At 66.6% G+C, this 55,528-nt stretch carries 58 protein-coding genes (2 of these 58 running past the window's edge); 29 read left to right on the top strand and 29 right to left on the bottom strand.

The genetic code is table 11. The features are described 5' to 3' along the window. Positions 1-691 carry the 5' portion of a glucose 1-dehydrogenase gene (locus PT015_RS06075; protein ID WP_285189591.1) on the bottom strand. Its footprint begins 47 nt before the window's first position, so the window shows 691 of its 738 coding nt (coding positions 1-691); the start codon lies at positions 689-691; the stop codon falls past the left edge of the window. Between the two features lie 175 nt (positions 692-866). Here PT015_RS06075 and PT015_RS06070 point away from each other — a divergent pair, with 175 nt between their 5' ends. After that, on the top strand, positions 867-1,997 hold the full coding sequence (locus PT015_RS06070; protein WP_285189589.1) for a nitronate monooxygenase: 1,131 nt from the start codon (positions 867-869) through the stop codon (positions 1,995-1,997). On the opposite strand, the gene PT015_RS06065 is transcribed toward PT015_RS06070, so the two are convergent. From PT015_RS06065 to PT015_RS06055, 3 genes are read right to left on the bottom strand one after another with little or no spacing between them, the layout of a single operon-like run. Beyond that, positions 1,998-2,210: an Rv1893 family protein gene (locus PT015_RS06065; RefSeq protein ID WP_285189588.1), complete on the bottom strand. Its 213-nt coding sequence runs from the start codon at positions 2,208-2,210 to the stop codon at positions 1,998-2,000. It abuts the gene before it with no gap. Between the two features lie 20 nt (positions 2,211-2,230). Then, positions 2,231-2,668: a hypothetical protein gene (locus PT015_RS06060; RefSeq protein ID WP_285189587.1), complete on the bottom strand. Its 438-nt coding sequence runs from the start codon at positions 2,666-2,668 to the stop codon at positions 2,231-2,233. Positions 2,669-2,711: 43 nt separating this feature from the next. Next, the gene (locus tag PT015_RS06055) at positions 2,712-3,305 is read right to left on the bottom strand and encodes a dihydrofolate reductase family protein (protein WP_285189586.1); all 594 of its coding nucleotides are present in this window, start codon (positions 3,303-3,305) and stop codon (positions 2,712-2,714) included. A 198-nt stretch (positions 3,306-3,503) separates the two neighbouring features. On the opposite strand from PT015_RS06055, the gene PT015_RS06050 reads away from it, so the two are divergent. The 4 genes from PT015_RS06050 to PT015_RS06035 are packed head-to-tail and all read left to right on the top strand — an operon-like array spanning position 3,504 to position 7,239. Next, on the top strand, positions 3,504-4,766 hold the full coding sequence (locus PT015_RS06050) for a cytochrome P450 (protein ID WP_285189584.1): 1,263 nt from the start codon (positions 3,504-3,506) through the stop codon (positions 4,764-4,766). A 17-nt stretch (positions 4,767-4,783) separates the two neighbouring features. After that, positions 4,784-5,797 carry an alcohol dehydrogenase catalytic domain-containing protein gene (locus PT015_RS06045; protein ID WP_285189581.1) on the top strand — a complete coding sequence of 338 codons (1,014 nt, stop codon included), beginning with the start codon at positions 4,784-4,786 and terminating at the stop codon, positions 5,795-5,797. Next, the gene (locus PT015_RS06040) at positions 5,794-6,354 is read left to right on the top strand and encodes a YceI family protein (RefSeq protein WP_285189579.1); all 561 of its coding nucleotides are present in this window, start codon (positions 5,794-5,796) and stop codon (positions 6,352-6,354) included. The genes PT015_RS06045 and PT015_RS06040 overlap by 4 nt, the downstream gene beginning before the upstream one ends. A 12-nt stretch (positions 6,355-6,366) precedes the next feature. Then, positions 6,367-7,239, top strand: coding sequence for an LLM class F420-dependent oxidoreductase (locus tag PT015_RS06035; RefSeq protein ID WP_285189578.1), 873 nt, complete (start codon positions 6,367-6,369; stop codon positions 7,237-7,239). A 6-nt stretch (positions 7,240-7,245) separates the two neighbouring features. Here the strand turns inward: PT015_RS06035 and PT015_RS06030 are convergent, their stop codons facing one another. After that, positions 7,246-8,424: a DUF7159 family protein gene (locus PT015_RS06030; RefSeq protein ID WP_285189577.1), complete on the bottom strand. Its 1,179-nt coding sequence runs from the start codon at positions 8,422-8,424 to the stop codon at positions 7,246-7,248. Between the two features lie 350 nt (positions 8,425-8,774). Between PT015_RS06030 and PT015_RS06025 the strand changes: the two genes are divergently transcribed. Beyond that, positions 8,775-9,755: an esterase family protein gene (locus PT015_RS06025; RefSeq protein ID WP_285189575.1), complete on the top strand. Its 981-nt coding sequence runs from the start codon at positions 8,775-8,777 to the stop codon at positions 9,753-9,755. Between the two features lie 56 nt (positions 9,756-9,811). Here PT015_RS06025 and PT015_RS06020 read toward each other — a convergent pair whose 3' ends face one another. Together PT015_RS06020 and PT015_RS06015 are read right to left on the bottom strand one after the other, a co-directional pair. After that, positions 9,812-10,387 (bottom strand): hypothetical protein, encoded by a 576-nt coding sequence (locus tag PT015_RS06020; protein WP_285189574.1) that lies wholly within the window; start codon positions 10,385-10,387, stop codon positions 9,812-9,814. An 18-nt stretch (positions 10,388-10,405) separates the two neighbouring features. Beyond that, positions 10,406-10,801, bottom strand: a complete 396-nt coding sequence (locus PT015_RS06015; RefSeq protein WP_313825880.1) for a hypothetical protein — start codon at positions 10,799-10,801, stop codon at positions 10,406-10,408. Positions 10,802-11,052: 251 nt separating this feature from the next. Here PT015_RS06015 and PT015_RS06010 point away from each other — a divergent pair, with 251 nt between their 5' ends. The 3 genes from PT015_RS06010 (at position 11,053) to PT015_RS06000 (ending at position 13,407) form a co-directional block, all read left to right on the top strand. Then, the gene (locus PT015_RS06010) at positions 11,053-11,508 is read left to right on the top strand and encodes an SRPBCC family protein (RefSeq protein ID WP_285189571.1); all 456 of its coding nucleotides are present in this window, start codon (positions 11,053-11,055) and stop codon (positions 11,506-11,508) included. After that, complete coding sequence (locus PT015_RS06005) at positions 11,505-12,011, top strand: nuclear transport factor 2 family protein (RefSeq protein ID WP_285189570.1); 507 nt, start codon at positions 11,505-11,507, stop codon at positions 12,009-12,011. The genes PT015_RS06010 and PT015_RS06005 overlap by 4 nt, the downstream gene beginning before the upstream one ends. Positions 12,012-12,090: 79 nt before the next feature. Beyond that, positions 12,091-13,407, top strand: a complete 1,317-nt coding sequence (locus PT015_RS06000) for a cytochrome P450 (RefSeq protein ID WP_285190952.1) — start codon at positions 12,091-12,093, stop codon at positions 13,405-13,407. On the opposite strand, the gene PT015_RS05995 is transcribed toward PT015_RS06000, so the two are convergent. Genes PT015_RS05995 through PT015_RS05985 form a run of 3 tightly spaced genes read right to left on the bottom strand, consistent with a single transcriptional unit; the run spans position 13,404 to position 17,088 of the window. Next, complete coding sequence (locus PT015_RS05995; RefSeq protein WP_285189569.1) at positions 13,404-14,327, bottom strand: acyl-CoA thioesterase; 924 nt, start codon at positions 14,325-14,327, stop codon at positions 13,404-13,406. The two genes, PT015_RS06000 and PT015_RS05995, sit on opposite strands and share 4 nt — an antisense overlap. A 15-nt stretch (positions 14,328-14,342) precedes the next feature. Further along, positions 14,343-15,236 carry a dienelactone hydrolase family protein gene (locus tag PT015_RS05990; protein ID WP_285189568.1) on the bottom strand — a complete coding sequence of 298 codons (894 nt, stop codon included), beginning with the start codon at positions 15,234-15,236 and terminating at the stop codon, positions 14,343-14,345. A 58-nt stretch (positions 15,237-15,294) separates the two neighbouring features. Then, positions 15,295-17,088 carry a CocE/NonD family hydrolase gene (locus PT015_RS05985; RefSeq protein ID WP_285190951.1) on the bottom strand — a complete coding sequence of 598 codons (1,794 nt, stop codon included), beginning with the start codon at positions 17,086-17,088 and terminating at the stop codon, positions 15,295-15,297. 184 nt (positions 17,089-17,272) lie between these two features. On the opposite strand from PT015_RS05985, the gene PT015_RS05980 reads away from it, so the two are divergent. Continuing rightward, the gene (locus PT015_RS05980; protein WP_285189566.1) at positions 17,273-17,716 is read left to right on the top strand and encodes a nuclear transport factor 2 family protein; all 444 of its coding nucleotides are present in this window, start codon (positions 17,273-17,275) and stop codon (positions 17,714-17,716) included. On the opposite strand, the gene PT015_RS05975 is transcribed toward PT015_RS05980, so the two are convergent. The 5 genes from PT015_RS05975 to bfr form a co-directional block, all read right to left on the bottom strand. After that, positions 17,717-18,157, bottom strand: coding sequence for an SRPBCC family protein (locus PT015_RS05975; protein WP_285189564.1), 441 nt, complete (start codon positions 18,155-18,157; stop codon positions 17,717-17,719). It lies immediately after the preceding gene. After that, positions 18,157-18,990, bottom strand: a complete 834-nt coding sequence (locus tag PT015_RS05970) for a lysophospholipid acyltransferase family protein (protein ID WP_285189562.1) — start codon at positions 18,988-18,990, stop codon at positions 18,157-18,159. Before PT015_RS05970 ends, PT015_RS05975 begins: the two co-directional genes overlap by 1 nt. 132 nt (positions 18,991-19,122) lie before the next feature. Then, on the bottom strand, positions 19,123-19,617 hold the full coding sequence (locus PT015_RS05965; protein ID WP_285189561.1) for a carboxymuconolactone decarboxylase family protein: 495 nt from the start codon (positions 19,615-19,617) through the stop codon (positions 19,123-19,125). Next, on the bottom strand, positions 19,614-21,719 hold the full coding sequence (locus tag PT015_RS05960; RefSeq protein WP_285189560.1) for an MDR family MFS transporter: 2,106 nt from the start codon (positions 21,717-21,719) through the stop codon (positions 19,614-19,616). The genes PT015_RS05965 and PT015_RS05960 overlap by 4 nt, the downstream gene beginning before the upstream one ends. Before the next feature lie 19 nt (positions 21,720-21,738). Further along, entirely contained in the window at positions 21,739-22,236 is a 498-nt protein-coding gene (gene bfr / locus PT015_RS05955) for a bacterioferritin (RefSeq protein WP_285189559.1), read from the bottom strand. Positions 22,237-22,496: 260 nt separating this feature from the next. Here bfr and PT015_RS05950 point away from each other — a divergent pair, with 260 nt between their 5' ends. Continuing rightward, positions 22,497-22,679 carry a (2Fe-2S)-binding protein gene (locus tag PT015_RS05950; protein WP_285190950.1) on the top strand — a complete coding sequence of 61 codons (183 nt, stop codon included), beginning with the start codon at positions 22,497-22,499 and terminating at the stop codon, positions 22,677-22,679. Between the two features lie 3 nt (positions 22,680-22,682). Here the strand turns inward: PT015_RS05950 and PT015_RS05945 are convergent, their stop codons facing one another. From PT015_RS05945 to PT015_RS05930, 4 genes are read right to left on the bottom strand one after another with little or no spacing between them, the layout of a single operon-like run. Then, complete coding sequence (locus tag PT015_RS05945) at positions 22,683-23,441, bottom strand: enoyl-CoA hydratase/isomerase family protein (RefSeq protein WP_285189558.1); 759 nt, start codon at positions 23,439-23,441, stop codon at positions 22,683-22,685. Between the two features lie 10 nt (positions 23,442-23,451). After that, on the bottom strand, positions 23,452-24,150 hold the full coding sequence (locus PT015_RS05940) for an EthD domain-containing protein (RefSeq protein ID WP_285189556.1): 699 nt from the start codon (positions 24,148-24,150) through the stop codon (positions 23,452-23,454). Between the two features lie 9 nt (positions 24,151-24,159). Then, complete coding sequence (locus PT015_RS05935; RefSeq protein ID WP_285189555.1) at positions 24,160-24,792, bottom strand: PaaI family thioesterase; 633 nt, start codon at positions 24,790-24,792, stop codon at positions 24,160-24,162. Between the two features lie 52 nt (positions 24,793-24,844). Then, positions 24,845-25,780 carry a hydrogen peroxide-inducible genes activator gene (locus PT015_RS05930; protein ID WP_285189552.1) on the bottom strand — a complete coding sequence of 312 codons (936 nt, stop codon included), beginning with the start codon at positions 25,778-25,780 and terminating at the stop codon, positions 24,845-24,847. A 104-nt stretch (positions 25,781-25,884) separates the two neighbouring features. On the opposite strand from PT015_RS05930, the gene PT015_RS05925 reads away from it, so the two are divergent. The 3 genes from PT015_RS05925 (at position 25,885) to PT015_RS05915 (ending at position 28,482) form a co-directional block, all read left to right on the top strand. Continuing rightward, a complete protein-coding gene (locus PT015_RS05925; protein ID WP_285189551.1) occupies positions 25,885-26,472 on the top strand; it encodes a peroxiredoxin in 588 nt (195 codons plus the stop codon). 15 nt (positions 26,473-26,487) lie between these two features. After that, positions 26,488-27,024, top strand: coding sequence for an alkyl hydroperoxide reductase (locus tag PT015_RS05920; protein WP_285189550.1), 537 nt, complete (start codon positions 26,488-26,490; stop codon positions 27,022-27,024). 168 nt (positions 27,025-27,192) lie between these two features. Then, entirely contained in the window at positions 27,193-28,482 is a 1,290-nt protein-coding gene (locus PT015_RS05915; RefSeq protein ID WP_285189548.1) for an alpha-amylase family protein, read from the top strand. Here the strand turns inward: PT015_RS05915 and PT015_RS05910 are convergent. Then, the gene (locus PT015_RS05910) at positions 28,479-28,910 is read right to left on the bottom strand and encodes a DUF1810 domain-containing protein (RefSeq protein ID WP_285189546.1); all 432 of its coding nucleotides are present in this window, start codon (positions 28,908-28,910) and stop codon (positions 28,479-28,481) included. The two genes, PT015_RS05915 and PT015_RS05910, sit on opposite strands and share 4 nt — an antisense overlap. A gap of 33 nt (positions 28,911-28,943) precedes the next feature. On the opposite strand from PT015_RS05910, the gene PT015_RS05905 reads away from it, so the two are divergent. Next, positions 28,944-30,176 (top strand): alpha-hydroxy acid oxidase, encoded by a 1,233-nt coding sequence (locus PT015_RS05905; RefSeq protein WP_285190949.1) that lies wholly within the window; start codon positions 28,944-28,946, stop codon positions 30,174-30,176. On the opposite strand, the gene PT015_RS05900 is transcribed toward PT015_RS05905, so the two are convergent. After that, the gene (locus PT015_RS05900) at positions 30,157-30,765 is read right to left on the bottom strand and encodes a hypothetical protein (protein ID WP_285189544.1); all 609 of its coding nucleotides are present in this window, start codon (positions 30,763-30,765) and stop codon (positions 30,157-30,159) included. The two genes, PT015_RS05905 and PT015_RS05900, sit on opposite strands and share 20 nt — an antisense overlap. Positions 30,766-30,829: 64 nt before the next feature. Continuing rightward, entirely contained in the window at positions 30,830-31,426 is a 597-nt protein-coding gene (locus tag PT015_RS05895) for a TetR/AcrR family transcriptional regulator (RefSeq protein ID WP_285189542.1), read from the bottom strand. A gap of 198 nt (positions 31,427-31,624) precedes the next feature. On the opposite strand from PT015_RS05895, the gene PT015_RS05890 reads away from it, so the two are divergent. From PT015_RS05890 to PT015_RS05840, 11 genes are all read left to right on the top strand, one after another. Continuing rightward, a complete protein-coding gene (locus tag PT015_RS05890) occupies positions 31,625-32,287 on the top strand; it encodes an HAD family hydrolase (protein ID WP_285189540.1) in 663 nt (220 codons plus the stop codon). 45 nt (positions 32,288-32,332) lie between these two features. Continuing rightward, the gene (locus tag PT015_RS05885; RefSeq protein ID WP_285189538.1) at positions 32,333-33,559 is read left to right on the top strand and encodes a sedoheptulose 7-phosphate cyclase; all 1,227 of its coding nucleotides are present in this window, start codon (positions 32,333-32,335) and stop codon (positions 33,557-33,559) included. Continuing rightward, positions 33,552-34,928 (top strand): ATP-grasp domain-containing protein, encoded by a 1,377-nt coding sequence (locus PT015_RS05880; RefSeq protein ID WP_285189536.1) that lies wholly within the window; start codon positions 33,552-33,554, stop codon positions 34,926-34,928. The genes PT015_RS05885 and PT015_RS05880 overlap by 8 nt, the downstream gene beginning before the upstream one ends. Position 34,929: 1 nt before the next feature. Then, a complete protein-coding gene (locus PT015_RS05875) occupies positions 34,930-35,964 on the top strand; it encodes a D-alanine--D-alanine ligase family protein (RefSeq protein WP_285189535.1) in 1,035 nt (344 codons plus the stop codon). After that, positions 35,943-36,722, top strand: coding sequence for a TauD/TfdA dioxygenase family protein (locus PT015_RS05870; protein WP_285189532.1), 780 nt, complete (start codon positions 35,943-35,945; stop codon positions 36,720-36,722). Before PT015_RS05875 ends, PT015_RS05870 begins: the two co-directional genes overlap by 22 nt. Before the next feature lie 49 nt (positions 36,723-36,771). Next, entirely contained in the window at positions 36,772-39,099 is a 2,328-nt protein-coding gene (gene lon, locus PT015_RS05865) for an endopeptidase La (protein ID WP_285189530.1), read from the top strand. Positions 39,100-39,329: 230 nt separating this feature from the next. Further along, the gene (locus tag PT015_RS05860; RefSeq protein ID WP_449247814.1) at positions 39,330-40,397 is read left to right on the top strand and encodes an IS110 family transposase; all 1,068 of its coding nucleotides are present in this window, start codon (positions 39,330-39,332) and stop codon (positions 40,395-40,397) included. A gap of 14 nt (positions 40,398-40,411) precedes the next feature. After that, positions 40,412-40,801, top strand: a complete 390-nt coding sequence (locus PT015_RS05855) for a nitroreductase/quinone reductase family protein (RefSeq protein WP_285189527.1) — start codon at positions 40,412-40,414, stop codon at positions 40,799-40,801. Positions 40,802-40,803: 2 nt separating this feature from the next. Then, positions 40,804-41,136, top strand: a complete 333-nt coding sequence (locus tag PT015_RS05850) for a TfoX/Sxy family protein (RefSeq protein ID WP_285189526.1) — start codon at positions 40,804-40,806, stop codon at positions 41,134-41,136. Between the two features lie 42 nt (positions 41,137-41,178). Further along, a complete protein-coding gene (locus tag PT015_RS05845) occupies positions 41,179-41,829 on the top strand; it encodes an endonuclease (protein ID WP_285189523.1) in 651 nt (216 codons plus the stop codon). Beyond that, complete coding sequence (locus tag PT015_RS05840; RefSeq protein WP_285189521.1) at positions 41,822-43,054, top strand: NAD(P)/FAD-dependent oxidoreductase; 1,233 nt, start codon at positions 41,822-41,824, stop codon at positions 43,052-43,054. Before PT015_RS05845 ends, PT015_RS05840 begins: the two co-directional genes overlap by 8 nt. Here the strand turns inward: PT015_RS05840 and PT015_RS05835 are convergent. From PT015_RS05835 to PT015_RS05825, 3 genes are all read right to left on the bottom strand, one after another. Further along, positions 43,047-45,140, bottom strand: coding sequence for an NAD-dependent epimerase/dehydratase family protein (locus tag PT015_RS05835; protein ID WP_285189519.1), 2,094 nt, complete (start codon positions 45,138-45,140; stop codon positions 43,047-43,049). The two genes, PT015_RS05840 and PT015_RS05835, sit on opposite strands and share 8 nt — an antisense overlap. Before the next feature lie 88 nt (positions 45,141-45,228). Further along, positions 45,229-46,707, bottom strand: a complete 1,479-nt coding sequence (locus PT015_RS05830) for an acetyl-CoA acetyltransferase (RefSeq protein ID WP_285189516.1) — start codon at positions 46,705-46,707, stop codon at positions 45,229-45,231. Then, positions 46,707-49,118, bottom strand: a complete 2,412-nt coding sequence (locus tag PT015_RS05825) for a CaiB/BaiF CoA-transferase family protein (RefSeq protein WP_285189514.1) — start codon at positions 49,116-49,118, stop codon at positions 46,707-46,709. The genes PT015_RS05830 and PT015_RS05825 overlap by 1 nt, the downstream gene beginning before the upstream one ends. Before the next feature lie 102 nt (positions 49,119-49,220). Between PT015_RS05825 and PT015_RS05820 the strand changes: the two genes are divergently transcribed. The 3 genes from PT015_RS05820 to PT015_RS05810 are packed head-to-tail and all read left to right on the top strand — an operon-like array spanning position 49,221 to position 51,955. Beyond that, positions 49,221-49,904 carry an Abi-alpha family protein gene (locus PT015_RS05820; protein ID WP_285189511.1) on the top strand — a complete coding sequence of 228 codons (684 nt, stop codon included), beginning with the start codon at positions 49,221-49,223 and terminating at the stop codon, positions 49,902-49,904. Further along, positions 49,901-51,166: a DUF445 domain-containing protein gene (locus PT015_RS05815; protein WP_285189509.1), complete on the top strand. Its 1,266-nt coding sequence runs from the start codon at positions 49,901-49,903 to the stop codon at positions 51,164-51,166. Before PT015_RS05820 ends, PT015_RS05815 begins: the two co-directional genes overlap by 4 nt. Positions 51,167-51,193: 27 nt before the next feature. Continuing rightward, on the top strand, positions 51,194-51,955 hold the full coding sequence (locus PT015_RS05810; protein ID WP_285189508.1) for a CPBP family intramembrane glutamic endopeptidase: 762 nt from the start codon (positions 51,194-51,196) through the stop codon (positions 51,953-51,955). Here the strand turns inward: PT015_RS05810 and PT015_RS05805 are convergent. From PT015_RS05805 to modA, 4 genes are all read right to left on the bottom strand, one after another. Then, positions 51,952-52,953 carry a zinc-binding alcohol dehydrogenase family protein gene (locus PT015_RS05805; RefSeq protein ID WP_285189507.1) on the bottom strand — a complete coding sequence of 334 codons (1,002 nt, stop codon included), beginning with the start codon at positions 52,951-52,953 and terminating at the stop codon, positions 51,952-51,954. The genes PT015_RS05810 and PT015_RS05805 overlap by 4 nt on opposite strands. 11 nt (positions 52,954-52,964) lie before the next feature. Beyond that, positions 52,965-53,234, bottom strand: coding sequence for a GlsB/YeaQ/YmgE family stress response membrane protein (locus tag PT015_RS05800; RefSeq protein WP_285189506.1), 270 nt, complete (start codon positions 53,232-53,234; stop codon positions 52,965-52,967). Positions 53,235-53,349: 115 nt separating this feature from the next. After that, positions 53,350-54,513, bottom strand: a complete 1,164-nt coding sequence (locus tag PT015_RS05795) for an APA family fibronectin-binding glycoprotein (protein WP_285189504.1) — start codon at positions 54,511-54,513, stop codon at positions 53,350-53,352. A gap of 180 nt (positions 54,514-54,693) precedes the next feature. Next, positions 54,694-55,528, bottom strand: the 3' portion of a protein-coding gene (modA, locus tag PT015_RS05790) for a molybdate ABC transporter substrate-binding protein (protein WP_285189502.1). It continues 32 nt past the right edge of the window; the window shows 835 of its 867 coding nt (coding positions 33-867); its start codon lies beyond the right edge, outside the window — the gene reads right to left on this strand; the stop codon is at positions 54,694-54,696.

The raw sequence follows: 55,528 nt of genomic DNA, 5'->3' as shown, positions 1-55,528 counted from the left end.
ACTCGGCGCCGGTCGAGTAGGACGACTCGTCGCTGGCCAGGAACAGCACGAAGCTGGCGACCTCCTCGGAGACGCCGGGGCGCCCGAGTGGCACGGTCACCATGTCATCCGGGAAGTGCTTGGTCATCGGGGTGCGGATGAACCCCGGGTGGATGGAGTTGACCCGGATCTTCTGCGACGCCAACTCCAGCGCGGCGGACTTGGTCAGCCCACGCACCGCCCACTTGGAGGCGACGTACGGGTGCACCATCACCGCACCGCGCAGACCCTCGATCGACGACACGTTGATGATCGAGCCACCGCCCGCGGCTTTCATCGGCTCGACCACGGCCTGGATGCCGTGAAAGGTGCCGTTGAGGTTGACGTCGATGACCTTGTTCCACTTCTCCACGTTGAACTGGCCGAGTTGGCCCAGCGCGACGATGCCGGCGTTGTTGACCAGCACGTTGAGCTTGCCGAAGTCGTTGACCGCGGTGGACACCGCGGCCTCCCACTCGCTCGGCTGAGTGACGTCGAGGTGGACGTAGCGCGCGGCCTCGCCGATCTCGTCGGCGAGCTTCTTGCCGTCGTCGTCGAGGATGTCGGCGATCACCACCTGGGCGCCCTCGGCAACCAGTGCCCGGGCATGCGCCGCGCCCATCCCCCGTGCGCCGCCGCTGATCAGTGCAACTTTTCCATCCACGCGTCCCATGCCGCGTCACGCTACAGCAGGCTATTCGGCGGGTAGAACCTGTTCCACCTTTGTGGCCGCGACCGCAGTAAGTGCTTACTTTCACCCGGCTGGTCTCGGCGCGGCATTCCGTACTAAACTAGAACACGTTCCAGTTCGCCTACGCCGTTGTAAGCAACCACGTGAGGATCTCCCCATGCACACTCCCATCTGCGACGAACTCGGCATCGAGTTTCCGATCTTCGCGTTCACACACTGCCGCGACGTCGTGGTCGCGGTGAGCAAAGCCGGCGGCTTCGGCGTGCTGGGAGCGGTCGGCTTCACGCCCGAGCAACTCGAGATCGAACTCAAGTGGATCGACGAGAACATCGGCGATCACCCCTACGGCGTCGACATTGTCATCCCGAACAAGTACGAGGGCATGGACTCGCACCTGTCGGCCGAGGACCTGGCCGAGTCGCTGCGCAAGATGGTGCCGCAGGACCACCTCGACTTCGGCAAGAAGATCCTCGCCGACCACGGCGTACCGGTCGAGGACAGCGATGGTGACAGCCTGCAGTTGCTCGGCTGGACGGAGGCGACGGCCACACCGCAGGTCGAGGTCGCGCTGCAGCATCCCAAGGTGAAGATGATCGCGAACGCGCTCGGCACACCGCCGGCCGAGATGATCAAGCACATCCATGACGCCGGCCTCAAGGTCGCCGCGCTGTGCGGGTCACCGTCGCAGGCGAAGAAGCACGCCGACGCCGGCGTCGACATCATCATCGCCCAGGGCGGCGAGGCCGGCGGCCACTGCGGCGAGGTGGGCTCAATTGTGTTGTGGCCGCAGGTCGTCAAGGAGGTCGCGCCGGTTCCCGTGCTCGGGGCGGGCGGTATCGGCAGCGGCCAGCAGATCGCCGCGGCGCTGGCGCTCGGCTGCCAGGGCGCGTGGACCGGCTCGCAGTGGCTGATGGTCGAGGAGTCCTCGAACACCCCGGTGCAGCAGCAGGCCTACGTCAAGGCCGGCAGCCGCGACACCGTCCGCAGCCGGTCGTTCACCGGCAAGCCGGCCCGGATGCTGCGCAACGACTGGACCGAGGCGTGGGAGGCGCCGGACAACCCGAAGCCGCTCGGAATGCCGTTGCAGTACATGGTGTCCGGGATGGCGGTGCGGGCGACCAACCGCTACCCCAACGAGTCCGTCGACGTCGCCTTCAACCCGGTGGGTCAGGTCGTCGGCCAGTTCTCCAAGGTCGAGAAGACGGCGACCGTCATCGAGCGTTGGGTGCAGGAGTACCTCGAGGCGACCGGCAAGCTCGACGAACTGAACGACGCCGCGTCGGTCTAGCTAGTCCTCGGCGGCGTCGGTGAAGACCTCTTTGGTCCGCTCGGCGGCGTAGGTCGCGATGTCGATCGAGTTGTGCACGATGTCGCCGACACCGCCGGCGACATCGCCCTTGATGATGTGACCCGCGTTCTCGACGATGTCCGCCGACCGCTCGACGGCGTTGGTCACGATGTCGCGCGCCGCGTCGATGGCGTCTTTGGGCTTGAATGCCATGGCTGTCTCCTGCTCGGTGGTTAGGGGTTCAGCCCGGTGAAGGACGGGAAGCCTGGGCCGATCCCGTTCGGGAACCCGCCGCCGGTCAATTGGCCGATCTGCCAACCGTGTTCGGTGCACATCATCGGCTGCCCGTCCGGCGACTGCGCCGAAAGCCCGCGCGGGTCGTCGCACTTGGCCCCGACCTGCTGCACACCGCGCAGCGGATACGTGATGACCCAATAGCCCGACTGGGCCGCCGGGAACTGGTTGATGATGAAGTGACACGCCTCGGCCTGACCGCCGGGGCCGCGCCCGAAGATGAACCGGTCGTAGTTGTCGCACGGCGCACCCAGCGAAGCGTCGTAGTTCATGCCCGGCACGTCGCCGTCGTAGTGCCCGTTGTCGGCGAGGGCGACGGGAGTCAGGCCGACAGCGGCGCCGGTGATCGAGGCGGCGACGAGCATTTGACGGATCATGGTCCAAGAGCATAGCCAGTACCGCGCCCGCCACACCGGGCTTTCACCGACCCTCGGGCCGGTACGTGCAGATCAGGACCCCGGTGGCGGTCGTGGTCGCCGACACGAGCTTTAGCGCGCGGGCCGCACCGTCGTCGGGGAACACCCGTTTGCCGCCGCCCAGCAGGATCGGCTCGATCATCAGCCGGTACTCGTCGACCAGGTCGTGGCCGACCAGCTGCGCGGCCAGTGACGCGCTGCCCATCACCTGCACGACGCCGCCGTCGCGAGCGCGTAATTCGCGCACCGCGCCGATCACATCGTCGGCCGGCAACAGGGTGGTGTTCGGCCAGTTGAGCTCTTGCTCCCCCAACGTCCGCGAGGCCAGGTACTTCGGGATCTCGTTCATCCGGTCGGCGAACGGGTCGCCGGCCCGCTCCGGCCAGGCCGCGGACATCGCCTGCCACGTACGCCTGCCGAACAGCAGCGCCTCCGTCGCGTCCATCAGCTCGCCGACCGCGGGCCCCATCGCCTCGGGATCGAAGTAGGGCATCGACCAGCCGCCGTGCCGGAACCCGCCGTCGGAGTCCTCTCCTTCGCCGCCGGGTGCCTGCACCACCCCGTCGAGGCTGATGAAGTCGCTGAGCACAATGCGCATGGCCGATGCCTTTCGTCGTCGCTGTTCCGGCTTTGGATCCAGACTGCCCGCCGGGACAAAACTCATCGCGGCCCGGCGTGAGAACACGTTCCAATCCGTCGTTCGGCAATCCGCGCAGAGCCGTTCCATCTCGGCTGTCCCGATGCTTTACTGAGCCAGAACGCGTCATATCCAAGCCGTTTCATAGGAGTGCCACTGATGCCGACTCCGAATCTTCCTTCCGGATTCGATTTCACCGATCCCGACGTCCACGCCGAACGCCTGCCCATCGAGGAGCTCGCCGAGTTACGGCGGACGGCACCGATCTGGTGGAACGAACAGCCCATGGGCGCGGGCGGATTCGACGACGGTGGATTCTGGGTGGTGTCCAAACACAAGGATGTGAAAGAGATTTCGCGACGCAGCGACGTGTTCTCCAGCCTGGAGAAAACTGCGCTGCCCCGCTACAAGGACGGCACGGTCGGTGAACAGATCGAGCGGGGCAAGTTCGTGCTGCTCAACATGGACGCGCCGCAACACACCCATCTACGCAAGATCATCTCCCGTGGCTTCACCCCCCGCGCCGTCGAGCAACTCCGCGACGACCTGCGCGAGCGGGCCCGTCGCATCGTGGAAACCGCGGCGGAACAGGGCTCCGGCGACTTCGTCGAGCAGGTGTCGTGTGAGCTTCCGCTGCAGGCCATTGCGGGATTGCTCGGTGTGCCGCAAGAGGATCGGATGAAACTCTTCCACTGGTCCAACCAGATGGTCGGCGACCAGGACCCGGAATTCGAGAACAACGACGCGATCACGGCTTCGGTCGACCTGATCATGTACGCCATGCAGATGGCCGCCGATCGAGCCCAGAACCCCGGCGAGGACATCGTCACCAAACTGGTCGAGGCCGACGTCGACGGACACAAGCTCTCCGACGACGAGTTCGGCTTCTTCGTCATCCTGCTGTCGGTCGCCGGCAACGAGACCACCCGCAACTCCATCACCCAGGGGATGATGGCCTTCACCGAATTCCCGGACCAATGGGAGTTCTACAAGAAGGAGCGTCCCGCCACCGCCGCCGACGAGATCGTGCGATGGGCCACCCCGGTGACGTCTTTCCAGCGGACCGCGCTGCAGGACTACGAGCTGTCCGGCGTGCAGATCAAAAAGGGCCAGCGGGTCGTAATGGTCTACCGCTCAGCCAATTTCGACGAGGAAGTCTTCGAGGACCCGTTCTCCTTCAACATCCTGCGGGATCCCAACCCGCATGTCGGCTTCGGCGGCACCGGCGCCCACTACTGCATCGGGGCCAACCTGGCGCGGATGACGATCGACCTGATGTTCAACGCGATCGCCGACGTCATGCCCAACCTGGAATCGGTCGGCACACCCGAGCGGCTGAGATCCGGCTGGCTGAACGGCATCAAACACTGGCAGGTCGACTACCACAGCGACGCCTCGGCCAAACAGCCTGTGGCGCACTAGCGCACTAGGCTGAGGCCATGCCGTCACACACAGCAGTTCACGTCAAGTCCGCGGGCGGGCCGCTCGAACTCGCCGAAGTTGAAACAGCGTCGCCGGGTCGTGGCGAAGTTCGCCTCGACGTCAAGGCCTGCGGCATCTGCGGCACCGATGCCCACTTCGTTGCCGGCGCCTTCCCGGGCCTGCAGTGGCCGGTGACCCTGGGCCACGAGATCGCTGGGACGATCGCCGAAATCGGGCCTGGCGTCGAGGAATTCGAGGTCGGCGATCGAGTCGCCGTCGGCTGGTTCGGCGGCAACTGCAATCACTGCGCCCAATGTCGCAAGGGGCAATTCATCTACTGCCTGAACGGCAAGGTGCCGAGCTGGCACTACCCCGGCGGGTACGCCGAATCGGCGACCGTTCCGGCAACGGCGCTGGCCCGCATCCCCACCGAACTCACCTTCGCCGAGGCCGCTCCGATGGGCTGCGCAGGTGTCACGACGTACAACGCGTTGCGGCACACCAAGGCGCTGCCCGGTGACCGGGTCGCGATTCTCGGTGTCGGTGGCCTCGGTCATCTCGGGATTCAATTCTCCCGGGCAATGGGTTTCGAGACCGTCGCGATCAACCGCGGCACCGCGAAGAAGGAGGATGCCCTGACCCTGGGCGCCCACCACTACATCGACGCGACCGACGGCGACGTGGCCGAGTCGCTGAACGACCTCGGCGGGGTGAACGTCGTGCTCGGTACCGCTGGCGCCTCCCAGGCGATGGGCGCGACCGTCGGGGGCCTGCTGCCGCTCGGTGAACTCGTCACCATCGGCGTCACGCCGGAACCGCTGCCGATCAGCCCGATGCAACTGATTACGCCGGGGCTCAGCATCATTGGGCATCCCTCGGGGACCGCAAGCGAGGTCGAGGACACGATGCAGTTCGCGGTGCAGGCCGGGGTGCGCGCGTGGATCGAAGAGCTACCGCTGGCGCAGGCCGCGGAGGGCTACGCCGCGCTGGAAGAGGGCCGTGCGCACTACCGCACGGTGTTGACGGTTTGACCAAAGCCGCGACCACCGAATGGAGCCTCGACGGCTCCGACGGCGACCTGCTCATTCGTACCGGGGTCGCCGGCCCGGCCGCCGCGGTCGGGCACCGGCTGACGCTGGCGATGCGGCACTGGCGCGCGACGACGCGATGGGCGGACGACGAACCGGTAGGTGCCGAGCTCACGGTTGAGGTCGGTTCGCTGGAAGTCATCCGCGGCGAAGGCGGCGTCACTCCCCTGTCCGGGCCGGAGAGGATCCTGGCGCGCAGCAACGCGCTGCGCTCGCTCGACGCCAAGCGGCATCCTCGAATCACGTTCGAGGCCAACGTAATTGATAAGACTGACGTCGGCTACCGGTTGACCGGGACGTTGACGATCCACGACACCTCTCATGAACAGGTGGTCGATCTGCGCATCGACGACCAGGGTGCCAACTGGTGGCTGTCCAGCGAAACCACGGTCCGGCAGTCGGAGTTCGGAATAAAGCCGTACTCGCAACTGCTGGGCTCGTTGAGAGTCGCCGACGATGTGGTCGTGGCGTTCGCCGCGAAACGCGCCAAACAACCCTGACGGAGGATTCCGATGCGGATCGGTGTGGTGTTCCCGCAGACCGAGATCGGCGGTGACGTCGGTGCGGTGCGGGCCTACGCCGAACATGTCGAGGGACTCGGGTTCACGCACCTGATCGCCTACGACCACGTGGTTGGTGCGGACACCACCGTGCACGCCGGCTGGAACGGACCCTACGACCTGCACAACACCTTTCACGAGCCAATGGTGATGTTCGGCTATCTCGCTGCCGTCACCACGACCCTCGAATTGGTCACGGGCGTCGTCATTTTGCCGCAGCGCCAAGCCGTGCTGGTCGCCAAGCAGGCCGCGGAGGTCGACCTGCTCAGCGGCGGGCGACTCCGCCTCGGGGTCGGCTTGGGGTGGAACGCGGTCGAGTATGAGGCTCTGGGAGAAGACTTTTCGACCCGGGGCAAGCGCAGCGGTGAGCAGGTCGAGGTCATGCGCAGGCTGTGGACCGAGCCGAGCGTGACCTTCGAGGGCCAATACCACCGGGTGACCGGGGCCGGCATCGCGCCGTTGCCGATCCAGCGTCCGATCCCGGTGTGGTTCGGCGCGGCCTCGGCCCCGGCGTTCCGTCGGGCCGGACGGCTCGGCGACGGTTGGTTCCCGATGGTGGGTCCCGGACCAAAGCTCGAGCAGGCGCGTCAGGAGGTCGAGCAGGCGGCGCGAGCCGCCGGACGGGATCCGGCGACGCTGGGCATGCAAGGCCAAGTGTCCTGGAGTGGCAGCGCCGACGAACTGGCCGACGGTTTCCGGATCTGGGCGGACGCGGGGGCCACACACGTCGCGGTCAACACCATGAAATTCGGGTTGGAGTCGGTCGACGAGCATCTCGCAGTGCTGAGCACCGCGGCCGAGATCGCCCGCGAATTCCAGGACTGACGCCGGCTAGGGCGACGGCGCTCCCGGCGGGGGCGGTGGTGGCTGCTGGTCCGGGTCCTGTCCGTGCAGGCGTTGCAGCAGCTTGGTCAGCAGCGGATGCGGATTGGGGGGCGGCTCTGGTGGCGGCGCGACCGGCGGCGGAGGCGCGGGCGGCGCGACCGGAGCGGCGGCCGGGACCTCGACGGGAGCTTGCGCGGCGACCGGCTGCTGCACCTCCGGCTCACGCTCCGGTACGGGCTGCGGAACAGGCCGGGCGGGCGGAGCCTTGACCGCCGGCGGCGGAGCCGGGGCATCGGCCAACGGGGCGAGCACGGCGCGGTGGGCGACCGGACGAGGGGGCTCGGATGCGTGGCGCGGCACCAGGTGTGGGCCGAGCGCCAGCGAGAGCGACGCCACGAAGGTCACCGCGCCGGCCGCCAGCATCGTCACCGCGCCTGCGTACGACCGTTGCCGGGCGGCGTCATCGTCGTGCCGCCAGCTGTCGATCGTTTCGAGCATCTCCTCATCGGTGAACTCGGTGGCCTGCGCCGATACCAGCGCCGCCCCGCGCGCCAGTGCCAGCTCCGCGCCGGCCTGGGCGATGACCGGGACCGGCAGCGTCGCCAGTCGCGCCGACAGCGAGTCGACCTCGTCCTGAGCTCCGACGATCACAATGCCGCCGGGCTGCCAGGAACTGCGGTCGAACAAGGTGGTCAGCCAGTGCACCAAATTCCCTGGACCACCGGACAGCTGCTTGATCGCCGTCTGTGGTTTGCCTTCTTCGCCGTCGACCATGACGACGATCGTCGAGTCGCCGTCCAGGACGCACACCGCGGCCTGGTCGTAGCCGACAACCGGCGCGATCGCGCGGGCCAGCATGTCGCACGCGTCGTGCAGCCGAACCGGGACGATGTTGTCGAAGCCGGCATCGGTCAGCGATTCGACGAGCAGCGCGGCCTCGGCGGCGCATTCGTCGCTCCAAGTGACGCCCACGACGTGCAGACGCTGGTCCAACTCTGCGGCGGCGGCCTGCGCGTCCAGCACGGCGGCGTTGGCTTGTTCGGAGGTGTAGACCGCCTGCAGGCCGGCGGTGGGGTGCACGTCGAAGTCGTCGTGATCGAGGATGGCGCCGTCGGCGTCGCGTCCCTCAACCAGGACCCAGCCGACTGACGTCGATGTCAGCGACAGTCCAGCTACCGTGTCCAAATTTGCACCTCAATCGCGGCCTAAGCCCGTGCGCCGCTCCCGGCGACCATGTGGATTGACGCGCTGGTTCGCGGGCGGCGGAAGGACCGGGACGCGTGGTCTCGTCGGTCTACCTCGGGTCACCCTACGCGGTCGTGCCGCGAAATTGCGACCCGGGCGTCGCGGAATTGGTCGTCGCCCGCGATTGCCCGGTGTTGCCAGAAATGGCCGATTACCGCGTCTAGCACAGGCTCCGGGCAGGTGGCCGTAGTTGCTGCGAATTCGCGACACCCACTTGCCTTAATCGACATATGGACAACCGCACGGTACCTTTTGCCGTAGTGCGTGACGCCGTCGACAAGGGGCCTGATATGGCATATGCAAGCGACAAGGTACGTAGGTGGGCGCGGCGACTGACAGTCGCCGCTTTTTCTGCCGCCGCGTTACCGGGTCTGATCGGTCTTGCCGGCGGTGCGCCGGCGGCCAACGCGTTCTCCCGACCCGGCCTTCCCGTCGAGTACCTCCAGGTGCCGTCGGCATCGATGGGTCGCAGCATCAAGGTCCAGTTCCAGCCCGGTGGATCCAACGCCCCGGCCGTGTACCTGCTGGACGGCCTGCGCGCTCAGGACGACTACAACGGTTGGGACATCAACACCCCGGCCTTCGAGTGGTACTACAACTCCGGTCTGGCGATCGTCATGCCGGTGGGCGGACAGTCCAGCTTCTACACCGACTGGTACAACCAGGCCTGCGGCAAGTCCGGTTGCCAGACGTACAAGTGGGAGACGTTCCTGACCAGTGAACTCCCCAGCTACCTCTCCGCGCAGAAGAGCACCAAAGCGACCGGCAGTGCCGCGGTGGGCATCTCGATGGCCGGATCGTCGGCGATGAACCTGGCGATCTACCACCCCGGCCAGTTCATCTACGCCGGGTCGCTGTCCGGATACCTCAGTCCCTCCACCGGTCAGGGCGCGATCGGTCTGGCGATGGGCGACGCCGGCGGTTACAAGAAGGAAGACATGTGGGGCCCCGACAGCGACCCCGCCTGGCAGCGGAACGACCCCACGGTCAACGTCGGCCAACTGGTCGCCAACAACACCCGGCTCTGGGTCTACTGCGGCAACGGCACCCCGAACGAACTGGGCGGCGATAACCTGCCGGCCAAGTTCCTCGAGAGCAACTTCATGATCGGTGGCAACAAGAAGTTCCAGGACGCATACACTGCGGCCGGCGGCCACAACGCCGTCTTCAACTTCCCGCCTTCCGGCACACACAGCTGGGAGTACTGGGGCCAGCAGTTGAACGCGATGAAGGGTGACCTGCAGGGTGCCCTGGGCGCTCACGCCGGCTAGACGAACGAACAAGAACTGCGCCTGACGGTGACTCCGTCAGGCGCAGTTTTTTGTGGCTAGTGCAGCCGGTTGGTGACGTCCGTCCACTCCGCCCGGGCGCCGCGATGGTCGCTCATATCGTGGCATTGGCCGTAGATGCGCGCCACGCCGTGGGCCGGAGTGTCGTTGTCCGGGTAGAGGATCGCGTTGACACCATCCTTGGACAGGTTGCGACCGAACAGGTGCTGGTTGGGTGGCAAGCCCTCCCGCCAGCCGCGCGCTACCAGCGCCGCGGAGACGCCGCGAAAGTACTGCTCGGCGCTGAGCTCGGTGGGCAGCTGGAAGTCCAGGTACACCGCCCCCTGATAGGGCGGGTCGTCGCGATTGCGGCACGACATCAGCAGGTAGCCGGCGATCGGTTGGCGCAGCCCGGTGGTGGCGACGATGTCGCGGGCGTGCGCGACGACCTCGGACTGGGTCTGCTCGTCGGTAGCCGCGGGACCGGGATGCTCGACGGCGTCGTTCGCCGACGAATGCAGCCGATCGATGGCCACGTAGGTCCCGCCCGCGATCAGAGAAGTCACCGAGACGACGAGAATCATCGCCCGAGCCGCCGTTGAGCGCAGACCCGACGGAGCCTCGTCACCGGTCACGTGTCACCACGTAACGGGCTAGCCTCCGAGCGCGGCAAGCAGCTCTTTGATCCGGGCCGCTTCCTCGTCGGTCGGCGTCTCCTCCGCCTCGATGGCATCGAGAAGTTCGGGCGTGAGCCCGGCGCCGTTGGCGGTTTCCTGCGCGGAGAGCTTCGCGCGCCGCCGGATGACGTACAGCTGCTGACCCAGCGTCGCGCCGGGCGCCTCGGACGCCATCGCCATCAGGTCGTCGTACCGGGTCCGGACACCGCTGAGCGACACGATCACCGACGGCGTCGCGCGACCCCGGGTGGCGGCCTTGGTCAGGGCCGTCTGCAATTTGCGCAGCCCCGACAGGATCACGTTGGCTCGGCCGGAGAACTCCGGGTCGCTGGTGTCCGGCAGCGCGTCGATGGCCGCGGAGAACATCTGCATCGCCGCCTCGACCAAGCTGACGATGACGGGCGCTTCACCGTCATCCGGTCCGCTGTCGTTCTTGGACCGCTTTGTGCTGTGGTAATCGTCGATGATGATCACTCCGTCTGAACAGTGATTTCAGGACTTCGAAACGCTAAAACGCTAGCGCGGATCCACCGTTGGGACAAGGTTTGGCCGGCAGTTGCCCTGCGGTCACAAGATCGCGGTTTCCACGCACCGGTCGGCCGCGGGCATGCTTGGATCAGCCAATGCAGGGTTCTGCGACGGTTCACATGGCGGCACCGGCGGGCCAGATCTGGGACTTGATCACCGACGTCCACAGCATCGGCCGCTACTCCCCCGAAGTCTTCGAGGCCGAGTGGCTGGACGGCGCCGGCGGGCCGGCGCTCGGCGCGCGCTTCCGCGGGCACGTCAAGCGCAACGAGATCGGCCCGGTGTACTGGACGGTCTGCCGCGTCACCGCATGCGAGCCCGGCCGCGAGTTCGGTTTCGAGGTGCTCGTCGGCGACCGGGCGGTCAACAACTGGCACTACCGGTTGGCGCCCGCCGGTGACGGGACCGACGTCACCGAGTCGTTCCGGATGGCCTCCTCGCCGTTCGTCGGCTTCTACTACTGGCTCTTCGGCGGCTGGCTTCGGCAGCGGCGCAACATTCGGGACATGACCAAGACGCTGAATCGGATCAAGCAGGTGGCAGAGGCATGAGCGGACAGTGGTCGCGCGAGGAGATCGACGAGGCCTTCGAACACCACAAGCAAGTCGTCGTCGAGATCGGCTCCAGCTGGGACTGGTCGCGTTTTGCTGACCAGTTCACCGAGGACGCGACCTACGTCGAACACACCTACGGCACGCTGCACGGCCGCGAACAGATCCGCGACTGGATCGTCTCCACGATGAACGTCTTCCCGGGCAGTGAGATGCCGTTCTATCCGACGTCGTGGCACTCCATCGACGTCGACCGCGGCTGGGTGTTCTGCGAATTCCAGAACCGGATGCGCGATCCGGGGGACGGCAGCGTGCATCAGGCGGCGAACCTCTCGGTGATGAAGTACGCCGGCGACAGCCTGTGGAGTTACGAGGAAGACGCCTACAACCCGATGAACTTCCTGCCGATGGTGCGCTCCTACGTCGAGCGCAGCCACGCGATGGGCACCGCCACCGAGGATGCCCTCAAGTTCGCGGCCAACATGAACTGGGAGTTGGGCTGACGGCGAAGATCCCGGTCGGGTCGTAGGCTGGGCCGCAGCACTGCCCGACGATGTGGAGGCCCGACCGGTGGCGATCGACTTGAAGCAGAGATTGCACTGGCTGGCTCTGCACGGTTTCGTCCGCGGCGCCTCCCGACTCGGAGCGCGGCGGGGCGATCTCCAAGCCCGGCTGATCGCCGACCCGTCGGTGAAGGCCGATCCGGTCCCGTTCTACGAAGTGGTCCGCGCTCGTGGCCCGCTGGTGCGATCCAGCGTCGGCTACCTCACCGCCGACCATGCCATCGGTCATGAATTGCTGCGATCGGACGAATTCCGGGTGCTGTCAATCGGATCGAACCTGCCTGGGCCGCTGCGGTGGCTGGAGCGGACGGCGCGCGACGATTTGCTGCATCCGCTGCGCCCGCCCTCACTGCTTGCCGTCGAACCGCCGGATCACACCCGCTACCGCAAGACCGTGTCATCGGTGTTCACTCATCGCGCGGTGGGCGCGCTGCGCGACGGAGTCGAACGGACCGCCGAGTCGTTGCTCGATGAGCTGTCCCGCGAGCCGGGCGTGGTCGACATCGTCGACCGGTACTGCTCGCAATTGCCGGTGGCCATCATCAGCGACATCCTCGGCGTGCCCGAAGGCGATCGGCAGCGAATTCTCGAGTTCGGCGAATTAGCCGCGCCCAGTTTGGATTTCGGGCTGCCCTGGCCGCAATACCAGCGTGTGCAGGGTGGACTCGTCGGATTCAACACCTGGCTGGACACGCACCTGGACAAGCTGCGCCGCGATCCCGGCGACGACCTGATGAGCCAGCTGATCGCGAAGGCCGAAAGCGGTTCGCCGGAGACCTATCTCGACCGCGCGGAGCTTCGCGCGGTCGCGGGCCTCGTGCTGGCAGCGGGATTCGAGACCACGGTCAACCTGTTGGGCAACGGGATTCGCATGCTGCTCGACACTCCCCAGCACCTGCGGACGCTCACCGCGCAGCCCGAGTTGTGGCCCAACGCCGTCGAGGAGATCCTGCGACTGGAGTCACCGGTGCAGCTCACCGCGCGAATAGCCTTGAACGACACCGAGATCGCGGGCCGTCCGATCAGCCAGGGCGAATTGGTGATCGTCTACGTCGCCGCGGCCAACCGCGATCCGGCCGTCTTTCCCGATCCCAACACGTTCGACATCGAACGCGACAATGCCGGCAAGCACCTGGCGTTCTCGGGCGGGCGGCACTTCTGCCTGGGTGCGGCGCTGGCGCGCGCCGAGGGTGAGGTTGGTCTGCGGGCGTTCTTCGACCGCTTCCCCGACGTCCGGTCGGCCGGCGTGGGCAGCCGCCGCGACACCCGGGTGCTGCACGGCTGGTCGACGCTGCCGGTCGCGCTGGGCCAGGCCCGTTCGATGGCTGCGCGCTAGCCGCTCAAATCGCGACTTCGCTCCTCTTCATCGCTGGCGCTCTGCATCGTCGCCGGCTGTGTCCCGCCGAAGTAACACTCCAGCGTTGAGGTGCAGACCAGTTCGCCGCTGCGATTGAACATCGTGCCCTGGGCCAACCCGCGACCACCGATGCCGCTGGGTGAATGTTGTTGATAGAGAATCCAGTCCGACAGGTTCGGCGGGTGATGGAACCACATGGCGAGGTCCATCAGCGCCGAGAAGCCCGGCCCCAGTGGGGTGGTACGACGGGCGATCATCGCCGACTCGAGCAGGGTGCGTCCTGCGACGAAGGCGGCCAGGCAATCGGCGATCACCGGGTCGGCCGGCGCATCGCCGTTGGGGCGCCACCACATTCGTAGCTGCGCCGGCGGCGCCTCGGCGATGTCGGCCGCGAGCCGGGCGGACGGGTCCACGTAGCGATAGTCGATCGGCTGCTCGCGTACCCACCAACCGTCGCGTTCCTCGGCGAGGTCGCGGTGTTGCTCGGCGAAGCCAGGCACCGTGTCCGGGTCCGGCAGGTCGGGTGGAATTTGCTGGTAGACAATGCTTTCGACGGACTTACTGAACGACACGACGCCTTCGAGCAGCACCGCGCCGAATTGACGGGCGGTCACTCGGCGGGCGGAAAAGGTGCCGCCGTCGTGCAGGGTGGTCACCTCGAAGTCGACCGGTTGCCGAGCGTCGCCCGCCCGCAGGAAGTACATGTGCATGCTGTGCGGCAGGCGATCGGAGGCTGTGCGACTGGCTGCCATCAACGCCTGCGCCGCGATGTGGCCGCCGGAGATGTGATGCGCGATCTCGTCGATCTGGTTGCCCACGAAGAACTCCGCGTTGACCTGTTCGAGGTCGAGCGAGTCGAGGATCTGGCGCAGCGTGATGACGGGCGGTGCAGAGGTCACGCACGCATCATGCCGTCAAGACAGATAGCGGCCAAACCACTCGAGCACCCGATGCCAGGCGTCCTCGGACGCGGCCGCGTTGTAGCGCGGTCCGCCGTCGTTGAAAAACGCGTGGTCGGCGTCGGGTTCGATGACGATGTCGTGGATCAAGCCGGCGCGCTCGAGCGCGGCCTGGGCCGCCGGTTGAGAGTCGGTGACGCGCTTGTCCAGCGCCCCGTAGAACGCCAGCACCGCGGTCGCCTTGTCGCCGCTGAAGTCGGGGTTGTCGGGAAGCGGACCGTAGAACGGGACCGCGGCCGACAGCCGGGCGTTGTGGGAGGCCAGCAGCTCCCACACCAGCCCGCCACCGAAGCAGAACCCGACCACCGCAATTTTGCCGCCGGGGACGCGATTCTGCAGTTCGGTGATGCCGGAGTTCAGATCGGCGAGGAATCGGTCCTGGGGTGCGGCGGCGAGGGCGGCGGTCGCCTTGGCCGGGTCGGTGAATTGTCCGGTGCCGCCCTCTTCGGACAGCAGGTCGATGGCCAGCGCCGAATAGCCTGCGCCGGCGAACCGCTCGGCGACCGAATGCACCCAGTCGGTGAGTCCCTTGTTCTCGTGGATCACCAGCACCCCGCGACGGGCGTTGTGGGCCTGCGCCCAGGCGCCCTGGAGTTCGCCGCGCGGGCCAGCCCAGGTGATCGGCTCGGTGGGCAACGCCTGTTTGGCGCCCGGCGGCTCGACCCCCTCGGCCGAACTCGAGTGCAGCGGCCGGGCCTCGTGGTCGGCGCAGGCCGCGATCAAGGTGGCTGCCGCGCCGCTACTCAACCCCAGCAACGCCAAACGGCGCATGGCTTCGCGTCTGGTCAGCAATCCATCGACGTGATCGGAGGCAATCTCTTCGGCGATGTATCGCTGTAATGAAGTCATCAAGATTGAGTATTCCCTACAACCGGGCGCCGTGCCCGGATTATGCTGCCGCGCTTGATCAGTCGAGACTGTTCGGATCGGCGAGTGGAACGAGCAGGTGCGAAGGCGTCGGCCCACCCTGGTGTAGCCGATACGTTCCGCCCGCCAGCGCTTTACGCGCGGGCGCGGTCGGGACGAGATGCGGGAAGTCGAATGTGGTGACGGTCAACCGCAATCGGTGGCCGGATTCGAGTAACGCGGCGGTCGGGAAGATCTCAATGTCGTATTGGGTGAGCTCACCCGGAACGACGGGCGTGACCGCCGCGCGGGTGCTGAGATGGTGCGGCTTGAGCACGGTGCCGTCGGGCAGGCGCCAGGTGCGCTCGGGGTCCAGTGCGCGGTGGGAGCCCATGAGCGCGCCCTGCGTCAGCGGTCGCGACGATCCGTCGGGGGCGACGTCGTCGAGATGGGCCACCCACAGCGACTCCGTGGTGTCGGCGGTCGCATGCAGGGTCAACGTGATCGGCCCGGCGAGCAACGTCGGGTCAGCGAAGGCGTCGGTGGTGTAGGTGAGCGCGCCGCGTTGCACCCGTCTGTTGTCCTGGTCGTAGCGGGTGCGGCCGCCGCGCTGACTGCGGATGAAGCTGGTCATCCCGAGTGTCCACTGCTCGACACTGCGGCCGGCCACCGGCCCGCGGCCCACGTATTTGACTGTGGCCGTTGATGTTTGGGGCGCGGGATCGCCGGTCAGGCGTCCGGCTTCAGACAGGTAGAAGCGGGTGGGCCTCGCCTGCTCTAGCGGATAGTCGCGCACGTGGAACCAACGCGAGTCACCGATGGGTTGAAAGGTCAGGGGTGGCCCGGTGATCTCCGCGTCGGCGTCGTCGTTCAGCCAGTAGTCGAACCACCTCAGCTGGACGGCATGCAGGTGCAGGTTGCCGTACATCGTGACGTGATACCAGGGACCCATCATCAGGCGCAGATGCTCGGAGACCGGCTGGCCGGGTTGCATCGGTTGCTCGTCGGGCCGCCCGGCGAAGGCGTTCTGCAGAGCGGCGTAGTTCAGCGGAACTCCGCGCTGGAAGGCGTCATGCCAGCCGCCGACCAGGAAGACCGCGACCTTGTTGGCGACGATCTGCGGTATCACCGTGGCGGGCCGTAGGTCTTCCCAGAACTCTTCGTCGAAGGACGTTTCGCCGCCGGCCACCGCGTCGGCGATCAGCGGTCCGAAGTAGCCGCGCTGCGCGCGCCCGCGCTTGCGGACCCCGGCGATGCCACCGGCCCGCGGCCGGGCGTGCTTGCCGCGGTTGATCACCTCCAGCATCGGGTTGACGACGTTGAGCAGGTTGTAGACCCCGCCGTACGCCCGGATGGTGCGCAGGTGTGGCGCGCCGCCCATCGCCGCGGCGTCCCGGTAGAAGTCGCGCGCGGCCATCACCGGGAAGATCGCCTTCAGCGGCGAGTCCGGCCCGACCGCGGCCGCCGTGAAAAGCTGGTTGATCGCCAGGTAAGACACCCCGAACATGCCGACGCGACCGTTGGAGTTGGGCAGCCGCGATGCCCAGTCGACCAGCTCGACGCCGTCCTGGGCCTGCCGTGCGCCGAACATCTGGAACTCGCCCTCGGATACGCCGCACCCGCGGACGTCGACCATGACCTCGATGTAGCCCCGCTTGATCAGGAACGGGGTGGCGCCGCCGCCGATCTGGGCGGCCGGCGGCGGGGCCTTTTTGCCATAGGGCGTCAGCGACATCAGCACCGGGAATGGTCCGGGCGCTGGATCGCCGGTGGCCGGGTCGGTGGGGTAATGAATGTCGACCCGCAGATTGATGCCGTCGCTCATCGGCACCGCGACGTTGTGGTGGATGCCGATGCCGAACTGCGCTTCCCTGGGTGTCCAGGGTGGCGAGAACGGCGATGGACTGGTCTCCCGGGTGCGCTTGCGTCGTGACCGCAGCGTTGGCATCCCCACCTCCTGCGAGCGTCGTTGCCTGGCCAGACTGTAAAGATCCGCCAATCCTTGCCCGGCACGGGGGGTTGCCTGTCAGCCTTAGCCCATGTCAGTCGACGAAGTGGTGCTCGGTCTGTGGAAGGCCCTGTCGGGCCGCGACTGGGAGTCCTTGAAAACCTATCTGGCCGAGGACTGCATCTACGTCGACATGCCCGTCGGGCCCACGCTGGCCGCCCGCGGGCCCGAGGACATCGTGAAGCGGATCAAGGTCGGGCTCGAGCCGCTGGCCGGCTACCAGAACCATGACGGCGTGCTGCTGTCCAACGGCGCCGACGTGATGTACGAGCACTCCGAGACCTGGAACTGGGCGAGCGGGGAAACTGCTGTGCTGCAATTCGTTTCGGTGCACCGAGTCGAGGACGGCAAAGTGACGCTGTGGAAGGACTACTGGGACATGGGTGGGCTGACCAACCACGCTCCCCCGACGTGGCTGGAAGACCTTGCGGCCGCGGACACGTCGTGGATTTTCGATGCGACGGGGTTAATCTAGTCAGCCGCCGAGTTCGGCGATCTGCTTGAGCCGCTTGAGCGTATCGGCCGCGATCCGGTTCACCTGGCCCACCGCGACGCGGTCGGCGATGTAGCCCCAAATACCGCCCGGCGCCTGATACGACAATCGGAACGTCACCTTGGTCTGCCCATTACCCTTGTCGCGCACCCGGATTCGACCGCGCAGCGTTACTCCGGTGATGCCGACCCAGGCCAGGTCGCGCCGGTCGTCGAACTCCACTACCTCCATCAATCCGCCTATCGGCACCGAGCCGACCTTCCAGTGCGCGAAGTAGCGCGCCCCGACACCGAGGGGTTGGTCGTTGGCGCTCTCCCAGCGCTCGAGCCTCGTCATGAACGACGGATACCGGTCGGGATCGCTGACGATCTTCCACACCACGTCGCGGTCGGCGTCGATGACGTTGCTGCGGTCGACGCGCATCAGCCGAGCACCGGGAATCGGCGGCGGGATGCGAGGCGATCGACGGCACCCTGCAGGCTGGCTATCACCTTGTCGTGCACGGCCTGGTCGTCGCCGTCGACCTCGATCGGATGCTGAACCTCGATCGAGATCTTGGTCGGCAGCGGGATGTGCCCGGCCAGGTCGCTGACGTTGAGACCCCACGGCAACGCCAGCGAGATCGGAATGCTCTTGAGCCGCAACAACTTATCCGCCATCAGCAGCTTGGCCAGCCATTGTCCGCGGGATATGAACAGCGCGGCCTCCTGACCGCCGACACTGGCCACCGGCACAATCGGGACGCCGGCCTCGCGGGCCAGTTTCACGTACCCCATCCGACCGTCGAAGTCGACCTTGTGCCGCTCCCACGAGGGTCGGAACACCTCGTAGTCACCGCCGGGGTAGACCAGCAGCGCGGCCCCAGATTCCAGCGCCATCCGGGCGTTGTCGTGGTTGGCCGCGACGGTGCCGAACTTGCGCAGCCAACCCAGCGGCGGCGCGGACACGACGAGGTTGTGGGCCAGCTGATAGAAGGGTCGCTCGACGCCGAAGTACGAACAGAACGCGAGGGTGAATACGAAGGTGTCGGGCGGGACGTTACCGCCACTGTGATTGCCGACGAGGAGGACCGGCCCCTCGGTCGGGATCCGGTCCAGGTGCTGGACGTCGGCCCGGAAGTACAACGACGCCAACAGCCAGGTTCGGGGCAGCTGGTCGCGGATGTAGTCCGGGTCCCGTTGGTCCAGATCAGCTTTGGGAACGCGCGATGCGACTTGTTCGCGCGCCCAGTTCTTGAGCTCGGCCAGCGATGCCATAGGCCGGTCTGTACCCGGATTTGATCTGCGTCACACGCCACCCACATCTCTTAGGATGTGTTCGAGAGCGCTCGCTAAACCAGCAGTTCAAGCCGCCATTGGTTCGCTGACCCGTTCGAAGATCGCGCGCTGTCAGACCCGGCTGGGCAGGGTGAGCTTGCAGGACTGGCCGATGTCCAGTACCCGTAGCACGCGGCCCATGCCGACCCACATCGCGCACGACAACGCCAGGTCGGCCAGCAGCTCTTCGGAGAAGTGCTCATTGGCTCGCGCCCAGAAGTCCTCGTCGTCGCGCAACACGGTGTGCTCGGTGGCGAACCGGTAGGCGAACTCCGCGGCGATGCGCTCCTGATCGCTGTAACCGGGCCAGGTGCGCCATTGGTCGGCGTGTTCGTAAACGTCTTCGTCGACACCATTGGCGAGCCCGTCGCCGTCGCGGGTGTTGACGCACACCTCGCACTCGTTGGCGTGCGCAATGACGATCCGGGCCACTTCCCGCGTGCGCATCGGCAGGCGGTTGCGGTTGTAGACCGCGTCGCTGAAGCCGGCGATGCCGCCGCCGAGCTCGGGCGACTTCAGCATCCAGCCGGCGAGGTCGTCATCTGGGAAGGCTCCGATTCGGCTCATGGCTGGATGCTACGCCCGGCGCGCCCTATGGGAAGTCGTTGCGTGACAAGCTCAGAAATTTCGGACCGATCGTCGTCCCAGGTGGGTTGGGTGACCATGCGATGCGTGATCCGGTTGAGGGCCGCCTCGACCTGTGCCCGGTCGGGACGGATCTCGAAATTGCTGGACCGAGTCAGCTTGTCGACGATCCAGCCCTGCAGCAGCGACGAGACGAAGTCGACTTCACGCAGTCCGGCCGGGGTCAGCCAGAGCCGGTCGACGTCGCGTTGGGCGTATCCCCCGCGGACCAGCCGGTCGAAGGTGGGTTCGAGGACCTCGTACGGAATGCCCAGCTGCTCGCCGATATCGGTGCTGCGGGCGATGCCCAGCGCCTGCTGGTAGCGGTTGATGCGCAGTAACGCCCACAGCTCCGCGACGTCGAGCCGACAGTCGGGACGCATCGCGATGCTGCGCAACCGCATGCCCGGCTCGCCTCGGGTGAGCCGCGCGATCGCGGTCTCCAGCAGCTCCTCTGGCGTCTGCGTGGTCGGCATCGCGAACCCGTCGCCCAGGTCGGCGGCGTTCTGGCCGATGTCGCGCAGCGGCACCTCGCGCAGGAACAGCGCCAGGACGAACCCGACCAGCGCGACCGGTACCGCGCAGAGAAACACCTGGGTGAGCGACGCCGCGTAGGCGTCGACGATCGGCGCGGCCTGCGCGGGCGACAGGCGGCGCAACGCCTCTGGCGAGTTCGCCGCGGCGGCAGGGGCGCCGGATGCCGCCAGCGCGGGCCCGATTCGGCCGTGCAGGAAGTTGGTGAACAGCGAGCCGAAGATCGCCGCGCCGAACGAGCTGCCGATCGTCCGGAAGAAGGTGACGCCGGAGGTGGCGACACCGAGGTCCTCGAACGCCGAGGTGTTCTGCACGATCAGCACCAGCACCTGCATGCACGACCCGATGCCGGCGCCCAGGATGAACAGGTAAATCGATTGCAGCACAGTCGATGTCGATGGGTCCATCCGCGACATCAGCAGAAAGGCCAGCGCCATCACCGCCGTCCCGGCGACCGGAAAGACCTTGTAGCGGCCGGTCCGGCCGACAACGACGCCGCTGCCCATCGACGTCGACAGCATGCCCGCGACCATCGGCAACGTGCGCAGACCCGAGGTGGTTGCCGACACCCCGTTGACGAACTGCATGTAGGTAGGGAGAAAGGTGAGCGCGCCGAGCATGGCGAACCCGACGACGAACGAGAGCACACAGCACACCGTGAAGACCGGGTTGGCGAACAGCCGGGTCGGCAGGATCGGCGCGGATTCCGGTCCGGATGACCGGCTTTCGACCCAGACGAAAGCCCCGAGCGCCACCACCGATGCCGTGAACAACCCGATGATCGTCGCCGAGCCCCATGGATACGTCGTCCCGCCCCAACTGGTCGCCAGCGTCAGACCGGTGGCGCCGAGCCCGACTAGCAGGATGCCGGCGTAGTCGATCACCGGTTTCGCGCGCGCGGTCAGCGACGGAATCGCCGCCGCCGCAACAAAAAAGACGACGACAGAGACCGGCACGTTGATCCAGAACGCCCAGCGCCAGGTCAGGTGATCGGTGAAGTAACCGCCGAGTAGTGGGCCGATCACGGTCGTCACGCCGAAGACTGCCCCCAGCGCACCCTGGTAGCGGCCGCGGTCGCGCAGCGGAATCACCTCACCGATCAGCGCGGTCGCCGTCACCGCGATCGCGCCGCCGCCGATGCCCTGCAGCGCGCGGGCACCAACCAGCATGCCCATCGACTGAGACAGGCCGCACAGCACGGAACCGGCGACGAAAAAAGTCACCGCGGCTTGAAATATTCTCTTGCGGCCGAACAGATCACCGAGCCGGCCGACCAACGCCGTGATGATCGTGGACGCCAACAGGTAGCTGGTGACGACCCAGGATTGATGGCCCGCGCCGCCCAGGTCGGCGACGATCGTCGGCAACGCGGTGGCGACGATGGTCTGGTCGAGCGCGGCGAGCAGCATGCCCAACACGATGGCCAGGAAGACGAAATTACGCTGCCGCGGGCTGACCAGTCCGCCGCTGAGCTCCGGGTCGGGTGGGACAGTTGTCTGCGCGCTCGTCATACGCGCCAGCTATACCCGATCAGCCGCCGGCTTGACCCGTCGTCGGCGGACGCGACACGCATTGAGCCGAATACAGCTCCTCGCCCAACTTGTCCATCAGCTGCAGCTGCGTCTCGAGGTAGTCGACGTGGTTCTCCTCGTCGGCGATGATGTCCTCGAGCAGGGATGCGCTGGTGGAGTCCTGCTTTTCGCGGCACATGATCACGCCGGGCCGCAACCGGTTCAGCACGTCGTACTCGATCGCCAGGTCGGCCTCGAACTGTTCGCGCAGCGTTTGGCCGATCCGTAGCGAGAAGAGGCGCTGGTAGTTCGGCAGACCGTCGAGCAGCAGGATGCGGTCGGTGATCCGCTCGGCGTGACGCATCTCGTCGAATGACTCGGCACGGGTGTGGCCGGCCAACTCGGTGAAGCCCCAATTCTCCTGCATCTTGGAATGCAGGAAGTACTGGTTGATGGCGGTCAGTTCACTGGTCAGCTGTTCGTTAAGAAGGCGCAGAACATCCGGATCACCTTGCACGATCGCTCCTCACATCTCCCCTGGCACGGTTTCGAGTCGCGGCACTAGACGGTGATGTTGGGCTGGAACGGCACCGCCTGCCGAGGACAAATCTAGTCCAGATCGCCGACATCGGCGCGCTGATTTGGGCGGCGATTTCACTAAAAGTGCTGGTCAGAGGCTTACCTAAGTAAGGATAGCCTTGGCAAAGCAAGTTAGGTTAGACTTGCCTACATGTGGACGGCGCGGTCATCGCAGACCCTTGTCTTCGGGGTCCGCTGATGTACGTCTGCCTCTGCGAAGGAGTCACCAGCCAGACCGTTTCCGATGCGGTCGCGAGCGGATGCTCCACGTCCAAAGAGGTCGCGGCACGCTGTGGTGCGGGCCTCGACTGCGGACGGTGCCGGCGCACGGTTCGGGCGATCATCGAGGCCGCCGCGCAGCTACAACCCACTGGGTCCTGAGTCTCAACTCCCCCGCTTGGCGGTGAAATCCGCAAGCGCGGCCGCATTGGCCTGACCACCCAAAAGCTCTGCGAAATGGGCATTTTCACGCTCGGTAGCCGCCGCGATATCGGGCACAGTCGGCTCGACCATCGACTGCTTGACCGCGATCAGACTCGGAATCGACCGGGCGGCAAGGATTTCCGCGTGCCTGCGGGCCTCGGCGAGCAGGTCGTCGGGCTCGCACACCTTCCAGGCCATGCCCATCGACTGTGCCTCCTGCGCGCTCACCCACTCCGAGGACATCAGCAGCCAGGCGGCGTTCTGCCGGCCGATCAGCTGTGGCAGCAGATAGGACGACGCGGCCTCGGGTGCGACACCCAGGCTGGTGAAGGGGCACTTCAGCCGCGCGGTGGATGACATGAAAACCAGATCGGCGTAGCCGAGGATCGTGGTGCCGATCCCGACACCCACGCCGTTCACGGCGCAGATCAGCGGCTTCGGGAACCGGGTCAGCGCATCGATCATCGTGGTGAAATGCGAACCCTGGTTGGCCATTTCGGGATCGAGGATGCGGGCCTGCATCTCCTTGAGGTCGTTGCCGGCGCTGAAGGCGCGACCCGCTCCGGTCAACAGCACGACCGCGATGTCAGGATCCTCGGCCGCCTCGTGCAAGGCCCGTGCGGTCGCTTCGTAGAGTGCTTCGTTGAACGCATTCAGCGCATCCGGCCGATTCAATCTGAGGGTGCGCACCCTGTTCAGGTCGTCGACTTCGAGTATCACCGGCGTCTCCTCAAGGTGTGAAGGGTGTCGCGAGCACGTACCGGCTGGTGGGCACGGTGTCGATGTTCTCGTTGGCGCCGAAAGCCGATGTGCTGGCGACCATTCGGGACAGTCGCTGCTGCAGATCAGCGTCGTCGGTAGCACCGAAGAATGCTTTCAGGTCGGTGACCGCCTCGATCGGGAACAACTCCTCGACGATGCCCGACAATTGCGGCGCATCCGTCGTCAGCGCCCGCACGACGGCGTTCTGCGTGTACCCGAAGGTGGACTGCGTCTCGATCGCCACCGGCGTGTGGTCGCGCTGCCAGCGGTGCAGCCAGGTTGCGTAGTCGAGATCGGGCGGTCGGCGCAGCAGCGCGATGTTGGCCAATCCCGTTGTGCGCTCACCCAACTGGAGCGGCGCTGACAGCGGGGTTGACTCGGTGACCAGATAGGCGGCCAGCTGATCGCACTCGGCTGCTAACAGTCTCAACGCCTCGGTGGTCTGGTCGCCGTAGCACTGCGGGGTCCAGATGCTGACAATCGCGGCGGCGGGTGGGTCCAGCATGGTGAGCGTCATCATCGAATGGCTCACCGCCGAGTCGCGGACATTGACCGTCAGCCCGGCGACGCCGAGCGCGAGGACCGCCTCGGCGACGGGGCCGCGCTGACGCTCACACCACTTCTCGTCCGCGTCGGCGGCCCGAAGAACCGCGATCACCTTTTCCATTCTGGAAATCTATTCCGCGCGTTCCCGCGACCAGCGCGGCTGGATGAAGACGCCTTCGGCCTCGACGGTGACGCCCTCCGCGTCGGCGAGGTGGCCCACCGCGTAGGTCTTGGCGCCCTCGGTCCCGGTGATCATGGCCTCGGCGTGCAGATCCCCGAGTCGAGTGGCCCGGACGTAGCGGAAGCTGATTGTGCCGGTCAGGCGTGGATTGATGCCGTCGGCCGCGGCCTCACCCAGCAGATGGTCGAGCACCAGAGCGGCCACCCCGCCGTGGACGTGACCGGGCGGCCCCTCGTACGGGGCGCCCAGATGAAAGTCGCTGACGAATGTGCCGGTCTCCTCGCGACGGATGTTCACCGGCGGCGCGATCGGGTTTCGGATGCCGATGACGGCGTTGCCCCAAGCCATCCGCTCGCCGGTCTCCAGATAGCGGACACCGAAGCTGCCCGCGGTTTGCTTGGTGCGTAAACGTGCTGTGGCGGCGTCGATCTCGGCCTTGGCGGCCGCGACCGCGTCGGCGTCTACTTCGGTCCTGACCGTCGCGTCGATCAACTCCCGAACCGACTCCGCCAGGGGCTGGTAGATCCCCCGCAACCGTTCGACGTCCTCGGCGCTGAGGTTCTCGAGCGTGAAGTCCAACATCTAGCGAAACTAGAACACGTTCATTCCTGCCCCGGTGGTGGGGTGCCCCCGGCTACGTGACCGGGCGTATCTGCTGGTCCGCGGCCAACAACTCCCCGACCATCTCGGCGAGCTGTCGGTACGGTCCTTCGCGTCCGCTCGACGACCGGAATACCAGCCCGATGCGGCGGCCGGGCCGAGGTGTGGCGAAGTAGGCCAGGTCCAGGCGGCTGCGCACGCTCTCGACAGATACCGCGCTCCGCGGGATCAGCGTGACACCCAGCCCGCCGGCGACGCACTGCACCGCCGTGGCCAGCGATGCCGCGCGGGTATTCGCCAGGTCGGCCTGCACGCCCGCCTTCCGGCAGACGTCGAGCGCCTGATCGCGCAGGCAGTGCCCCTCGTCGAGCAGCAACAACGGCAGCTCGGCCAGCACCGTCGGATGCACTCGCCGCTTACCGGCCAGCGGATGGCCGGGCGGCAGCGCTAACACGAAATCCTCGTCGTAAATCGGGATCTCGGTCACGCCGGCGGCGTCGGCAGGCAACGCGATCAGGGCCGCGTCGATCGACCCCTCCCGCAGTCCGGTCAACAGCCGCTCGGTCTGGTCCTCGATCACCCGCAGTGTCAGCCCGGGCAACCGCTCGGCGAGGCCGGCGAGCAGGGTCGGCAGGACGTAGGGCGCCACCGTCGGAATCAAGCCGAGTCGGATGGTGCCCTGAAGCGGATCTGCGGACCCCGCGGCGGCCGCGGTGAATGCCGCCGCCGCGTCGATCACCGCCTGCGCCAGCGGCAGCAGCGCGCTGCCCTCGGCCGTCAGGAAAACCCGGCGGGTGGACCGCTCGACCAGCTGTACCCCAAGGCCGGTTTCCAGCGCCGACAGTGCCTGCGACAGCGTCGACTGGCTGACTCCGAGAGTCGTTGCCGCACTGCCGAAGTGATGCTTTTCGGCCACCGCGACGAAGGCCCGCAGGCCGGCGATCGTCGGCTGATAACTCTTATCGGACATGCCTATCAGTGTAGTGGGAGAGATCACCTTTCATTCAAAGTGTGGTTCCGGCAGGATGGTGAAGCAACATTCTTGACTAAATCCAATTTGAGTGGAGGACCGACATGGCACTGCTGACCATTGGCGACCAGTTCCCGGCCTACAAGCTGACGGCGTTGATCGGTGGAGACCTCTCCAAGGTCGATGCCCAGCAGCCGGAGGACTACTTCACCACGATTTCCAGTGACGACTTCGCAGGCAAGTGGCGGGTGGTCTTCTTCTGGCCCAAGGACTTCACCTTTGTGTGCCCGACCGAAATCGCCGCATTCGGCAAGTTGAACGACGAGTTCATCGACCGCGACACCCAGGTGCTCGGTGCCTCGGTGGATAACGAGTTCGTGCACTTCCAGTGGCGTGCTCAGCACGACGACTTGAAAAAGCTTCCGTTCCCGATGCTTTCGGATCTCAAGCGGGAACTGGCGCAGGCTACTGGCGCGCTCAACGCCGACGGCGTCGCCGACCGTGTCACCTACATCGTTGACCCGAACAACGAAATCCAGTTCGTGTCGGTGACCGCCGGTTCGGTCGGCCGCAACGTCGACGAGGTGTTGCGCGTGCTGGACGCCCTGCAGTCCGACGAGCTGTGCGCGTGCAATTGGAAGAAGGGCGACCCGACGCTGGACGCCGGCGAGCTGCTCAAGGCTTCGGCCTGATCGGAGGAGGACCTCATGGGTATCGACAATCTGAAAGAGGCACTGCCCGAGTACGCCAAGGACCTGAAGCTGAACCTCGGCTCGATCAGCCGGACCACCGCGCTGAACACCGAGCAGTTGTGGGGCACGTTGCTGGCCAGCGCCGCGGCAACGCGAAACACGCGGGTGCTGGCCGAGATTGGCGCCGAGGCCGCCGACGAGCTGTCCGCCGAGGCCTACCAGGCCGCGCTGGGCGCGGCGTCGATCATGGGCATGAACAACGTGTTCTATCGGGGACGCGGCTTCCTGGACGGCAAGTACGACGACCTACGTCCTGGTCTGCGGATGAACATCATCGGCAACCCAGGCGTGGACAAGGCCAACTTCGAGTTGTGGTCCTTCGCGGTCTCGTCGATCAACGGTTGCGGGCACTGCGTGAGCGCGCACGAGCACACCTTGCGGGAGGCCGGCGTCGAACGCGAGGCGATTCTCGAGGCGTTGAAGGTCGCAGCGATCGTCGCCGGTGCCGCCCAGGCGATCACCACTGCCGAGACTCTGGCGACCGCCGGATAGCCATTCGCCCGTAAACTCCGGGCTTGTGGTCGTCACCGCCGTCGATCTGCAGCACCTGCGGCGCTGCGTCGGACTTGCCCGCACCGCACTGAAAGCCGGTCCCGGTCCTTATGGTGCGGTGCTGGCCGGTGCTGACGGAACGACGCTGCAGGAGAACGGGTGCCGAAGATGAGTTGGGTCGAACACGTCGTTTGGTGGCACGTCTACCCGCTGGGCTTCGTAGGGGCCTTTCCCTCTGATGCACCGCCCGGACCGGGTGAGCACCGGTTGCGCCGCGTCGCCGAATGGTTGGATCACGCGATCGCGCTGGGCGCTTCGGGAGTTGCGCTCGGGCCGATCTTCGCCTCCCGCACCCACGGCTACGACACCAGCGACCACTACCGCATCGATCCGCGGCTCGGCGACGATGCCGACTTCGACTACCTCATCTCCGAGGCGCGCCGGCGGGGTCTGCGGGTCCTGCTCGATGGGGTCTTCAACCACGTCGGTACCGATTTCGTGAAGTACCGCGAAGCTCCGAACGACGCCGCCGCCGCGGGCTGGTTTCGCGGCCGGGCCGGGCGATTTCACACCTTCGAAGGCCACGAGGGCCTGCTCACCCTGAACCACGACAACCCCGACGTCGTCTCCCACACCGTCGACGTGATGAATCATTGGCTGGCCCGCGGTGCCGATGGCTGGCGACTGGATGCTGCTTATGCTGTGCCACAGCAGTTCTGGACATCGGTGCTCCCGAAGGTGCGCGAAACGCATCCCGATGCCTGGTTCGTCGGCGAACTCATCCACGGCGATTACGCCGCGGTGGTGCGTGAGACCGGATTCGATTCCGCCACCCAGTACGAGTTGTGGAAGGCGATCTGGAGCGGTCTGAATGACGGCAACTTCTTCGAACTCGACCATGCGCTACAGCGGCACAACGACTTCCGGGAGACGTTCGCGCCACTGACGTTCATCGGTAACCACGACGTGACCCGGATCGCCAGTCAGATCGAGCGGCCCGAGCACCTGGCCCACGCGCTCGTCGTCCTGATGACCGTCGGGGGCGTCCCGAGCATCTACGCCGGCGACGAGTTCGGCTACCGCGGTGTCAAAGAGGAGCGTTTCGGCGGCGATGACGCCGTGCGACCGGAGTTCGGCTCTCCCCCAGCCCGACTCGATGAACGCGGTGCCCAGATCTGGTCGCTGCACCAATACCTGGTCGGACTGCGCCGGCGCCATCCGTGGTTGTACGGCGCGTCGACCTCGGCGGTGCGGCTGGACAACAAGCAGTACGTCTACGAAAGCCGCAACGGCGATAGCGCGTTGGTCGTGGCGCTCAACATCGACGACAAGCCGCTGCGGGTGCGATTGGAGTCCGCACGAGCCGAGGTCATCTCCGGCAGCGGGGCTCCACCGCCCGAGGTCGCCGAGACGGTGACCGTCGAACCGCATGGCTGGCGGATTCTGCGTCCGGTCTAAGCGAGGCGACGCAGCGTCAGCGGATCCTCCTCGCCTGCGTAATAGCGGTCCAAGAGCGCGCGGAAATCGCCGTTGTCGTCGGTGGCGCGGGCGAACAGCGTCATCGACGAGCGGACCTTCAAGTCGTCGGGCGATCCGAATATCTCGCCGATCGTCTTGTCCTGGACGGCGTTGACCAGTCGGGTGCATTCGCGTAGCCGGGGCCCGAGGACGTCGTGACGAACGTAGGCGCGCGCCTCGTCGAGTGTCGAAATCGCATACCGCGCTGCGGTCGCGCTGCTGCCGAGACCGGCGATCTGCGGGAAAATGAACCAGATCCAATGGCTGCGTTTTCGGCCCGCCCGTAGCTCATCGACGACATCCGAATACACCCGCTCCTGCGCGTCGACGAACCGCTGCAGGTCGAAGGGTTCGCTTGTGAATGGCATACGTCCTACGGTGGCACAGTGGTCACACGTCGGATGCCGAGAGCGCACGATCTCGCACCGCTGATCCGTTTTCGCACGCCGCGGTTGGACCGTGTGCAGCGCCGCCTTGATGACGCGTTGACGATCGACGACCTACGGCGACTGGCCAAACGCCGGACACCCCGCGCGGCCTTCGACTACACCGACGGCGCTGCCGAGGAGGAGATTTCACTCGGTCGCGCTCGACAAGCGTTTCGCGACATCGAATTTCACCCGACGATCCTGCGTGACGTCAGCGACGCCCGCACGGATCGACAGGTGCTGGGCGGCCCGGTCGCGCTCCCCTTCGCAATTGCGCCGACGGGATTCACACGCCTGATGCACACCGAGGGCGAGGTCGCCGGGGCGCGAGCCGCCGCGTCGGCCGGCATACCCTTTTCGCTCTCGACGTTGGGAACGGCCTCGATCGAGGATGTCGTGGCCGCTGTGCCGAACGGCCGCAAATGGTTTCAGCTGTACATGTGGCGCGACCGGGAACGGTCGATGGCCCTGGTGCAGCGCGCTGCCGACGCCGGCTTCGACACGCTGCTGGCTACCGTCGACGTCCCGGTAGCCGGTGCCCGGTTGCGCGATGTCCGCAACGGAATGTCGATTCCGCCGGCGCTCACGCTGAAGACCGCAATCGACGCGGCGTTGCGACCACGCTGGTGGTTCGACCTGTTGACCACCGAACCGCTGTCGTTCGCGTCGCTAGATCGGTGGTCGGGCACTGTCGGCGAGTACCTGGATTCGATGTTCGACCCGACCCTGACCTTCGACGACCTCGCCTGGATCAAGGCGCGGTGGCCGGGCAAGCTCGTCGTCAAGGGCATCCAGACCCTCGAGGACGCCCGCGCCGTCGCCGATCTCGGGGTCGACGGCATCGTGTTGTCCAATCACGGCGGCCGTCAGCTCGACCGGGCCCCGGTGCCGTTCCATCTGCTGCCGACGGTGGCACGTGAACTGGGCGCACACACCGAGGTCCTAGTCGACACCGGCATCATGTCCGGCGCCGACATCGTCGCCGCGGTCGCGCTGGGCGCCCGCACCACGCTGATCGGCCGGGCCTACCTGTACGGCCTGATGGCCGGCGGCGAGGCCGGGGTGCGTCGCGCCATCGAGATCCTGACCGCTGAACTGGTTCGCACCATGAAGCTGCTGGGTGTGGCCTGTCTCGAGGAACTCTCCCCCAAGCACGTCACCCAGTTGCGGCGACTGGTGCCGGTCGTCAGTGGTGAGTCGACATGAAGAGGTAATAGCTGACGTAGGCCACGACGAACAGCGCGACGAGTATCACCGACGTCGTCCGCTGGCTGTTGGTCTGGGCGCGGTGGTTGGCCGCGCACATCGTCACCGGAAAACCAAGCGCGGTAAGGATTTCGGCGGCCGAGTCCTGGCCGCCCGGGTCGATGTTGACCTGCCCGCGATGCCGGACGAGCAGCTCGACCGTCAGCGGATACGACGGCAGGTGCACGTCGTAGCTGGCGGGTGTCGCAGCGCCGTGGCTCGCGTGGCGACTGTCGCGGGCGGCCAGCGCCGGCCTGATGTAGGCGTGCTCGATCTCGCCGCGCAGCGCGAGCGGCGCGTCATCGGCGTAGACGCCGTCCTGGTCGACGTAGAGCTCCACTGGGGCGCGCTGCGGCACCAGAGCGCATGACAGGGCGCGCGGGTAGATGGTGATGAAGCCGACCAGGATGGCCGCGGCCGCAACGAGCTTCGTCGTCCCCGGAAGAAAGCCGATCGCCGCGACCAATAGCAACGCGGCAACCGCAGAACCTCCCACGACGGACTTCAGCCGGGGGTTCGCCCGCATGAGCGTCGCGCGTCCGCGAAACATGAAACGTCAATGTACGCGTCTTGACTTCGGCTTTTGCGAATTTGGCGGCTCAGACACGAGCGGGTCAGGAACGCGTAGGCGCCCGCCGGGATTTCGCACTGCGCAGCACGATGTCCACGGCCGCCGCGATCACCTCGTCGTCGGGCAGCGAACCGAACATGATTGAGGGACACGCCACGACGCCGGTGAGCATCGATACGGCGGCTTCGAGGTCGGCGCCGTCGAGCACCTCGCCGAGCATCGCGCGCAACGGGCCCTGCCCGGAATTGTTGATCTTGTCCCGGATCTCCCGCATCTCGTCGACCGATGCCCACTGGGCCATTCCGGTCAGGATGCGGTCCAGCCGCATTTCGGTGATGCCACCGCGAAAGGCCTTCAGTTCGCCGACGAGATCGTCGCGCAGGTCACCGCTTCGTTCGTGATGCGGGAGATCGCCGAGCCCATCGAGTGCGAGGGCGACCAACTCGGCACGGGACGGCCAATGTGTGTAGAGCGTAGTTTTGGAGTAACCCGCAAGCTCAGCAACCCGCGCGTGGGTGACGGCATCGGAACCTTCGCCGGTCAGCACCTCGAGAGCGGCCCGCGCGACGTCTGCGCGGGTGCGAGCCACCCGCGCATCCTCACTGCCACCGGCCGAGTTATCGCCCGTACCGGGTGTCATCCACGCACTTCATTGTTGAGCTGGCCTTTCCTGAGTTGAACCGCCTCAGAGAAGTTAGCCGATGGAGACCTGATTCGGTACTGAAAGATCTATTCACTAATGAACGTTTAGATCAATAGTGTACCGGGAAACGGTTACCGTACGGGTCGGCCAGTTTGCTGACCCGAACCGCTTATCCGTTCCACGACAAGGAATCCCATGTCTGCCATCCTTTTTGGTTCGATCAGTACCCTCGCCGACACATCCGAACTGCAGCGCCGTGCATTCAACGAGTCGTTCGAATCGCACGGTCTCGACTGGCAGTGGTCGCAGCCGGACTACATCGCGATGCTCGACTCGAACGGCGGCGCACAGCGGATCGCCGACTATGCCGCGTCGCACGGCGACGACGTCGACCCCGATGCAGTGCACGCGACCAAGTCGCAGATCTTCCAGGAATTGCTGGCCACGGCCGGCCTGACGGCTCGACCGGGCGTCGTCGCGACGATTCAGGAGGCCAAGCGCCACAACGTGAAGCTGGGATTTGTCACGACGACGTCGCCCGAGAACATCTCCGCGCTCTTGGAGACGCTCAGCCCCGACATCGAAGCCGGCACTTTCGACCTGATTGTCGACCGGGACGCCGTCGTCAGCCCGAAACCCGACGGAGCCGTCTATTCGCACGCGCTCCAGCAGCTCGGCGAGGACTCGGGCTCCGTCATCGCGATCGAAGACAACGTCGGCGGCGTCGCCTCGGCGTCCGCGGCCGGCGTGAAATGCATTGCGTTTCCTAACGAGAACACCGCGGAGGGCGACTTCGGCGAGGCGGCCGAGATCGTCGACTCCCTCGACGCCGGTCACATCGTCGGGCTCGTTGCGTGAGCATGAGCGCCCGCCCGACCCCCCAACGGCAGTGAGGAGATCGTCATGAGTGATCTACAAGCGCGAGTCATCAACAGCCCCAGAGCCTTTCACGTGGAGGGCTACGAGAAGATCGAATACGACCTGGTGTACGTCGATGGTGTTTTCGAACGTGAAAACCTCGAATTGGCAGACACTTATCGTTCCTACGGCCGAGTCATGATGGTCATCGACGAGACCGTGTACGGCCTCTACGGCGACCAGATCCGCTCCTACTTCGATCACCACGGGATCGCACTGACCGTAATGCCGGTGCAGATTCGCGAGACCGCCAAGTCGCTGGAGACGTTCGAGCAGATAGTCAGCCAGTTCAACGATTTCGGACTGGTACGCACCGAACCGGTGCTGGTCGTGGGCGGCGGGCTGACCACCGATGTCGCGGGCTTTGCGTGTGCGAGCTATCGGCGCAACACCCCCTACATCCGCATCCCCACCACGCTGATCGGCCTCATCGATGCCAGCGTGTCGATCAAAGTCGCCGTCAACCACGGTAAGCACAAGAACAGGCTCGGTGCCTACCACGCGTCGCAGAAGGTGCTGCTCGACTTCTCCTTCCTGAAAACCCTGCCGGAAGATCAGGTTCGCAATGGAATGGCCGAGCTGATCAAGATCTCGGTCGTCGGCAACACCGAGATCTTCGGGCTTCTCGAACGTCACGGCGTGGAATTACTGCACACCCGGTTCGGGTATCTGGACGGGACACCCGAGTTACGTTCTGCGGGGGAACGTCTCACTCATCAGGCCATCGCCACCATGCTGGAGTTGGAGGCGCCCAACCTGCACGAAATCGACCTCGACCGGGTAATCGCCTTCGGGCACACCTGGAGTCCCACGCTGGAACTTGCGCCCTCGGAGCCGTTCTTCCACGGGCATGCGATCAACATCGACATGGCCTTGTCGACGACGCTCGCCGAACAGCGCGGCCACATCTCGGTCGACGAGCGCGACCGGGTCTTCGGACTGATGAGCGATCTGGGGCTGGCACTCGACAGCGAGCACCTGACGCCCGAACTGCTCGCCGCCGCGACAGAAGCGATCCTGAAAACCCGCGACGGCACACTGCGCGCGGCTGTCCCAGCGCCGATCGGCCGATGCCTGTTCCTCAATGACGTGACCGTCGACGAACTCGCCGAAACCCTTGTGCTGCATCGGAAGCTGTGTGAGGACTATCCGCGTGCCGGCGACGGGATCGACATGTTCACTTCGGCAAGATACGGCGCCGCGCATGCATGACGTTGTGCCGCTGCGCAATACGGGCAAGTCGCCGCCGGGCGCACCAGTGAACGGGTCGCGGTCCGCGCCGGGTGCCAACACGGTCCGTACGCTGCTCACGCTTGCCGGACTGCTGGTCACGCTGCCGGTCGATGCCGTGATCGTCGCCCTCGCACTGCTCGGACGCGCGCGACCGCCGGCTGCGGAACAGGCCGGCACGTCACGCCGAACGGTGTTGATCACCGGGGGCAAGATGACGAAGGCGCTGCAACTGGCCCGCTCGTTTCACCGCGCCGGGCATCGGGTGATCCTGGCCGACACCGCGAAATACCGATTCACCGGACACCGGTTCTCCAAAGCGGTGGATGCCTTTTACTGCATTCCCGAGCCCGGCGGCGCGTCCTACGACTCGGTGCTGTTCGACATCGTCCGCTACGAGGCCGTGGACACGGTGATTCCGGTCTCCAGCCCGGCGGCAAGCGTTCCCGACGCGCGTGCCCACTACTTCCTGGACGGCCTCTGCGAGGTGATGCACGGCGCCGAGGACACCGTGCGGATGCTCGACGATAAGGCGGAGTTCTCCAAAGTAGCTGTCGCGCTGGGTCTTCGAGTACCGAGCTGGATACGAGTCACCGACCCGCAGCAGATTCTGAATTTCGAATTCCTCGAAGGACGCAGCTACGTCCTCAAGCGAATCGCCTACAGCCCGGTCGGCCGCCTGGATCTCCCCCGGCTGTCGAGGCAAACACCACAGCTCAACGTTGCGCTGGCGCGCTGGCTGCCGATTTCCGCGGAAGACCCGTGGATCCTGCAGGAGTTCATCGCGGGTCGCGAGTACTGCACCCACGGCACCGCGATCGAGGGAAGCCTGCAGGTCCACGTCTGCAGTGAGTCCTCGGCGTCCCAACTCAACTATGCGATGGTCGATCGTCCCGAGATTCGTTCCTGGGTCGAGCGATTCGTGAGTGGCCTCGGCGTCACGGGGCAGTTCTCATTCGACTTCATCGAAGCCGCCGACGGAGAGGCGTACGCGATTGAATGCAACCCCCGCACGCATTCGGCCATCACCACCTTCCATAACCACCCGGGGCTGGCGGCGGCATATCTCGAGCGGGGGCGACCGACCATCACACCGCTCGCTGGGGCCCGCCCGACGTATTGGATCTACCACGAAGCATGGCGTCTGCTCACCCGGCGAGGACGCTGGGCCACGTTGAGGAGCATCCTGCGCGGCAAAGACGCGATCTTCGCGTGGTGGGATCCACTGCCCTACTTCATGGTTCACCACCTGCAGATTCCGATGCTGCTGATTGACAATCTGCGGCGTCGCAGGGGCTGGGTGAAGATCGACTTCAACATCGGCAAGCTGGTCGAACCCGGCGGCGATTGACATGCGGCTACTGCACCTCGTCGGCTCGGCCGTCGATGGTTTCCATGCCGATCTGTCCCGCCTGTACGCCGGCGCGTGTCTGGACGCCCTGGGCGGCCACGTCTCGCACATTGCTTACGTCTCGCCCGACGGATCATGGCGCTTTCCAACGTCGTTGAGCGGGGAAGCCATCGCGAAGGCTGATGCCATGAGCCTCGCGGGTGCGCTAGGTCACATACGCACGCTCGAGACGGACGCGGTGATCCCGCAGATGTTCTGTCTCCCCGGCATGACCACCTATCGGGCCCTGTTCGACAAGATCGGGATCCCGTACCTCGGCAACTCGGCCGACGTAATGGCCGTCGCCGCAGACAAATTCATGACGCGATGCAGCGTGGCGGCCGCCGGAGTCGCGGTACCCGAAGCCGAGGTGCTCGGTCGCGGTGAGCGCCCCGCACTGCCCTATCCCGTGGTGGTCAAGCCGGTATGCGCCGACAACTCCGTCGGGGTGTCTCTCGCTCGTGACGCGGGCGAATACGACGCCGCGGCGGCGCGGGCGCTTCGTCACGGCAACGCGGTTCTTGTCGAGGCTTACGTCGAGCTCGGTCGAGAAGTGCGCTGCGGCATCATTGTTCGCAACGGTGAACTGATCTGCTTGCCGCTCGAAGAGTACGCGGTGGACACCCACCACAAACCCATCCGAACCCGGACGGACAAACTGGCCCGCACCGCAGACGGCGACCTCTATCTGGTCGCCAAGGACGAGACGCGAGCATGGATCGTTCCCGAGTACGACGACATCACGCGCCGGGTCTGGGAGGTTGCGCGGCGCTGTCACGGCGCGCTGGGCTGCCGGCACTACAGCCTGTTCGACTTTCGCATCGACCCCGATGGCGAACCCTGGTTCTTAGAAGCCGGACTTTACTGCTCGTACTCACCGAGCAGCGTGCTTGCCGTGATGGCAGCGGCTCGCGGTATCGGCGTTCGGCAACTGCTCGATATCGGGCTCGCCGAGCTGAAACGCGAAGGGGCGCGGTGCTTGACATCACCCCGATGACACCGGTCGGTGCCCGGCTGACAGGCCTCCGGGTCGACACGCTCGACTTGGCCGTGGTCGCCACGCTGCGACGACTGCTCGCCGAACACGGCGTTCTCGTCCTTCCCGGCCAGCACGTCGGCAACGACGAATTTCTGCGATTCCTGCGCAGTTTCGGCCCGACCATGTTCACGGCGGGCGAAACACCGGTCCCGGGCTTCCCGGCCCTGAACGTCGTCAGCAATGTCGGCAGGACCACCCCGCCGCGGTCGACATTCCACACCGACACCAGCTACGTGCGAAAGCCCCCGGCGTACACCGCGTTACGGGCACACACCGTTCCGAGGCGCGGCGGACAGACGCTGTTCACTAACCAGTACGCCGCCTTCGAGTCACTTCCCTTGCGTGTTCGTCAGGAACTCGACGGGCGGACCATCACGCATGTGGTGACCGGGCTGCGATTGGGGCCGGACCAGGAAAAGTCGGCGGTTCATCCGATCTTCCGCATCCATCCCATCTCGGGGCGCACGTTCGTCTACCTCAGCTCGCCCGCGCGGTGCGCGGAGGTCAGCGACATGTCCGCGGAGCGAGCCGCCGGTGTCATCGCGTTCCTCTTCACGCATTCCACCCGGGACGACAATGTCTACCGGCACGCGTGGGCGCCCGGGGATGTCGTCATCTGGGACAACCGGTGCGTGCTGCACCGTGCCGATCACAGCGGCGTCGACGGAGACCGGGTGATGCATCGCGGCATGGTCGCCGACACCGCCCGGGAATGAATTGGACCCGGTCCAGGTTGAGCGCATCAGGCTTAACTTTGGAGGAATAATGGCTGAAGCCACATCAGTGCCGGTGTTGTTCGTCAGTGACCCGGTGGTCCTGCCCGGGATGGTTGTGCCGATCGCTCTGGATGACGCGGCCCGTGCCGCCGTCGACGCCGCACGTGCCACCGAATCCGGCACGTTGCTGATCGCTCCCCGACTAGACGACCGCTACCCGTCCTATGGTGTGCTCGCGACGATCGTTCAGGTCGGCCGGATCCCCGGTGGTGGCACCGCGGCGGTCGTGCGCGGTGAACGTCGCGCCCACATCGGCGTCGGCGCCAGCGGCCCGGGTGCCGCGCTGTGGGTAGAGGTGGAAGAGGTCGCCGACCACGAACCCACCGACGAAACCCGCACGCTCGCAGGTGAATACAAGAAACTCCTGCTGGCGATGCTGCAGCGCCGGGAGGCGTGGGAGCTCGTCGACGTGGTGAACAAGCTGACCGACCCGTCGGCGCTGGCCGACATGGCCGGCTATGCGTCGTACCTGACCGACGTGCAAAAGCGTCAGCTGTTGGAGACCGAAGATGTGGGCCGTCGCCTTCATCTGCTGATCGACTGGACCGGCGAGCACCTGGCCGAGGTCGAGGTCAACGACAAGATCGCCGACGACGTCCGCGAGGGCATGGAGAAGCAGCAGAAGGAGTTCCTGCTCCGCCAGCAGCTGAACGCGATTCGCAAGGAGCTGGGCGAGGGCGAGCCGGAAGGGTCTGACGATTATCGTGCCCGCGTCGAGGCGGCCGACCTGCCGGACAAGGTCCGCGAGGCGGCGCTGCGCGAGGTCGGCAAGCTGGAACGCTCCAGCGACCAGAGTCCGGAGGGTGGCTGGATCCGCACCTGGTTGGACACCGTGCTCGACCTGCCGTGGAACACCCGCACCGAGGACTCGACCGACCTGAAGGCGGCGCGCGAAATCCTCGACGCCGACCACCACGGTCTGGATGACGTCAAGGACCGCATCGTCGAATACCTGGCGGTGCGAGCCCGTCGCGCCCAGCGCGGCCTGCAGGTCGTCGGCGGACGTGGCTCCGGCGCCGTGATGGTGCTGGCCGGCCCTCCCGGTGTCGGCAAGACGTCGCTGGGTGAGAGCGTCGCCCGCGCCCTGGGTCGCAAGTTCGTCCGCGTCGCCCTCGGTGGTGTGCGCGACGAGGCCGAGATCCGCGGACACCGTCGTACCTACGTCGGTGCGCTACCCGGCCGGATCGTGCGCGCCATCGGCGAGGCCGAGTCGATGAATCCCGTTGTGCTGCTTGACGAGATCGACAAGGTCGGCACGGACTTCCGTGGCGACCCGAGTGCGGCGCTGCTGGAGGTCCTCGACCCGGCGCAGAATCACACCTTCCGCGACCACTACCTGGACCTGGATCTGGACCTGTCCGACGTGGTGTTCTTGGCGACCGCCAACGTGATCGAGAACATCCCGTCGGCGCTGCTGGACCGGATGGAGCTGGTCCAGATCGACGGCTACACCGAGGACGACAAGGTCGCCATCGCGCGCGACTTCCTGTTGCCCCGCCAGCGCGACCGCGCCGGGCTGACCGACGACGAGGTCAGCGTGACCGAGGATGCGCTGCGCAAGATCGCCGCGGACTACACCCGCGAGCCGGGCATGCGGCAGTTCGAGCGGCTGCTGGCGAAGGCGCTGCGCAAGGTGACCACGAAGATCGCCGAAAGCGGGCCGGAGGACCCGATTGTCCTGGACGAGCCGGACCTGGTGGACTACCTGGGCCGTCCGCGGTTCACCCCGGAGTCGGCGGAGCGCACGGCCGTGCCGGGCGTCGCGACCGGGTTGGCGGTGACCGGCCTGGGCGGTGACGTCCTCTACATCGAGGCCGGCGCGAATGACGGTGAGCCGGGTCTGCAGTTGACCGGTCAGCTGGGTGACGTGATGAAGGAGTCGGCGCAGATCGCCCTGTCCTACGTGCGTTCGCACGCACAGGAATTGGGCGTCGACCCGGAGTCGCTGAATCGGAGGATCCACGTGCACGTGCCCGCGGGCGCGGTCCCGAAGGACGGCCCGTCGGCGGGTGTCACGATGATCACCGCGTTGGTGTCGATGGCGACCGGCCGGCAGGTGCGAGCCGACGTCGGCATGACCGGCGAGGTCACGCTGAACGGCCGGGTGCTGCCGATCGGTGGCGTCAAGCAAAAACTGCTGGCGGCGCAGCGGGCCGGGCTGACGACGGTATTCATCCCGCAGCGCAACGAGCCCGACTTGGATGACGTGCCCGCCGAGGTGCTCGAGGCGTTGGACGTCAGGCCGATGACCGACGTGGCCGAGATCGTCGCGCAGGCGCTGGAGCCGGCATCGCAAGAGGTGACCGCTGCCGCCTGATGTCGGATAGCCTCACGTCAGTGTCAGGGTGAGGTGCCGCAGGAGGTTGCGGTGGTTGGATCCTGATCACCCGGTGTCTGGCTCATAGCCTGCCTGCCGCCTTTGGGTTGGCGTTCATGCGTTTTGTCGACGCCGGGTGTGAAGGACCGGCCGGCGTGACTTGATAGGAGCGTGGCACCGCCCCCACTGAGATGTGTCCGCCGACCGGCCCAACCGTCACCTCACAGTGAATGGAGGCAATCACCATGGTTGTTGTTGGAGCCGACGTACACAAGCACACGCACACGTTCGTCGCCGTCGATGAGGTGGGGCGCAAGCTTGGCGAGAAGACTGTTAGGGCTGTCACCGCCGGTCATGCCGAGGCAGTGATGTGGGTCCGCGAGCGCTTTGGCACCAAGGTGGTGTGGGCGATCGAGGATTGTCGGCATTTGTCGGCGCGGTTGGAACGGGATCTGCTCACCGCTGGCCAGCAGGTGGTGCGGGTACCGCCGAAGTTGATGGCTCAAGCCCGGGCCTCAGCGCGTACTCGTGGTAAGTCTGACCCGATTGATGCGCTGGCGGTTGCGCGGGCGTTTCTTCGCGAACCCGACCTACCTGTCGCATCTCACGATGAGGTGTCGCGCGAGTTGAAGCTGTTGGTGGATCGCCGGGAAGTCCTTGTGGCACAACGGACTGCGATGATCAACCGGTTGCGCTGGCGGGTTCACGAACTCGATCCCGAGCGTGCCCCGGTTCCGGCTTCGTTGGACCGCTCCAAACATCGCGTGCTGTTGGGCGCTTGGTTGGTGACGGTGCCCGGTCTGGTTGCCGAGTTGGCCCGCGATGAGCTCGCCGACATTACCCGGCTGACCGAAGCAATCGAGGCACTGGCTAACCGGATCGGTTCGCGAGTACGCGCGGTTGCGCCTGCGCTGCTGGCGATGCCCGGGTGCGGGGAATTGACCGCGGCCAAGCTGGTCGGTGAAACAGCCGGGGTAACTCGTTTCAAAAGTGAGGCCGCCTTCGCCCGCCATTCCGGGGTGGCGCCCATTCCGGTGTGGTCGGGCAATACCGCGGGGCGGGTTCGGATGACCCGTTCGGGCAACCGGCAACTCAACGCCGCCCTGCATCGCATAGCCGTCACTCAGATCCGCCTCGAGGGCTTGGGCCGCACTTACTACCGACACCGCCTTGCTATAGGCGACTCCAACTCCGAAGCCCTGCGTTGCCTCAAACGCCGCCTGGCCCGCGTCGTTTTCAGCCACCTCCACACCGACCAGCAACACCGAACTAAGCCCTGCCAACCGGCAGCGGCTTGACATAGGAGAAACGCATGCCCGACCTGCAGCAGCTCAAGCGACGCATCGTTCACACGGCTCAACGCCTGGTGGTCAATCCAGTTGGTCGACGGTCACCGATGACCATGCTGGAGACCACCGGGCGTAAGTCCGGCGAGCCGCGGCGCACCGCAATCGGCGGACGCGTCGTCGGCAACGAGTTCTGGATGGTGTCCGAGCACGGCGAGCACTCGCATTATGTGCTCAACATCAAAGCCAATCCGGCTGTGCGAGTGCGGATTCGGGGTAAGTGGCGGTCGGGCACGGCCCACCTGCTGCCGGGTGACGACGTCAACGAGCGACTGCGCACCCTGCCCGGCGTCAACAGCGCGCTGGTCCGCCTGATGGGCAGCGACCTGTTGACCATCCGGGTCGACCTGGACTGAGCATGGCCTACGACCTCGACCTCGCCGAGCGCGTTCGTGAGTTGTTGGCGTCGAACCGCGGTGTCGACGAGAAGCGGATGTTTGGCGGGCTGGCCTTCCTGATCAATGGAAACATGGCGGTGGCCGTCAGCAAGCAGGGCGGAATCATGGTGCGGGTTCCGCCGGACGAGACCGAACAACTCCTGGCCCGGGACCACGTCAACCCGATGGTGATGGCCGGTCGCGAAACCCGCGGGTGGATTCGCGTCGACACGGCCGGAGTAAAGACGAAACGGCAACTCGCGGCGTGGGTGGACCGCGGCGCCGACTACGCGCGGGGGCTGCCACCCAAATGAGCCGCACGTTTGCGAACCCGGCGGACGGGTAAGCGCACATCCATGGACCGGCACACGCAGGTGGTCCGACGACTGCTGAAAGTCGCCGGCACGACCTACGCCAGCGAGGCGAATGTCCGGGTCAGTGACAAACCCATGCCGCTCTTCCAGCTTCTGGTGCTGTGCATGCTGGCCAGTAAGCCCATCGACGCCACCATTGCCATGCGAGCCGGACGCGAACTGTTCAACGACGGACTCAAGACGCCGAAGGCGGTGCTGAAGGCCGACCGGCCCAGGATGATCGACGCCTTCGGTCGTGCGCATTACGCCCGCTACGACGAGAGTTCCGCGACCCGCCTCACCGAGATGGCGCAGCGGGTCGTCGACGAATACTCCGGAGATCTGCGCGAGATTCCGCGCCGAGGCTGCGAAGACGTCGCGTCCGCCAAACGAATGTTGAAGCAGTTCAAGGGAATCGGCGATACCGGCGCCGACATCTATCTTCGCGAAGTCCAGGACGTCTGGACATGGGTGCGCCCGTATTTCGACCAACGCGCCACTAGGACCGCGAAATCGTTAAGCCTGCCCGGAGATCCCGCAGAACTCGGCGCCCTCGCGCCGCGATCGAATGCGCGTCTCGCGGCCGCATTGGTACGAGCATCACTCGACGACGACGTGCGCCAGCAAGTCATAGATAGGAGCGATCGTGGCTGACTCGAAAACTTTCGTCATCGTGGGCGGCGGACTCGCCGGAGCCAAGGCGGCCGAGGAACTGCGGGAAAGAGGTTTCGACGGAAAGGTTGTGCTGCTGGCCGACGAGGAGCATCTTCCCTACGAGCGACCGCCATTGTCCAAGGACTTTCTTGCCGGCAAGAAATCGCTCGAAGAGTTCACCGTTCACGATTCAGAGTGGTACCGCAGCAACAAGATCGAGCTGCGGACCGACACCGAGGCGGTCGCCATCGATCCGACGGCCCACACGGTCACGCTCTCCGACGACACCACCCTGCACTTCGACAAGCTGCTGCTGGCCACCGGTTCGCGCGCGCGGTGGCTGACGATCCCGGGTGCCGAGTCGACCGGAGTGCATTACCTGCGCAAGTACCAAGACGCTGTCAACCTCGACACCACCTTCAAGGAGGGGTCGTCGCTGGCGGTGATCGGAGCCGGCTGGATCGGACTGGAGGTCGCTGCGAGCGCGCGCCAGCGCGGGGTCGACGTCACCGTGGTCGAGACTGCCAAGGTGCCGCTGAGCAGTGCCGTCGGGGACGAGATCGGCAAGGTGTTCGCCCAGCTTCATCGCGATCACGGGGTGGATCTGCGGCTTGATACCGAGGTCAAGGAAATCACCACCGAGGACGGCAAAGCCACCGGCCTCAAGCTCGGCGACGGGTCGACGATCACCGCCGACAGGGTGTTGATAGCCGTTGGGGCCCAACCCAATACCGAATTGGCGGAACGCGCGGGTCTGACAATCGAGGACGGCGGAATACTGGTCGACGCCTCGCTGCGGACCAGTTCGCCGGACATCTTTGCGGTCGGTGACATCGCCGCAGCCGAGCACCCACTGTTCGATGATCGGATTCGCACCGAGCACTGGGCCAACGCGCTCAAGCAGCCCGCCGTCGCGGTGGCCGGAATGCTCGACGAGCCGGGCGAATACAAAGAACTTCCGTACTTCTTCACTGATCAGTACGACCTCGGCATGGAGTACGCCGGCCACGCGCCGGACTATCAGCGGGTGGTGTTTCGCGGAGACAAAGACAGCCGCGAGTTCGTGGCCTTCTGGCTGGACACCGACAATCGGGTATTGGCCGGGATGCAGGTCAACATCTGGGATGCGCTCGACGACATCAAGAATTTGATCCATAAGAAGGAGCCGGTCGATCCGGACAAGCTGGCCGACCCGGAGGTCTCGCTGAGCGACGCGCTCAGCTGACGGTGATGACGTCGGGCAGGCGGAGTCCCTGGAACCGCTCCCGCTCGGCGCGGCGGCGCTTGATTCGCAGGCGGGCATCTGACGGGACAGTGACCACCTCGTCGCACGTCAGGTAGAAGATCTCGCCGGCGACGTCGATGACTTCCTCGGCCGCGAGCCGTGAGCCCAGTTCGCGCAACGTCATTCGTAACTCATGGGTGTATCGGATGGTGGCGTCGTAGGCCGACTCCCGGGATGCGCGGGCGCTGGCCGCCAGCCGCTCCGAAAGCTTCGCCTCGTTGTTGATCGGGACCGGCCGCTGCGAAAGTTCCGTCGCCTCGCGCCCGGCGGCGGCGAGCAGGATCGTCGGGTCGTCGCCGATCATCAGATTCGCCAACTCGACCTCGCCCGGACCGCGATGCCCGATGCGGTCGATCGCCGCGGCGAAGGCCGCGCCGGCGCTTGGTGATTCGGCCACGACGCCGTCGAGGTTGCCGTCGATGGCTCGCGCACACGCCCGGGAGTCGTTGCGGATCAACGCCGCCAGCGAAGAGGTCGTGGCGCCGACGGCATCGCTGTCGAGGAGGGCGCCGATGCCCGCGACCGCGACGTGGACGCCGCGTCGTTCCACGGTCGCCGCGGTGACACCGCTGTCGATGAGCCACAGCCCGGTCAGTGCCCAGCCCTGGTGGATCCGGTCGCGCAACAGCCGCACCCGTGTTTGGAGCTGGGCGTTCGGCAGAGAATTCAGTTGCGCCGCAGCGCGATGCTCGGAGGCCGCCGCCGCGAGGTAAGCCTGGGTGTCGGTCTTCAGGTGCCGCAGCGACGCCAACGCCCGCTTGAGGACGATCGCCTTGGCGGCCGCGGAGCCCAGTGCACCACCGTTCGGCGGGCGGCCGTGCGGGAACAGCGATTCGACCGACGACTCGCCCAGGGCCGCACGCATCACCTTGTCGACGTCCCAGCCGGGAAGCTGCTGGGCCGCGATCGCGCTCGTCGAGACGCCGATGTAGGGGCGGTGACCGAAAACCGCGATCGCTCTGCTCCCCCATTCGGCGGCGACGGCGTCCCCGGAGGCCAGTAGCGGGGCAACCACCCGCGCGGCCGCGCGCAGCCCGCTGAGTTGGACGTCGAGCGTCATCGGCGTCAGCGGACCGGGCAGCGTCGCGGCCAGCGGGGCAGCGCTGAAGACCGGGAAGCGGGGATCGACCCGGTCGTCGAACTCGCCTTCCTGCTCGTCCGGCGACGCGCAGCGCAGGGGCGCGCCATCCCACGGCTCGATCGGCGGGACGACCTCGACCGGCAGTGGCAGATGCCCGGGCAGGGCTCCGGCGCCCGCGCCGACGAGCTTTCGGCCCGCCAGTCCGCGGCCGGTGTCGGCAATGGCATCGGTTGTCGGCCAACCGAATTCGAACCGCCACGAGTCCTGCAGCTCCGCGAGGTCGAGGTCCGGTGCCGGCTGCGCCCAACCCGGCCGGCGGGTCCGCGGCGCACGTTGCCCGCCAGGTCGCAACAATCCGCGCGCGGCAGCGACATCTACGGCGTCCGGGCTGGCCAGGTCGACGATGCCGGTGCGATTGGTCGCGACCGCGAGCACCAGGAACCGAAGCAGATCGTCGACGTGCAATATCCGTACCGGGGCGGCCGCGCTCTTGCCAGTGAGCAGGCCTGCGACGGTCCGGCAGACCATCCAGTCGAGCTGACGCCCCACCAGCGGCGCGATTCGCACGACCAGGCTCGGCGCCCAACCGCTGTCCACCAGCGTCTCGGCCTGCCCGTACAGCGTCGGCTCTCCCGACGCGGCGGACACATAGATCAGTCGAGCGCCCGCCCGTGCGGCCGCGTGCGACACCCGGACCAGACCGTCGATACCGACGCTGCCGGGCGTACCCGGTTCGATCGGGGCGAGATGCAGCACCACGTCGGCGGCGTTGGCCAGCCGCTGCAACACCGGATCGCCCAGCGCTGCGCAGACGAAGTCGACCTCGGGATGCAGGTTCTCGTGTGGGTGGGCCGCGATGCCGGTGACGGCGTGGCCGGCAGCGACCAGTTGCCGGGCCGTGGCGCGCCCGAGCACACCGGTGACGCCGGTCAGCAGGATCCGCACGCCCGAGCACCTCCACGGCGTCTAGTCGATTGACAGACAATAGTCGCCGGTAGGGGTTCCCAGGAAGCTTTCAGCTAACCCCGTTAACTCATTGCAACGTGGCCGACCCGTCGGCATGGACGGTGACCTTGGCGCCGCCGATGTCCTCGTTGACCGTTTGCGCGGCCGCCGAGGGGTCGCTGATCAGGGCCAGCGTGCGCCGCTCGTCGGGGGTGCGTACCGACAGGAACGCCTTCTCTGGTTGACCGTCCCGGTCGAACGGCGTCGTCCACGACTCGACCGTGCCGACGCCTTCCCACTCGACCGCCGCCGTTCGAGTCGGCTCCCTGTCCACCGCGGGTTGGACGTCCTCCCAACGGAATTCGGTCTTCGGCGGCTCGGTGCCGTACACCCCGAAGCTGTGTTTGGTCAGATAGCCGCCGTTGGCGGTGATCAGGCCGTGGCGGCCTGGGTTCTCGGTGAGCAGCTGGGCCATCGTCGCAATCGAGTGCGCGACGTAGTTGTTCCACGGGCCACCGGCGAACGTCAGCCCGCCGGTGACGGTCAACGGCCGGGCCGGGTCGTCGGACGGCAGCCCGAGTTCGTTGGCCGCCACCTGCACCGCCGACGGGAAGCAGGAGTACAGGTCGACGTAGTCCATCTCGTCGATGCCCAGCCCCGCCAGCTCCAGCGCGCGCTTGCCACCGATCCGGATGGACGGCGATCGGTGCAGCTCAGCCCGCTCGCTGATGGAGTAGGTGTCGTGCGCATCAGTTCCCGCGTACGGGAACACCCACCGATCGGTCGGAATGCCCAACCGGGTGGCGGCCTCCACCGACGTCAGGATCAGGGCGGCACCCTGGTCGACCATGTTGTTGGAGTTCATCAGCTTGGTGTACGGCCAGCTGATCATCCGGTTCGACGCGCTGGGCTGCGCGATCTCCTCGGCGGTAGCCGGCGTGCGGATCCAGGCGTTCGGGTTGTGCGCCGCGATCTCACTGAACCGCGCCCAGAGGGTGCTGATGCGCAGACGGTGGTCGTCGACCGACTCCCCCGCGCTGATCCGCAGCGCCTCCTCGAACATCGGGTAGATGAAGGCCGGGCGGTCCAGCTTGATGCGGATCTCGGCATCGCCGGCCATCGGTACGTTCTCGTCGCTGCCCTCGGGCAGCGGCACCGCGTCGTCCTGCGCCGTGGCGGTCAGCCGTTGGCCCTCTTTGCGGCGTTGCTGGCGCGTGCGCCACATCTCCGCGCCGGCCACCAGAATCACTTCGGCGCGGCCCTGCTGGATGTCGGCACAGGCGCGGTTGACCAGCGTCTGCGGGACGTTGCCGCCGATGCCGCTGTATTTGGTGGTGAACTTCCCGAGGCCGAGGCGTTGACCCAGCAGCAATGCCGGGTCGCGGTAGTACACCGACAGCAGGTTGACCACCCGGATCGAGTCGATCGCCTCCAGCACGCGCGTATCGGCCGCCTCGCGGGCCGCGGCGACCATCAGGTCGACCGGTTCGACGTCGTCGAGCGCCGAGTCGCGATGATTGATCTGGCCGTGGGCGACCAGCACCGGCGTTCTGGGATTGACGGGCATCAAGCAGGACCTTCCGCGATATCGGTGGATGCGAACAGCACCCCGTCATGGATCAATTGTTCGGTTTCGTCGTCGCTCATGCCGAGCACCGTGCGGCAGATGTCGCGAGTGTCCTGCCCGGGCAACGGGGCCGGGCGCTGCGGTGCCGGCGGGATGTGCCGAAACGGCGCCGGGCCGGTCTCGGCCGGCAGGACGTTGTCGAACAGCGGATGACGCATGTCGCTGAACAACTTTCGCTCGCATAGCTGCGGGTCTTCCAGGATGTCGGGCGGACGATTCATCTGACCGGCCGGAACGCCCGCCGACTGCAGAGCATCGGCAACCTGCTGCGGGGTGCGGTCGCGCGTCCACGCCGACAGACGTTGGATCAGCTCGACGCGATGCTGCTGCCGCGCCTCACCGGTCACGAATCGGGCATCGTCGGCCAGCTCGCCCACGTCGAGAACCTTTGTGACCGAATGCCAGTCGTCGTCAGTGCGGATCGAGACCGCGCACCACTCGTCGTCACCCGCACAGGGGAACACCTCGTGCACACTGGTGTCGTCGCGCAGTCCAGCGGCATCGTCGGTCCGTGCCGAGTCGGTGACGTAGCGGACGTCCAGTTGATTGACGACGGCCTCGGCTTGCGAGACGTGCACGCGCGCCCCCTGGCCCGTTCGGTCACGGTGGATCAGCGCGGCCAGCGCCCCGACCGCCGTGATCCGTCCGACCACGTGATCGGGGAAAACCGTTGTCGCGTCGTAGAACTGGTGACGGGATCCGGCGTCGTCGGATGTCGCGTGCGGGTCCGTCCAGAGCTTGCTCACGCCCGCGGTGGCACGCACCAGCGGTCCATACCCGAGTCGGTTGCTCCACGGGCCTCGGTCGCCGAAGGCGCTGCTTTCCGCCAGCACCACGCGCGGATTCAGCGACCGCAGGGCGTCGTACGGAAAGCCCAGTGCGGCAAGCGTTCCCGGTTTGAAGTTGGCAAACACCGCGTCGGCTCCCGCCACCATCTCGCCGAAGACCCGCTTGCCGGCGTCGCTGCGCAGGTCGACGCCGAACGCCCGATTGTTGCGATGCGTCCAGGCGAAGGATTCGCTCATGGCGTCGCCGACCCGGGCCTGGCGCAGCCCGTCCGGATAGGCCGCGCTCTCGACCTTGATGACCTCGGCTCCGAGATCGCCGAACAGGCGGCTCAATTCGCCGCCGGCGACGATGATGCCGAGGTCGATAATGCGTAGGCCGTCGAAGGGTCGCGGACCGGAGGCGGCGGGCGCGGTGATCGTCGTTGAGCCTGCGGCCCAGCGCGCGTCGTCGCGACCGACGGGCGGGGCGGGTGTGCGAAAGCCGATGTGCTGACCATCCACCGAGTAGTAGCCGGTCGGAATGGTGCTGTGCACGCCGGGGACTAACTCGGCGTCGGTGACGGCGCCGACCTCCAGGAAGTGTTCCGATGCCAGGATCTGTGCCGGGTCGAGCACCGCGGAGATCGCCACTCCATGCGATTGTCCCTCGGCAACAAGCGTTTTCATCGTCTGGTCGGCGAAAAGCTCTTGCACTAGCGTGCCGATCTGCGGCCACGCCTTGAAGCGCGCCGCGATCACGTCGAACCTGGGGTCCTGGAACTCCGCGGGCTCCCCCAGCCAGCGCCGCAGCCCGTGCCACTGTCGCGGCGACATCACGCACAGCCGGACGTGGCCGTCCTTGCAGGTGTAGATCGGGTAGGCGTCCTGGTTCTTCGGGCGGCCGCGCCACCGGTCGGGATGCCGCACGCCCGCCGCGGCCTGACCGTGCGCTCCGAACGCCGGGTCGAGCGCCATCACAACGGACTCAAACCGGGAGAAGTCGATATAATCGCCTGTGCCACAACGTAACCGGTGGTAATAGGCGGCCAGCGCGGCCCATGCGGCCTGCACGGCCGCAGTCGCAGAGGCGATCCCGTCCGGCGGGAAAACCGGTGTGCCAGTGGTGGGGCCGGACCGGGACAGTGCCCCGGACAGCGCGTAGAGCACCGGGTCGGTCGCCCGCCACGACGCGCGCGGGCCGGTCCGGCCGAAGTCGGTGACCGACAGCGTCACCAGATGCGGGAACCGGTCGGCCAACTCCTCGCACGAGGTTCCGTAGCTCGCGGCCTGCCCGGGGAATCCGCTGTCGACGACGATGTCGGCGTCGCCGGCGAGTTCGATCAGCCGCTCCCGGTCGTCCGGGCTGGCCGGGTCGAGCACCGCGCTGCGCTTGTTCGCGTTGTGCAGCGCGAACCGCACGCCGGTGCCGCGCAGCGTCGGGCGCCGGGTGCGCGACGGGCTGCCGCCGGGTGGTTCCACCTTCACGACGTCGGCGCCGAAGTCGGCAAGCAGTCGGGTGACGGCGTCGCCGTCGTCGTCGCACAGGTCGAGCACCCGCAGCGATGCGAGCAGGTCGTCTGGCATCTGGTCAGCGTAGTTGGCAGGTGTCAAGTTCGATCATGTGCCTCGACACCGGCGCTCGTGAAATCGGCGAAAGGGCGCCGCGGGTTGACTACCGTTCAGCCCATGTCCTCACGCTTCACTCCGGCCGGGCTCGTCGACATGGCCGAACAGACGGTGCGCGCCTACATCAACGCCGCGAGTTGGGGTGAGCGTCAGTTCTTCGGCCTGATCCGCTCCGGGATGAACGGATCCACCGCGGGGGTGCCCGAACTCGTCGAGATCGACGCCGAGGCCGACGAGGATGCCAACGCCGACGGACTGGACGCCAAGATGCACGGCCTGCTCGATCGCGCGATCGGGCAGAACACCGCGTCGAGCCGCCAGGAGTTGTTCCACAAGATCCTCGACCAGATCGTTCCCGACGAGGCCCGCATCATCAGCGCCCTGTCGGACGGCTCGACGTCCCCGCTGCTGAACGTGTACGCCCGCACCCGGGCCGGACTTGGCGTCGAGGTGGTGCTGGAGAACATGTCTCTGATCGGCAAGACCGCCAACCTCGCGCTGCCGCAGCTGACCCCGATGTACGTGAGCCACCTTCTCTCACTCGGCCTCGTCGAGTCGGGCCCCGAGGACACCGAGATGAAGGACGAATACGAGATCCTCGCGGCCGACACCGCGGTGCTGCAGGCCATCAAAACCGCCAGCCGCGGCCCGATCCCGGCGCGCATCGACAAGTACACATTGCAGCTGTCCGGCCTGGGCCTCGAATTGTGGGCGGCGGCAAGTGCCCCCAGGGAGCGGGAGTGACCTCTTCGGTCGTCGCGTGGGGTCAGTCCTTCGGTGAAATCGTCGCCGATGCCAAGCTCAACTGGTTCATCTACCTGTCGATGCCCCTGGTGGCGGCATTCGTCGGCTATACGACGAAACTTGTTGCGCTGCAGATGCTTTACAAACCGATCGAGTTCGTCGGCATCGGGCCGTTCGGCTGGCAGGGGGTGGTGCCGCGCCGCGCCGGCAAGACCGCGGCGGTGACCATCCAGATGCTCACCGACAAGCTGCTGCGCCCCGAGGAGATTCTGGACAAGATCGACGCCCAGCAGGCGGTCGACGAGCTTCGTGAGCCGCTGACCCGAACCATCGACGAGATGGCCCGCGACCTCGCCGAGCAGGTGCGCCCCGGGCTGTGGGACGCGATCCCGGAGGCCGGCCGCAAGGCGGTGCTGTCCCGGGTGCACGCGGCGGCCCCCGGGGTGGTCGACAACCTGCTCGCCGAAATGAAGTCCGATCTGCCGCGCTTCGTCGATCTGCAGTACCTCGCGGTCACCACGCTGGTGAACAACAAGGCCCAGCTCAACGAGTTGCTGAAGGGCATGGGCGGGGCGGCGATGAAGTTCATCCGCCGCAGCGGTATCTACTTCGGCTTCGCGATCGGCCTGGTGCAGATGGTGGCGTGGGGCGTCTTCCACAACCCGTGGATCATGCCGGGCTTCGGGTTCGTCACCGGGTTCGCCAGCGACTGGCTCGCCTTGAACCTGATCTTCATTCCCCGCGAGCCCGTCAAACTCTTCGGCTTCATCCCTATCCAGGGCGTGCTACATACCCAGCGCGACAACGTAACCCGCGATTACGCCCGGATCCTGGCCAATGACCTGTTTCATCCCGACGCCCTGCTCGACGCGATTCTGCACGGGCCGACCGCCGAGCGTTTGTTCGCCGCGATCGAGAAGGAGGTCTCGTCGGCGCTCGACGCTCAGGCCGGTGTGGCGCAACCGTTCATCAAGCTCGCGATCGGCACCAAGCGCTACCACCAAGCCAAGGACGCGATCGTGCAGATGCTGCTCGAGCGGCTCCCCGAGACCATGCAGCAGGCCAAGGAGTACGCCGCGAAGACGCTCGACATTGAGAACCTGATCGTCGACAAGATGAACAAGCTGTCCCCCGACGAGTACGAGGCGATCCTGCGTCCGGTCTTCAAGGACGACGAGATGTTGATGGTCATGGTGGGGGCCGTGCTCGGGTTCCTGGTGGGTGAGCTACAGGTAGTGCTCGTGGAACAGTTCGCGCGTTGACTCCGCCACAGCCCGTAGCCTGGTGAGATGACCGGCTACGAGAGCGCCGCCGCTGAGCAGCATCCGCTGCTCGCGCAACTCTCGGCGCTACACCAATTCCGCATCCAGGTCGACGTTGCCGTCGTCGTCGCGGTGCTCGCGCTGACCAACCTGATCGCGCATTTCACCACCCCGTGGGCCAGTGTCGTGACCGTCCCGGTGGCCGCGCTCGGCCTGGTGGCCTGGCTGCGGCGCAACGGCCTGGGTTGGGCCGAACTCGGTCTGGGACGCGAGCACTGGAAGTCGGGTGCCGCCTACGCGGCGGGCGCCGTCGCTCTCGTCGTCACGGTGATCGCGGTCGGCGCTCTGCTTCCGATGACCAGGCCGATGTTCATGAACCACCGCTACGCGACGATCTCCGGTGCGCTGATGGCGTCGATGGTCGTCATTCCGCTGCAGACCGTCATCCCCGAGGAGCTGGCTTTCCGCGGTGTGCTGCATGGAACGCTGAACCGCGCGTGGGGATTTCGTGGTGTCGCGCTGGTCGGCTCGCTGCTGTTCGGCCTCTGGCACATCGCGACGTCGCTGGGTCTGACGAGCAGCAACGTCGGCTTCACGCGGCTGTTCGGCAGCGGAGTTCTCGGCATGCTGATCGGGGTGGTACTCGCGGTGATTGCGACAGCCGCAGCAGGTTTCGTGTTCAGCTGGCTACGGCGGCGCAGCGGCAGTCTGCTGGCGCCGATCGCCCTGCACTGGTCGCTCAACGGGATGGGTGCACTGGCCGCCGCTCTGGTCTGGCAACTGCACTAGACGAGCAACACCGCGGCGCCCGAGATGCGGCCGGTGCTGAGGTCCGACAGCGCTCGATTCGCCTGATGCAGCGGATACTCCGGCGTGGTCACCGTGATGCGGTGGGTGCCGACGAAGTCGAGGAAGGCCCTCGCGTCGGCCCGGGTATTCGACGTCACCGAGCGGATCTGGCGCTCCTGGAACAGGTGGCGCTGATAATTCAGCGCCGGCATGTCGCTGAGGTGGATGCCCGCGATGGCCAGCGTCCCCCCGCGATCTAGCGCCTCCAGCGCGGGAAGCACCAGATCGCCGACCGGCGCGAAAAGGATTGCCGCGTCGAGCTTTACCGGCGGCGGTTCGTCGGCACTCTGGGCGGACGTGGCCCCCAGTTCGCGCGCCAGCCGCCGGGCCGCGACGCCGCGGGTCATGACGTGGACTTCGGCGCCCTGCGCGAGTGCGACCTGAGCGGTGATGTGGGCGCTGCCGCCGAATCCGTAGAGACCCAGTCGGCCACCAACCGGTAGCGCCGCGCGCTGCAGCGACCGGTAGCCGATGATGCCGGCGCACAACAGCGGCGCAAGTTCGCTGTCGGAGTATCCGCTTGGCAGGTGATGGGCGAAAGCGGCCGGCACCGTGGCGAATTCGGCGTAACCACCGTCGGCGTCCCACCCGGTGTAGCGCGAGTCTGGGCACAGATTCTCGTCGCCCCTGCGACAGTAGGCGCACTCCCCGCAGGTGTGTCGCAGCCACGCGATTCCGACCCGATCGCCGACGCGGAACTCGTCGCCGGCGTCGGTGCCGACGGCCACCACCTCGCCCACGACTTCGTGTCCGGGCGTCACCCGTGGGCGATGGACCGGCAGGTCGCCCTCGGTGACGTGCAGGTCGGTGCGGCACACGCCGCAGGCGCGGACCGCGACCAGCAGGTCCGCCGGGCCCGGTTGTGGAACCGGCGTGCGCACGTACTCCAGCGGTTCGGCGCTGACGGGTCCCGGATGCGCCACCTGCCAGGCGCGCATCGTGGGGGGCGTCAGGTGCGCGATTTAGCCGCCTTGTAGATGAACAGCAGCAGCACGGCGCCGACCAGCGCCCCGAGGAACGAGTGATTGATCGGCGGGGTGACAGTGAATTGATGCGGCGGGAACACGACGCTGCCCAGTGTTCCGCCGACATAGGCGCCGACGATGCCTAGCAATGACGTGGCAATCAGCCCCAGCGGCTGGCTACCGGGAACGATCAGTCGCGCGACGAGGCCGACGACGAGGCCGAGGATGAGCAACCAAACAATGTGGAGAATCACGACCGGCTCCTATGCGTATTGATTTGTGTGCAGCCCACTACCGGACTGGCTGTGCACATACCCGAAAGCCTAACCAGCAACGCGCTTGCGAGGCCGCTTTCGGCCGGCGGCGGTGTTAGGTCGCCACTGTGTTCGGCGCGGCCGGCGACCCGTTACCGCCGGCGGGTTGCGGGCCCGCCGGAGCGGGTCCAGCGGGTGCGGGTCCTGCCGGTCCGGCGGGTCCTGCCGGTGCGGGTCCTGCCGGTCCAGCGGGCGCCGGTCCTGCCGGTCCGGCGGGTCCTGCCGGTGCTGGTCCAGCGGGTCCTGCCGGTGCGGGTCCTGCCGGTGCGGGTCCAGCCGGTCCTGCCGGTGCTGGTCCAGCCGGTCCGGCGGGCGCGGGCCCTGCGGCGGGGCCTGGGGTTGCGGCCAGCGGGCGGACGGACTCGGCCAGTGTTTTCGCGCCCGCTTTGTCGACCGGATTGTTGCCGGTGCCGAGCCACACCACGAAATAGCGCTGGCTCGGTGCGCCCGCCGGTCCGGGCGCACTGACCACGCCCGCCCAGATCTGGCCGTTCGGCTTGCTGGCGTCGCTGAACTTCACCTCGTAGAACGAGGCGCCTCCTGCGGCGCCGTTGGCACCGAGCGGGATCGTCTCCTGGTTGAGTCGGGTGCCCGGGTACGGCATGAAGAACTCACCCATATCCGAGGCAAGGCGCGCCGCGGCCTTGCTGTTGTCGGCCTCGGCGCTGGCGTAGAGCTTCTGGTCCAGCTTGCCGAGCACCACGCGAGTGTCGTTGGCAACCGGCGGCGGCTGGCCCGGCGCGGGCGTGCCCGCGATCTTGCTGAGCAGCGCCGAACCGTAATCCAGGTGCGTCGCGTCGGATTCCACCCACCCCGCGGGCAGCACGTAGCTGAAGCCACCGACCGGGTTGTCGATCCGACCCGCGTTCGGGTCCACCGGGGCCGGGCCGCCCGGATTGGCCTCGGTCGCGGGCGCCCCCGCCACCGGGTCGGTGTTCTGCGGCCCCGCGGCGGGTCCGCCAGGACCGGGCGATCCGTCCGGGTTGGCAGCGGTGTTGGCAGGCGCCGGGTTGGCTGGAGCGGGGTTGGCTGGAGCGGGGTTGGCCGGGGCCGGGTTGGCCGGACCCGGAACCGCGGGGCTCGGCCCCGGATTTGGCGGATCGGCTCCCGCGGCGACCGGCAGGGCGAACGTGATCGCACCGGCGCCGCCGATCGCGACAAGCACGCGCGTCATCCAGCGGTTTTTGGGCCGGGTTGAATAGCGATCCACCTCGTTCATGACCAAAAAACCTACCGTGTTACCCCGTGGCGCAAGGGTGAACAGCCGACGTTTCGACCGTTTTTTCGATACCCGTCCGCGTGGTGCTCGAGGCAAATTTGCAGCTCACCGTTTCGGCTGTATGCCGTGGGCCCGGTAGGTGACAATTCGGCAACGACGGCGCCGCCGGGCGCGTCAACGTCAAGGTCCGGCGAAGCCCGCCTGGCTAAGCACCCGCTGGCCCGTCGCGCCGACCACCAGGTCGACAAACTTCTGTGCCAGAACCGATTCGGCCGCCTGCTTGAGGGCGACGATCGGATAGCTGTTCACCGCGTCGGCGGACTCAGGGAAGGTGATCGAGGCGACCTTGTCGCCGGCCTTGTGCGCATCGTTCATGTAGACCAGGCCGGCGTCCGCCTCGCCTGCGGTGACTTTGGCCAGCACCGCGGACCCGATCGTCTCCTCGCTGACCGGATCGATGTGCACGCCGGTGTTGTCCTCGATGCGCTGTACTCCCGCCCCGCACGGCGCCGACGCCTGGCACACCGCGACCCGCAGATCCGGCCGGGCCAAATCGGCGAACGAGCGGACCTGCTTCGGGTCGTCCGGCGCGGTGACGATGACCAATGTGTTGGACGCGAAATTGACCGGCTCGCTACTCGTCAGATCCGCCTTGATCACCGTGTCCATCTGGGCCGCGTCCGCGGAGGCGAAGACGTCGGCTTTGGCACCCCGGGTCAACTTGTTGGCCAGTTCGGCCGAGCTCGCGAAGTTGAAATCGACTGTGGTGCCGGGGTTTTCGGTTTGGAATTGGCCGGCCAACAAGGTGAACGCCGGTTTGAGTTGTAGGGCGGCAAACACCATGATCGAGGTGGCGCGTGAGTGGATGGACGACGGACCCGCCGCCGTCGACGGCAGCGGCTTCTGGCCGCAGGCGTTCACCTGGGTGGCCACCGCGATTGCCAGCAAGCCCCCCGCCGCGGGGCGGCGCAGCCTGCCGAGTCGAGGTCCCACGACGCTCAGCGTTGTCCAAACG

The sequence above is a fragment of the Candidatus Mycobacterium wuenschmannii genome, from assembly GCF_030252325.1.
GTDB lineage: Bacteria > Actinomycetota > Actinomycetes > Mycobacteriales > Mycobacteriaceae > Mycobacterium > Mycobacterium wuenschmannii.
This window is presented reverse-complemented; position numbering and strand designations above follow the sequence as displayed.

What these genes read in the sequence shown, in the direction of transcription:
- PT015_RS06065 (WP_285189588.1), bottom strand. Translation starts at nt 2,210, where the DNA reads ATGGCATTCAAGCCCAAAGACGCCATCGACGCGGCGCGCGACATCGTG.
- PT015_RS05825 (WP_285189514.1), bottom strand. Translation starts at nt 49,118, where the DNA reads ATGCCAGACGACCTGCTCGCATCGCTGCGGGTGCTCGACCTGTGCGAC.
- PT015_RS05910 (WP_285189546.1), bottom strand. Translation starts at nt 28,910, where the DNA reads ATGCCATTCACAAGCGAACCCTTCGACCTGCAGCGGTTCGTCGACGCG.
- PT015_RS05855 (WP_285189527.1), top strand. Translation starts at nt 40,412, where the DNA reads ATGCCCGACCTGCAGCAGCTCAAGCGACGCATCGTTCACACGGCTCAA.
- PT015_RS06015 (WP_313825880.1), bottom strand. Translation starts at nt 10,801, where the DNA reads ATGCAGATGTTCTCCGCGGCCATCGACGCGCTGCCGGACACCAGCGAC.
- PT015_RS05920 (WP_285189550.1), top strand. Translation starts at nt 26,488, where the DNA reads ATGGGTATCGACAATCTGAAAGAGGCACTGCCCGAGTACGCCAAGGAC.
- PT015_RS05970 (WP_285189562.1), bottom strand. Translation starts at nt 18,990, where the DNA reads ATGGCATCGCTGGCCGAGCTCAAGAACTGGGCGCGCGAACAAGTCGCA.
- PT015_RS06010 (WP_285189571.1), top strand. Translation starts at nt 11,053, where the DNA reads ATGCAGGGTTCTGCGACGGTTCACATGGCGGCACCGGCGGGCCAGATC.
- PT015_RS05990 (WP_285189568.1), bottom strand. Translation starts at nt 15,236, where the DNA reads ATGACTTCATTACAGCGATACATCGCCGAAGAGATTGCCTCCGATCAC.
- PT015_RS06025 (WP_285189575.1), top strand. Translation starts at nt 8,775, where the DNA reads ATGGCATATGCAAGCGACAAGGTACGTAGGTGGGCGCGGCGACTGACA.
- PT015_RS05845 (WP_285189523.1), top strand. Translation starts at nt 41,179, where the DNA reads ATGGACCGGCACACGCAGGTGGTCCGACGACTGCTGAAAGTCGCCGGC.
- PT015_RS05965 (WP_285189561.1), bottom strand. Translation starts at nt 19,617, where the DNA reads ATGAGCCGAATCGGAGCCTTCCCAGATGACGACCTCGCCGGCTGGATG.
- PT015_RS05940 (WP_285189556.1), bottom strand. Translation starts at nt 24,150, where the DNA reads ATGGAAAAGGTGATCGCGGTTCTTCGGGCCGCCGACGCGGACGAGAAG.
- PT015_RS06070 (WP_285189589.1), top strand. Translation starts at nt 867, where the DNA reads ATGCACACTCCCATCTGCGACGAACTCGGCATCGAGTTTCCGATCTTC.
- PT015_RS06005 (WP_285189570.1), top strand. Translation starts at nt 11,505, where the DNA reads ATGAGCGGACAGTGGTCGCGCGAGGAGATCGACGAGGCCTTCGAACAC.
- PT015_RS05975 (WP_285189564.1), bottom strand. Translation starts at nt 18,157, where the DNA reads ATGCGCGTCGACCGCAGCAACGTCATCGACGCCGACCGCGACGTGGTG.
- PT015_RS05890 (WP_285189540.1), top strand. Translation starts at nt 31,625, where the DNA reads ATGTCTGCCATCCTTTTTGGTTCGATCAGTACCCTCGCCGACACATCC.
- PT015_RS05935 (WP_285189555.1), bottom strand. Translation starts at nt 24,792, where the DNA reads ATGTTGGACTTCACGCTCGAGAACCTCAGCGCCGAGGACGTCGAACGG.
- PT015_RS05830 (WP_285189516.1), bottom strand. Translation starts at nt 46,707, where the DNA reads ATGCCCGTCAATCCCAGAACGCCGGTGCTGGTCGCCCACGGCCAGATC.
- PT015_RS05895 (WP_285189542.1), bottom strand. Translation starts at nt 31,426, where the DNA reads ATGACACCCGGTACGGGCGATAACTCGGCCGGTGGCAGTGAGGATGCG.
- PT015_RS05875 (WP_285189535.1), top strand. Translation starts at nt 34,930, where the DNA reads ATGCGGCTACTGCACCTCGTCGGCTCGGCCGTCGATGGTTTCCATGCC.
- PT015_RS05810 (WP_285189508.1), top strand. Translation starts at nt 51,194, where the DNA reads ATGACCGGCTACGAGAGCGCCGCCGCTGAGCAGCATCCGCTGCTCGCG.
- PT015_RS05950 (WP_285190950.1), top strand. Translation starts at nt 22,497, where the DNA reads ATGTACGTCTGCCTCTGCGAAGGAGTCACCAGCCAGACCGTTTCCGAT.
- PT015_RS05925 (WP_285189551.1), top strand. Translation starts at nt 25,885, where the DNA reads ATGGCACTGCTGACCATTGGCGACCAGTTCCCGGCCTACAAGCTGACG.
- PT015_RS05900 (WP_285189544.1), bottom strand. Translation starts at nt 30,765, where the DNA reads ATGTTTCGCGGACGCGCGACGCTCATGCGGGCGAACCCCCGGCTGAAG.
- PT015_RS05960 (WP_285189560.1), bottom strand. Translation starts at nt 21,719, where the DNA reads ATGACGAGCGCGCAGACAACTGTCCCACCCGACCCGGAGCTCAGCGGC.
- PT015_RS05820 (WP_285189511.1), top strand. Translation starts at nt 49,221, where the DNA reads ATGTCCTCACGCTTCACTCCGGCCGGGCTCGTCGACATGGCCGAACAG.
- PT015_RS05805 (WP_285189507.1), bottom strand. Translation starts at nt 52,953, where the DNA reads ATGCGCGCCTGGCAGGTGGCGCATCCGGGACCCGTCAGCGCCGAACCG.
- PT015_RS05980 (WP_285189566.1), top strand. Translation starts at nt 17,273, where the DNA reads ATGTCAGTCGACGAAGTGGTGCTCGGTCTGTGGAAGGCCCTGTCGGGC.
- PT015_RS05905 (WP_285190949.1), top strand. Translation starts at nt 28,944, where the DNA reads ATGCCGAGAGCGCACGATCTCGCACCGCTGATCCGTTTTCGCACGCCG.
- PT015_RS06055 (WP_285189586.1), bottom strand. Translation starts at nt 3,305, where the DNA reads ATGCGCATTGTGCTCAGCGACTTCATCAGCCTCGACGGGGTGGTGCAG.
- PT015_RS05850 (WP_285189526.1), top strand. Translation starts at nt 40,804, where the DNA reads ATGGCCTACGACCTCGACCTCGCCGAGCGCGTTCGTGAGTTGTTGGCG.
- lon (WP_285189530.1), top strand. Translation starts at nt 36,772, where the DNA reads ATGGCTGAAGCCACATCAGTGCCGGTGTTGTTCGTCAGTGACCCGGTG.
- PT015_RS05860 (WP_449247814.1), top strand. Translation starts at nt 39,330, where the DNA reads ATGGAGGCAATCACCATGGTTGTTGTTGGAGCCGACGTACACAAGCAC.
- PT015_RS06035 (WP_285189578.1), top strand. Translation starts at nt 6,367, where the DNA reads ATGCGGATCGGTGTGGTGTTCCCGCAGACCGAGATCGGCGGTGACGTC.
- PT015_RS05915 (WP_285189548.1), top strand. Translation starts at nt 27,193, where the DNA reads ATGAGTTGGGTCGAACACGTCGTTTGGTGGCACGTCTACCCGCTGGGC.
- PT015_RS06045 (WP_285189581.1), top strand. Translation starts at nt 4,784, where the DNA reads ATGCCGTCACACACAGCAGTTCACGTCAAGTCCGCGGGCGGGCCGCTC.
- PT015_RS05880 (WP_285189536.1), top strand. Translation starts at nt 33,552, where the DNA reads ATGCATGACGTTGTGCCGCTGCGCAATACGGGCAAGTCGCCGCCGGGC.
- PT015_RS06060 (WP_285189587.1), bottom strand. Translation starts at nt 2,668, where the DNA reads ATGATCCGTCAAATGCTCGTCGCCGCCTCGATCACCGGCGCCGCTGTC.
- PT015_RS06050 (WP_285189584.1), top strand. Translation starts at nt 3,504, where the DNA reads ATGCCGACTCCGAATCTTCCTTCCGGATTCGATTTCACCGATCCCGAC.
- PT015_RS05885 (WP_285189538.1), top strand. Translation starts at nt 32,333, where the DNA reads ATGAGTGATCTACAAGCGCGAGTCATCAACAGCCCCAGAGCCTTTCAC.
- PT015_RS05930 (WP_285189552.1), bottom strand. Translation starts at nt 25,780, where the DNA reads ATGTCCGATAAGAGTTATCAGCCGACGATCGCCGGCCTGCGGGCCTTC.
- PT015_RS05795 (WP_285189504.1), bottom strand. Translation starts at nt 54,513, where the DNA reads ATGAACGAGGTGGATCGCTATTCAACCCGGCCCAAAAACCGCTGGATG.